Raw genomic sequence first — 56,628 nt, forward strand, 5'->3', positions numbered from 1 at the left:
TGCCAAGGATTCCCATGCGTTTTGGCTGCACAGATGCCTGTATATGTTCTCCTCAACCCCCACAGCAACATGAACTTCTGGCTGGTAGCGGTTCTTAAACGGAGCCGCAGCAAGCCTATACTGCTCAGCAATTAGTTCTGGGGTTAGAACCAGTTCACCAAAGTAGGTTTCTCGTAAAAGCGCTCCCGGTCCGACCAAAAGATCTTCGATATCCGTAGCTGTGAGTAGTTCTAGCTTCAATTGGGGGAAGCGGTCTTGCTCTAGCGCGAAGAACCACTCTTGATCTCCTTTTGTTAACGTGTGATAAGTCCAAAGCTTCCAGTTGGTCACTCCAGGGACATGCTTACGCGTCTTTTCGATACCTTCGATGATCTTATTGCGGCGGGAGGCTCCCAAATCTTGTCCATTCACCAGCTCATACCACTTGCATTGCCAACCAATCCAGCTTGGTGGCGCACCGAGATCACAAGGCTCCGTTAGCTCGAGGTGAAACTCCACCCCAGGCTGATTTGCGAGTTGCTTAAAGCGACCGAAACGACCATAGTGTCGGCGTACAAGAGCGCGGCAAAGGTTTTCGAAGTTCACATCTGCTGCACCGGGCAGTTCGTTGAATACTTTCCAATTTACTTCAGGCATCAATGCATCCTCTGTCAACTGGCATCGTTGGAATCGGACGGATAGTCATGCGCTGAGAAAATCTCAACCTTTGCTCCAGCCTCGACAAACAGCTTAACGAACGCGGATACCTCTGCCTCATCAGTAGTTATTGTTATTCTATCGCCTTCACGATCTAGATGATGATCTGACACCAATTGACCAAGATCGGTTGGTCCTAACGTGTGGAGTTTTAGGCTGTATAGTAATGAGAGCATTTCATCTGAAAACCGTTGATTCTCTGGTTCATCAAAAGGGATCGAGTAACATTCATCTTTCTCAGCCTGAGTACTGAGCGTTTTAATATCCTTCTCGACCTTCTCTGCATCTTGCTCTTGCTTAAATTTTCCGATGAGAACTAAGTTCATCGAATGCTCAGAACCATATCCGTTCCAAATTTTCATTACTGTGCCCCTTATTTCATCTCTAAGGTATTTCGAAGTCGCTTAAGCGCTGACAGAACACCGGTTTCGCCAATATCCACACCGGTGGTTGAATAAGAACTCATACGCAATATGCCGGAAGCGTCTATGTGCGCGTAGGCTCGAAGGCCAGTTTCATCAGGAAGAGGATCGCATATGGGTAGTCCTGACGCTCCCACCTCACTTACTGCAAGTCGAACCTCTCCTCTATAGTTGGAGACCCAGTTCTTAAGCTCTCGGCCGACCACTTCATTCATACTTGCGACCGCGTTAGTTGCTTGCTGAGGCAATAACAGCAACTCACTAGCTCCAAACTGTTGCGCCAGCTCAGTTACTGCATCAAGCTCAAAGACTGTACGTTCGTTTATCACGACGTTTATTCCAAAGGGCGACAATGTTGCAATCGATTCAATTCCCTTAAGTAAGTTGGCAAAAGGTTTTCCGCGCAGTTCTTCATAGGTACTGCCTGTCCCGTCAACGCTAATACGCGCGAAGTGAATTGAACCTTTGAGGTGTTTAACTAATTGTTGCGATAAACGATGACCATGGGTCGTGAATGTCACGGCAAGCTGAGTTTCCCCGGCAGCCCGTTTGCATATTTCGACGAAATCTGGATGGAGAGTTGGTTCCCCTCCGCCAAAGCCGATGCCGAGGCATCCTTCAGTATCCAATTCCTTTAACCAGCTAAGTACTTGGTCAGTATGCAGCACTGCCTTGTGTTTGGGCGCAAAACAGTACGCGCAATGGAGATCGCAAAGATTGGTGAGTGCTATTGAGACTTGACGGGGAGACGTCGACCAAACTGCCCCCTGAGGGTGCAATTCGTCTAATAGGATGTTCAAACCTGTATTTCGATCGAAGAAATGCACTCCGTTTGGCCCGATTCTGGACTTCATAACACTAAGTTCCCCGCTGCTTAAAACCCACAAAAGTAATAGTATTTAACATCATAGCGAGAAATCCCTTAAAAAAGATTGCGTAAGGTTTGCTTTTCGCTTTCAGTAGACGCTTAAAAGTTACGCGTTTAGTGTCGACGTAAATCCACATTACTACATCGACGGAGTGTTGACCCTCTCTAAGGAACTGAACTTGTTAAACAAAAAAGTACTTTCTCAGATACAGGATGTGGCTGGTAGCGGCAATATGTCTCCCGCAGAGATGGCTGAGTGGTTAGATACTCATTCTGAAGACATAGAGCATTTGGTTGCGTTGAAAATGTTCGAGTATTTGGATGAGGCTAAAGGGGAGGTATTAAAGGACCATTACGAAAATTTAGATGCATTTAGAGGAAGACTATTTACAACATGGGAGTCCCCTTTAAAGCGGCTGGATGCATTAATTTATGGCTGTACTGAAATCAGTAATGAGGTAAACAGTGAGTATCGCACCGGTTCTGGAGAAAGGTCCGCAAAACTGAACATAACCACCCGACTGCACGCACGTGCTGTCCAGGTTTCCTGCGAGATATCTCATCTTCTAAAGGGTGGCTTTACAGACGGTGCAATGGCCCGTTGGAGAACGCTCCATGAAACCACGGCCATATTGATATTTATTGCAGAAGGTGACGAAGACCTGGCGAAAAGATTCACGGATTTTCAGAGCATACAGAGGCGAAAAGCTGCTAATCGCTATAATAAATATAGTGAAGGGTTGGGTTTTACTTCTTTCTCCCCAGAAGATTTAAGTCGGTTTGATCTCGAAAGGAATGACATCGTTGGTAAGTATGAAGCGGGTTTCGGCAATGAATTAGGTTGGGCCGCAAAAGCTTTAGGAAAAGAACCCAGTGCCAGAAATAAGGTTCGCTTTAGTGATATTGAGGAGTTTGTCGAGCTGGACTTTTTGCGACCGCACTACGGCTTTGCCAACCAGTATATTCATGCAGGAATTGACAGCATTGGCTTCAAGCTCGGTACATCGCTTTCAAATAAAGATCTCTTGCTATGCGGACCATCTAATGAAGGGCTGTTAGAGCCGATTCAGTGCACCAGCTTGTCCTTGATACAGGCCACTCAGGCGATAATCTCAGTTTCACCAAACGATCAACGTTTGCTATATAGCTCCGTGCTCTGGTTGTGGCATGAGAAGTTGAAAGAAGAAGTTGTTGCCGCATCTGATGCCCTAATGAAGAAGGGTGAAGCTGATAATTTTGAATAAAATCTGAGAAACGAAGATGACGCCGGTTGTATTTTAATCTTACTCACATGATGTCAACCCAAACGAACGATGCATGAAAGCTTAATATTGGGAGAATGGATAGAAGTTACTCGGTTTTTGGTGAACTCAAAGTATAAATAATGGCAAAAATTTTTTACTAAGGTGAAGGTGTGGCAATCTTTGACATTGAAAAGGACGAATTACTTCGGCTCTCCGATACTCAGCTAGAAGAGCTGATAGCTCGGCTAGCGGAAGCTGAAGTGGCAATACATGGTCATAGCCCAGCATGTGTAAATTGGTCTGGTTCAATTACAGCCCCTGACGGAGGAATTGACATCCATGTTCAGATTCCAGTTGATCAGCTGAAGGCTAGCTTTCTTGTTAGGCCTGATACGGTCTTTCAGGCAAAGAAATATAAGATGCCAAAGGCTGCAATTGAGAAGGAAATGGGCATCGGCGAAGCGCTTTCACCCATCATATCTGAACAAGCCAGAAAACAAGGCAGCTACATCATTGTCAGCCTGGGTGATGATTGCTCTCCGTCTGGAAAGAGAGATCGTCTTAATGCGATGAGGGATGCAGTAAAAGATGATCCTAACAAAAGCAATCTTCATGTTGATTTCTACGACCGTTCCAAACTCATTCAATGGCTGCGCCAACATCCATCAGTCATGCTATGGGTAAAAGGGAAGTTTGGGCAAGGGTATTCCGGTTGGCAACCCTACGGAGCTTGGAGCAATCCGCCACAAGGTGTTACAGACACTTTAATCTCAGCCCCAGGTGTAACCATTACTTTACCATCGGGAAAGGGGCAAAAACTCAAAATTGATGAAGCAATTAGCCCAATGCGAGAACTTATCCGTTCGACGAATAAGGCGGTTCGTATTACAGGATTATCTGGTGTCGGGAAGACTCGGATCGTTCAGGCGCTCTTTGATGAAACTGTTGGAGCAGATGCGCTTGACCGGACAGTAGCTATTTATGTTGATACTGGCTCTGAGCCAGTACCGTCGGCTACAGCAATGCTTGATAAGCTGATCACTGAGGACCGACGAGCAATTATGATCCTTGATAATTGTCCATCAGAACTCCATGCTTCGCTTGCCAGCAAGGTATCAGCCGCAGGAAAAGAAGTAAGCCTCATCACAATCGAGTACGACATTAGGGATGACAAACCACAGACAACTGAGGTCATCCATATTGAGACAGATGGTCCAGAGGTGGCAGAGCAACTTCTTATCCGTCGCTTCCCTTCTCTTGGTCAGAATAATGCCCGTCGTATTGCTGAGTTTGCAGATGGGAATGCAAGAGTTGCTTTGGCTATAGCTGAGAGAGGGGAGGAAGGAGAGAGTTTGGCTCTACTTTCTGATGCGCAGTTGTTTAATCGCTTGTTTGAACAGCGTAATCATCCTGATGGTAATTTACGGGAGCAAGCTGAAATATTGTCACTGGTGTATTCATTCTCGGTATCTAGTCCAGATGCTGCTACCGACGAACTGGAAATATTAGGGGCGCTCTTTGGGTATTCCAGAACCCAGTTATTTAAAGCCGTTACGAAGCTGATGGAACGTCATATCGTTCAGAAAAGATCTTACTGGAGAGCTATCCTCCCCCAAGCAATTGCTAACAAGCTAGCAATATCTGCACTTAATAGTATTCCAGTTGATCAACTCAGGACGACCTTTGAAACCTCGGGGCGGCAACGTTTATTGATGTCGTTCGCACGCAGGTTGGGACTGCTACACGACCATGCTGTGGCTAAAGAGATCGTTAAAGCTTGGTTGCACCCTGAAGGGCTGCTTGGACAGATAGTAAACCTAGATGATGTATCGACACGAATACTTCATTATGTCGCACCAGTTGCCCCTGAAGCTTTGCTTGAGCGGATTGAAGAAACGCTTGTTACGTCTAATTTTGAGAATATTAAATCACGCTACAATCCACAACGAACAGCAATTATTAACTTGTTGCAGTTACTTGCGTATGAATCGAGATACTTTGAACGATGCATTAAGCTCTTAATCTGCATCGCAGACCAGGAAAGCGCGAGCAATAATTACGATTCTATTCGAAATAAGATAACAAGGTTTTTCCAACCTTATTTATCTGGCACCCATGCTTCCTTGGAGCAACGTATTGCGAGCATGAATGAATGCATTGCATCAGGTATGGTCGGGCGTAGAGGGCTGGGCATCAAAATGCTTGAAACGGCTCTCGGTGGACCACCGTGGACAGGATTCGGGATTAATGAGTTTGGTGCTCGGCCAAGAGATTATGGATTTAGACCCAGTTACGATGAACTTGTTGAGTGGCTGATCGCCTTCATCGACACTGTGGTTAGAATAGGAACTTCAGGAGTTCCCGAGCTTGAAGACGACGCTCGGCGAATCTTGGCTGATAAGTTTCGCTGGATTTGGCGTCATGAGGGAATAAGAGCAAAATTAATTGATGCGGCTCGCATGTTCCATGCCTACCGTCCTTGGGGTGAGGGTTGGAAAGCTGTCCGCTCAACAATTTATTTTTTTCATACGCAAAGAAAAGACAACCAAGATATAGAACCATTGCCGGAAATGCTTGTGACACTGGAACAAGAATTGGAGCCTAACGGCCTGGTTCCGGCAGTAATGGCGTATGTACTCAGTAATGGGCGGGATTTTTGGACTCTAAATGCCGATTTTGTGCATGAGGGGCCCAATAAATTTAAAAAAATCAGGGAAACACTTGATGCCAAAGCGTTCGGATTGGGGCAAGAATTTGCAATATCTACCCATGAACTTGATGAGTTGGGCCCTAATCTATTTTTACGTGGTGGGATGCCCAACCGCATCGGATTTGGTAAAGGCTTAGCTAACGGAGCTCCTGACCTGCGAGTCTATTGGCAGCAACTAATCATTCAGTTGGAGCTACAACATCAATCTCAAAGTGATTTTTCAGTCATTAAAGGTTTTATTGAAGAGACTCATTCAATCGATTCAGCACTAGCGCAGGGACTGCTCGATCAGTGTGCACAGCATTCGGAGCTTCAACCCGAAATAGTCAGCCTGCATCCTTGGCGGGAGTTTACTGAAATCGACTTGGATCGATGCATGCCGCTTCTGGATAAACCTAACGTCAGGCCTCACATGTATGGAGCGATCCTGTGGGGATCTCAGTTCTCTAATTTGCCAGAAAGCCGTGTTCTCGAGCTTGCACAGAGGCTTCTGAGTAGACCGAATGGTGATGAAGTAGTTTTGGAAGCGCTGAATATGAAAATAGCTGATGAAGGAGATGTTGCAGACACTCTAGGTCTTGCACTACGAAAGGTAGGCCTTTCTGCTGCAATCCAGAGATTCCGAAGAGATCACAATGATCTAGGGGGACTTGATTATGCTATGGAACGTGTTATCAATATCGCATTACGCTTCGATGGTAACGAGGCTGAAAAGTTAGAATGGTTGAATACAATTTTCGCTGTCGTTGATGAGCAGTTTGGCAATGTTTATTCTTTCGAAGAAGCTATAGGTATTACCGCTGCATTGATGCCAAAAGAATTTCTCAGTCGCGCTTTTGATGGTACCGAGGAACAACAAAGGCGGCTGCATTTTATCAATCATGATGATTCATATCCGTCTCCTCTTACGAAAATAGATGTAGGCACTTTGATTGAATGGTGCGAAACCAATAATGATCCTCACGTATGGGCTTCAGTCGCTTCAGGATTGAACCTATGGTCGAAGGACAATGAGCAAGGCCGTATTTACTTGCAGGATGATGCACTGAGTTTTCTAGAAGCCTCACCCGAGCCAGGAGCGATCCTTGAGATTTTTGCCGAACACGTAACTCCTTCATCATGGTCCGGTAGTCGTGCGAACGTGATGCAATCCAGGGTTGAAGCCATAGGCCAGTTGGTCACCCATAAGAGTGCAGACATATCTAAGTCAGCTAGAGCTGTGTATGAAAAACTAACTCGATGGGTTAAAAACGAAAAGGAACGCGAATTAAGGGAAGATAGTGAAAGGGAACAGCGGTTTGAATAAAGGCAATTAGCAATAGTCTATACAAACGTTCTGCGTTAAGGAGAAAGTGATGGAATCTGCTCGTGACAAACGCACTGGAAAAAAAGTGGATGCTGAAGAGCTCTGGTTGTTAGATATTGTTGATACCAGTGGTTATGTCTGCTGGGGATGCGGGATTGAGATGTATCCTTCTGCTTGGCAAAAGGCTGTAAGAAAAGGCCATCGTTTAATAAAATGCCAGGAAAAGAACACATTAACTGCGATGCTGATGCTGATGCTGAGAGCACTGTTGTTAAGCAGGGCCAGAAGAAAAGCGTCCGCCATCTCTTGGACTGTGCACCGGGTTTGATGCCAGCAGGATTAAAGTTGATTGAAAACGTCCTGTTGTTGATCTTGACGCAACGGGTGGTGAAAACAATTCGAGCACAACACGTTCTGCATCATCAACATCCAGTAATGGCAATGTCCCAACACGGCAGTCGCGTCGTCCGGTTAATACTATTCGTTAGATTTATAGAGCGTTTATTCGCTTCCCGTATGATCGAGGTATGTCACTACATGTAACGGAAATTGATGCCGATACTTACATGTCCGTCTTTAAAAAACTTAAAAATCCTGTTCAGTCCTATCCGGAGCAACGGATTTTCTACTCACAGTTGTTGTGGCAGAAATTTGAGCAAGATGAAAATCGGATTGTCATTCCGCTTTCAGGCGAATGGGCGAAAGATGAATCCGGAAAGCTCAAGCCTTCTCGAAGCTACAAACTCCATGTGGAATGGAGCGGTTGGTCCCAAGCTAAACGTACAGCACTTCGAAACGAGCTGGAAGCCGCTCAGGAAGAAGCGAAGGATGCGGGGAAGAAAAAGCTAAAAGACAGGGCTCAGATTTTCTTCATCTGTGAGCAAAGTGCCAATGACTATGAGGTCTTCTATGTAGCCGATTACAGATTGATTTGTGCGATTATTGGTCATCTGACTTATCCAATTAAACGATAATGTATTCATGGCTGTTATATTAAATCCCGCACTGTTTTCAGGTTAAATATAAATATTCATCAAATTCAGAATGAAAAAGGAAAATTATGAACAGCAATCTGACAAAAATATGTTACCAAGGTGAAATAGGCGACAGCGATTTAAGAACCGTGGTGATCGACAATATACTTCATATATCATTACGTGACGTTTTAGTTACGCTTAACAAAGAAAACAGAGAGATAAATGCTGATTATGCAGTTAAGTCAATGGCTGGCATCATTAAAGCTCAGTTGCAGGCCCTAGACGCAGATGAATATCTAAATGTGGGTATCAAAAATGCCACATTTGAAGGGTAGACGGAAATTTTGTTACCCAGCCGGGATTATACCGGGTTATGTCAAGTGATCGAAGCGCCGCAGGGAAACGTTTTCAAAAATGGCTGTTTCATGAGGTTATACCTCCGCTTACAAGGCATGGTATCTATCCCCCACCGGCGGAAACAAAAGGTTCCTCTTTTGCTCAGCTGGCTGAAATGCTTGCTCAGAACTCCAGATTGCTTGCTGATACAATTCATAAACATGAGAAGCTCGCTGAAGATGTTTCTCAGGTTAAAGGAAAAGTTGAAAATGTTGAGCAACGTCTTGATGTTTTAGAGTCGGGTTCCGCATACCACAACCAGGACGTTCAGACCTTAAATGATCGTCTTGCATACCGGGACATCAGGATTGAAGAAAAGCATATGCCAGAAGTACTTGCTTGGTGAGAAAATATATCAATGCAACATGCCCGGAAAGTCGTTCATGGTGATGAAAGAGATACCACATTGTTCACTAAACAAACTATAGGTGACGCTATAGCGATAATGCGTGAGAATGGAAAAACTTTACAGATTTAAATGTAGCATTCTACTGAATAAGGCATGACATATCTTTTCAAGGGGCAATATCATCTAGGCAGAGCATCAGTCTGTGATGTATTCACTATCATTACCTTAGAAGCACGCCCGGTAGTAACCTATCGGCAACAAATAGCAACTATATGTCTGATATATCATCTGAAATTCAAGAAAAAAGGCCATCCCCTGCTACAGCTGCTACGCGTAGCAGCTGTAGCAGGCTCACAGGGGGGTAAGATATTTTCTTTATCATCCCATGTGACATGGCTGGCAAAGAAGCTGCAGGATCCCACAAAGCTGCTCCCGCTTATATAGGGCATCTTGTGAGATTCCTGCCAGCAGGATGATGTTACTGATATCTTCTCCCCGACATCTCAGGTAATAAATCAGATCATCGATGCTGAGAAGGCAATGATAGAGCGTACTTTCACTCAGAACGCCAATCAGGCTGCCATTCCGCTCCTCTAAGGTAAGAATTTTATCTGCCTGGATAAGATCGACAAGTATTTTATTGTCGTTACAACACTCTTTTTCTTTAATGTAAAGATTAACTTTACCCAAGACGTCATCAAATTTTTTAAGCAGCCCAGAGATTGCATGAGGGTAAATACCAAAAGGATCGACCTCATGCAATAGCTTATTTTTCTTATCATAATATTATACATTTTTACTGCGCGCATAATCACCAAATTGTTAGCCGATAATGCCATTAGCGATATTACTCCTTGCTGAGTAGCCACTCTATAATCAGCGAAAACGCCCTGATTCGCGAGTATACTATTGATCATGGAAAGCAATACGCCATCCCGAATTTTATTTCTTTCCACTTTTACTTTAAGAGCCAGTTTGATAACAGAAAAAGCGGCTGGTAAGAAACCAATCGGTAATTCTTCAATGTCAATATCATTCATCAGGGTCCAAGCCCCAGCCAGTCCTGCCCGACTTAGAAGGCAAATGAGCGCTAGGATTTTAGCATAAGGCTCTACTACATCAGAATGGCTGGAGGAATTAAGACATGCTGACATCTTAATAAAATCCCAGCCTGAGTAACTTCCAGACGGGTTCGTATTAAAAAAAATTTTCCTGAGCTCAATTATGTAGCGGTATGGTTCTTCGTCTAAAGTCACAGAGATAGGTAGTATCGCTTTCCTGTGCCAGGACCAAGTGATGCTATGCAGCAGAGTTTCATCATACTGTTCAGAATAAATATAATGATGCAAGCTTATGTTTAATGCATTACAGGAAACTCTATATTCCGTAATGTTTCTATAGATTACGGATAATGAAATAACCAATTTCATGTGTTTCTCTAATTCAAGCAAAAAATCAAGTGAGAGATATGCACGCTCCACTTCAACTAATTTGGCGTCATTTGCAGCGACGTCCTTACCTGATATGAATGACTTCAAATATTCAGTTCTGCTGAGTATTATTTTTTTCTTAATTGTATCATTTTTTCCATATTCCTTCCTAATATTTGCAATATGGCTGAAAACAGAGCTCAAGTGATCTTTATAATAAAAACCCAGTGTGCCTATATACTCACGCAGATAATCTCTTACTCCGGCGTAAACACATTTACTGCCACCTTCAAAAGAGGGGCAGTGCCTGCTATTTAAAAATTTGTGAATATGAAAATAGAAATGGGTTTCATCATTAGATTGTAATGTTCTATAAATCTCCAAGGCAATGACGGATGGCAAAGCTTCCTGCAGGTATCGTCGGGTTATCTGGCTACTATCTGAATCCGAGAAAACGGGAATGTGCATCAGCGCATTGTATAACTGCTCATATCTGAAAAAGATCTCCCGCCTCTTTCCTTTGGTGTACATACCGCCAGTATCAACAATATCTGCAATGCTGTCATAACAGTGTCTGGCAAATTTCTGATGAAATGAAAAACCGCTGTTATCACGTGTTTCCCTGCGTTTATCACCCTTCACGAACAGGCCAAAAGACTGATAAAGGGCATACATCATGCCAGCAAATGCATGAGTCCTCCCATTCCCTCCGGTTGGTTTCCGTTTCTCTACGGGGACAGTATCCCAGAGCATATGGCAAAGTTCGAATACAGCCAAAGACATCTGATAGGAGAACTGAAAATGTCAACGATAAGTGAACAAAAAAACCAATCACTGCGCATCGTGCGTATGCCTGAACTTACGATGGTGCTAGGGATCTCTCGCTCAAGTATCTACGAAAAGTTGAATCCCAAATCCAGATATTACGATGCTGATTTTCCCAAACCAATCAGGCTCGGCGTGGCATCCGTGGGCTGGCAGTTAACTTCTATAGAAGCATGGATTGCTTCCAGAAGTGTTTAATTTTACTCAAGAAGGAGTATGAAATGAAACTTACATATAAAAGAAAATCATGAAGTTAACCTAGAGAGCAGGGCTATTTTGATTTTTGTACAGCAAGTTATATTTTGCATACACGGTAAAACAAAAGCTGCTCTTGAGCTTACTTTTTCAACGATTCTTGGAAGTATGGCCTTGGCTTGCCAGAACATGTATAACGTTGAAATAGCTGATGGCATTGTAGTGCCCGTATCGCATTTCCACATGATTTTGGCAAGATCGGGAAGCAGAAAAACTACGGTATATAGATTAGCAATGGCGCAGATTCATCAAGTTGAGCATGAATTAGCAGGGGCATTTTCCGTTAGGTAGGAGGAGTACAAACGGCATTATGTGCTATGGGATGAAGAATGTAAGAGTCTTAAGAAATCTCTTCAGAAAGCGGTACGGCAAAAAGAGGGGGGGGGGGAAAGAAGCTAGATTTAATCTGGAGGAATGTCTTAAAAATAAACCTATTGAGCCTGTAAGAGTGTGTTTAATAGTAACGGATCCCACACCTGAAGCTCTTCTTAAAGAACTGGGAGAGTACCCCTGTCTAGGTATAACCTCTGATGAGGGAAGTGCTTTGTGTATGAAGGAATCATGCGCCGCAAAGCAGCAATTTCTAACACCCTGTGGTGTGGTGACAATTATCGAGTCAGTCGTGTGTCAACGGGTAGTTCCGACGTTGAGGATCCCCGGCTTGGTATGCTAGTAATGATGCAGCCGGAACCACATGACAACATTCTTAGATCACAGGGCAAAAAAATAAGAGCAACGGGAAGCGATGCCCGTATTTTAAGAATGGATCTTACCTTGGTCACAAGACCGATTGATATTAATTATTTTGTGTTTGGCAATGAGTCTGATCTAGATAATTTTTATTCTATTCAGAAAAAACATTTACTTTCTGGAATAAGGCGCAGGGAAAGCAATGCCTCTCGCACCTGTATGATATTTTCTCCGGATGCAAAGAAACGCCTATATGATATTGATAATGAGGTGAAGTATCTAATGGAGCCTGGAAAAAAACTGTACCATTATAACGATTGGGCAGCACGGTACATAGAACATACTGCGAGGATTGCTGCTGTTATGCAGGCTTATATTACTCCTGACTCATCTATAATTACGATTGAAACGCTGGAGTCTGCACTGTTAATAACGCAATGGTATCTTAATCATTTTATAGTGAAAATGGATATGATAATAGGGGCGTCTGATACATAAATATTACTTAATTGATTTGAAAGTCATCTTGTCAGAAATGGATTCTATGATTTTAGTCGACGTGGAATTATGCAGAATGGTCCCTGTTCTCTCAGAAAAGAAGTCCGTCTTATACCTGTGTTAGAACAGCTTTCTGACGAGGGGAAAATCCATTTGTGGGAGGATGAAAGAGGGACGCATTACGTCAAATACCTAGCTTTCGAAATGATACCATCAGAGCTGGATGCAAAACACAATATCATGTCAGGCAGGCCAGTATATCAGGGGGGGCTACAGTGTATTAAGTAGCATACCATTAAAATAATAACTTCAGAGTGGTTTTTATACTTTATCAATTCATTTTATTGGCATGAGCCCCTGACTGGTTGTGATTTGGATTGTTTCGAGTAAATCTACTCTCAATTTTGATTAACCGGTATATGTAATATATGTCGATTTGTTGCAGTGCATGTGCCGGTTATAAGTACATGTGCAAAATATCCCTATAAATAATAGCATCTAAGTTTAACCTGCCACAGTAGGAAACTATAACCACGATTAAATCATCCCCACAATAACCTGGGTAGCTGGCAGCTACCCATTACACCGTGAATACATATTATGAAGTCACTTTATGAATTAACTGAGCAGCAATTTGAGTCATTGGTACAGATAGCCCAAAAGAAATACAACTCTCATTTAGAACGTTATATATTGCGTAGATCGCTTGCCGTAATATCTAACTATCTGGAAAATTATAATCGGGTATTTGCATTACGCGTTGATCTGAGGTTTGCTCAGTCCCATGTGCCTGGAGAGCCAGACTTGCCAATATGTTTTCAGAAAGACGATGAGAAAGCTATTACTCGGGCTATAGAGTCTCTTAAAAGCCAGTTACGGGAAGAACACAGACGCTCAGGTCGGGCTGATGAGCCTGCGCCACTCGGCTATATATGGGCTAAAGAACGTGATACCAGTGAACATTATCACTACCACCTAGTTCTGCTGTTCAACAAAGACGTTTATGCTTATTTGGGTGATTATGCTAACCCTGACGCTGATAATATGGGAACTCGGATGCAAAAAGCCTGGTGTCGCGCGATTAAGCTTGATTATCCTCACTATGTTAATCGGGTTCAATTCCCGGAAAACCATAGCACCTGGTTCACCCGGCAGGATGTTTTAACACTAAGTCCTGATTATTATGATTTCCTGATACGGGTAGCTTACCTGGCAAAAGAGTACAGCAAAGACTTCCATAACGGTTATCGTAACTTTGGTACAAGCCAGCTCATAGCTTGATTATTTGAAAAAAATTAAGCGAGGGGCTTGAGGCCCCTCACTTTATCTGCCTAAGACAGATTTTATCCTGTGAAGCTATGGTAAAAAAATTAATCTGACTGGCTGTTCTGAGCGATTTGCGGACATTAACGTTAAAGCAGCGAGCAGCAAAGCATTCCAATTAACTTCTTTTGTTATGTGCTGAACTCATTGTGCGCTAACTATTGTAACCCATTAAGATATATAGAATTGATAAATAGCCTAATTTAGGGGCCTTGGCTGTAAAGCATTGTAGGCCCAAGGCCATTTGTGGGCGATATTAATAGTTTCTTGTATACAGATTACAATGAAAGGACATATGCACAGACGACAAGTCACTCTCCCAGACTAACAAGAAAAATGCTCATCAGGAGTTAAATGCCGACCGAGAAACGTATTTCTCCCAGCTCCGCGACAGTATCGTATCGAGAGATACCAATGAGCACAGCGGGTCTTGAACAACCACAGAATCCTCAATGTATACAGGCTAGCTGACATCATGAAAGCGATAAATCCGCCCATTCTCGTTCACCTCTGCCACCTTTCTCAAAGCCTCCGCTGGCGACAAGCCGAACTTTCGGGTTAACACAACGAACAGATGATAGAACTCGGATTTCAAATCCGCGGCGAAGATCCCCGGATCATCAGATCCAAGACAAATAGACATAGGAACATCACCTTCAATCGCCTCACCCGGCAAGCCCATCCAGCGAAAGATATGATGCTCGCTGACATCTCGATACTGACTAATACGGGTGTTGCTGGTCGGAGGGCATTCTATCGCAATGTTTCGGTCTGCCATTTTTGCCATTACGGCTTGTTGTAAAGCAACAACCGCTTCATCTGGCAAATATTCTAGGGTAACTTTAACATATTCAGCACGCTGCTTTCGTATATTGTCAGATGTAAGCCATAGCTTATACAACTTCAGCGGCCTTTTCATGCCCGCCGTTTTAGCCAACTCTCTGGCGCGCTCGTACTCTTCCAACCAGAGGGATTTGGGTTTTAATGGTCCATTTAGCTCACCCAGCAGGCCTTCCGATTCCGCCAACATCCCCCGCATTTCAAATACTTGATCAAGGATGGTAATCGAGACTTCTTCTTCCAGCGAAAACACCTTATGCGCCAAACGAACAGCTTCAATCGCTGCATCACTGGCGTAACGCAGCAGTTCCGGATGACTTCGAAGTTCCCGCCAGATAAATACCAAATCGAGCAATCGCGTCTCTTTGGTCATGGACAAAGACAATGGCAAAGAGCGTTTCCAGATGTCAGGTGTGATGCCAATCGCCGTACAGTGACCAAGACGGTCGCCATTACGCAATGGCAAAAACCTCAAGGCATCATCAATGGAGCGAATACCACTGATCAGATGTGGGAAGTCCTCGCCAACATGATAGGTAAAATGAGCAATACCTGATTTGGCTAGCACCCGGAACAAGGGGGCAAACAACTCCGGTGGCGCGTGCATCTCATTAGCTGCGGCATCCACTCCTCGAATCCATCCTGTCAGGCGCGGTTCATACTTCAGCATGTCCATTAGATTAGCTGCCTGATTCTTCAGGTCCTTGAATAGCAATGCGTAAGGATAGACCTCACCATTTTTTGGCTTTCTTTTGATAAAATGCGGGACTAGCGCCAGCTCTGCACACTTGCCATGAGGTTCAATTAGTTCGAGATTATCGAGCACTTGCGACATAGTCAGCGGCTTTTCATGCACCCATTCCAGAGACATATGAGCACTTAGGTATTCCCAATACCCTCTTAACACACTGAAGAGCAGATTTTGCATTTTGCTGGGGTCGCTCTTTGGGGCAAAACGTCCTTCCAGATAACGTACCTGAGAGTACACACCAGAACCATGGGCATGTTTAAAACGAGACAAATAAGATTTCTCGGTTTCCTCCCTCAGCTCTGTCATGGTGTAATTCTGGAACTGATCAAAACCGAAAAAATCGTCTCGCTGGACCAGTAAGGTCAGGTACTGATTCTGAATTAGAAGGTAAATCCAAAGCAGTCGTTCTAATCCTTCGGGCGCACCATACCGCCATTTTTCGAACAACCCGATTAGCCAGCGAAATTCAGACTCCTGACTGTATTTGTCGTCTGTTGGCCAAACTGTCGCAAACCCATACTCCTGGCCATGATGCAGAATCGTGCTATCCGCCAACTGCTGCGGGTTCTGCATTGATACAATCCACTCTGGCAACTCCGCACCCTGAGCGACCCGACAAAGAATTTCGCGAATATTGCTGGCGATCTGCAAACGATCCTTAAAGATTTTAGGTGTCAGAGAGGGGTCAATCTGGGCGCAAAGTTGTTTCATCTCTTGAGATACCCAGCCCTTCTCGAAATCTCTGACGCTCAATTCTGGGTGCTTGAGTGCATCCAGCCAACATTCTTCCGCACTGGTACTGCCATTCAGATGTTGGTGAGTTTCGTGTAGGTGTTCACGGGTAATATAGTCCTCAACCGTTGGATGATATGGATATAAAGGCCAGCGAAAGCTATATTCCTGACTGGCAGGCCCTGAGTTAAATACCTGATGACACGCCATAATTGGCAGGCATGAAACTCGGCTCATCAGCGTTTGCCATTCCGAGAACAAAGGTAGGTCGATTTTGGGGCCACCTTTTTCGTTTTTAATAAACTTTTCAGCTATCTGGCGTAAGGTTGCTACTGGGCCGAGATTCATACTCCGCTGTTTGATTTGCTGCACTAAAGATGACCAAGCCGATTTGCCGACATGATCAGGCAAGCTACGCACTCGTTCGTATTGAGCAAGGAACACCGATGACTCCACGCGCTCATCAAGTGATACCTCATCCAAAGAGATGGTGCTCAGCCTATGCAACAGCACTGTTGAGTTAAGAAGATACCTTTCCATACCCAATCCTTATACGAAGGCCATTATTATTTTTCTACGCCATCACTTAATGAAGGCAACTTGGATTTCCGGGCTGGCGTAGCCTTATCGTATAATGCTCCGACGATTGTGGAGGTATTAAGTGATGTTATAGTGTTTTGAGACGTCTGTTGTTTTATGTTTATTTTTCGATTATCATTTTCAGATAAATACTCCCATTCTCCTTCAGAAAGTAATTTGTCGCCAACAATTTCACCAATCAGTTCAAGGAAACTCGCTTCCTTGCTCAGTGCTTTGGTTGAACAATTAATCCCTCCTGCAGGAAAAATGAACGGATGCAGAATTGGACAGCTAATTAATAAGAAAAACAATGGGTGGGTATCTTTCCATGTTTTCTTATCCGCTTTCAATTCTTCATTCATTACATTTATCTTTTTCTCAAACTCATCAACCGAAGTAACTGGGTTTAGTCTTAATCCTTCACCGATATATTCCCTGTCACTAATCGAATGATATAAGCTCTCTTCAACCAATACCGCATGAAGAAAAGCCAAAACATTAAAACGCATAATTTTCGCAGCATTTGATTGACTGGCCATTTGTCCATGCTCTGCATCATTATAGAGCCTGGTTTTATGCTGATCAGCCACATTATTAAGGTTGAAATAGAACCGAGTCCATACTTTACCGATCAAAAGCGCCGATGGACGAATTTCAATCTCAATTTCGTTTACTTTTTTAAGCCATTGCTCAACTTTATTAATGGCACCAGAAAATTCCGTTGTGTCATCCTGCTGACTGTCATCAGTTACGCCATCATCCTTGGGATCAAGATCAACATCCAAAACAGCAGCATCGTTATCCGCACTTTTACTTGCGCCTTTCATTTCTGCACGAGCAACAGCCTCGCTCCATGGGGGAACAATACATGTTGTCTGAGCTATAACTTTATTAAAAGCATTAGTAATGGCAGGCTTTTCACGACGGCATGCAGAGATATCTGCAATAGCACCAATCAGATTAAAAACACTACTGAAATCCATAAGGTTATTTGAAGCTACCGTACTTAAGGAAGCCGCCATTGCGGCTTTTGCCAAGCCATTCTCAGTATCAATGTTAAATTTTTTGTAACCGTCAGGCATCTTTTGGCGTGATTTACGATTTAACTGCACCATGCCAAGAAAAACGCCAACCTTTTTATCATTAGGGTTGTTTGCAACCACAGCACAACATCGATTAGCCCAATGTGAGGCGCTTTCAATTCTGCCAACAGACATATAAGCTACATATTCACTAACAAGCTGTTCGAATTTTTCTCTATCATTTTCAGCCTGTGCTAACTCGGTTACAAATTGGTTGAATATGCTGACGGAACCACAACCAACCAAAAGCATCTGTAGGAACTTTGACAGACTGCCCTGACAGTTTTCACTTACCTGAGACGCCAAGTAAATAGAGCAGTTTCTTAATGCTTCACTTTCAGACTGAGGCCGCAAATAAAATCCGGTATTAAAATCACGATCCTGTTTTACATAGGTGAATATATCCTTACAGAGCGAATCCATACCGAACCGATGTTGTTCATAATTTAACCCTGCACGATAAATGCTGCTTAGCATCGAACCATATAAGGCATTTCTAAGTAAGTTCGGAACTGATAATTCATCAGGTCTTTCATTGCTGCCTTGTTTACCATCATGTTTTACCGATGTAGCATGATATTTTTTGGTATAGAAATCTTGAAGCACCTGCATCAACAACCGCACTGGCTGCTTCAGCAGTTCATTCACATACATTTCTGCATCAGAGCCCTCTCTCAAATTAAGGCCTTCCCTAACAGCATCGCCAATCGCTTGCCGGATATCTATGGCAGCAATATCCTGCATGCCAAGCTCGGTTTTAACCTTGATCTTCTCTTTACCGACTTTTCCCTTTTCGCCGACCAGTTGCAACATGGTTTTCAGTTGAATACGCTTTTGTACCGGGAACAGTTTTAATAAATATTGCTGTTCAAGGTGTTCAACCATATAGCCCCGCTCTGCTAAGCGGGCGCTCTCTTTTTCCTGATCGAGCAAAGTTTTGCTATAATTTTCGTATTGCTTACCGCGAATCAATTGGGAATATAGGCGCAAGTCACCTGTCGCCACCACCACCAATTTCTGGCTGTTAAAGAATTTACGAATAGATTCAAGTACATCCCAACCCGTTTCAAACTGAGTATCAATATCATCAAATGAGATCAAAATGGCCTTGCAGCCGAGAATTTCACACGCACGCTCAACTAGCTTCTCAAAGATTTCTGACAAATCCTGACCACCAATTGAGTAATCAAGCTGGGCATCCAGCTTCAAAGCATCACTGAAATATTCCGGCTTATATTCCTTGTCTGTGAGAAGATGTAAACCACGCTGGAGCTGCGCAAGGTAATTCTGCCATTGTTCCTTTTGTTTTGTATGGTCATTCGACGACCAGCATCCTTTTAACTTGTCGGACACCATTTTATTCAGACGGGCAGTCACGGTGACCAAAATGGGTTCATGACGTGGCAACTTGGTAGGGTCGATGGTCGGCAAACACTTGATGCTGACTTTGACATCACCTTTGTCACTGTTCAGAGATTTGACCACGCTATTGATAAAAGTGGTTTTACCCGCACCGCGAGTACCATCCACAAAAAATACATTACGACCGGACTCATCAATAAAGCGTGTTAGCTCAGCAGACTTATCGGCGTCAGAAGGGGTAACTGAGTTTCGGATACTCTCGACTAACTGATCACGCAGAGATTTTTGAATGAGATCATCTTCTTTGGTACTGCCCGGAAGATTGGGTGCAAACAAGTTGATGATGATATTTCCCTCGGTCTTTTCAGTCTGTAAGCTGTCTGTCATGTCCGTATCGATCCATTTATTTTGATTTTTTCCAGCCTGAGCATCAGAACTGGTACTTTAAATTTCCACTGCATTGATTTATGCAATACTCAATGCCTGTGCTTCAATCAGTTCATTGGGGGGGCGCTATGCTACAAAGCTGCTTGGAGCGCTGGTAAAACTGACCACCTCATTCACTAGCCACCATCCTCGGGGTGAGCCTTCGTTTTGCCGAACAGATATTGCTGCGAGGAGTGTGGGACCGAGGATAACGCATAACATGCTGTTATTGTGCCGGAACACCTTCAGTAGTTCTAACAGATAATATACTAGCGTTGAATTATTGATAAATATTAACCATAGTTAATTATTACTTCTGTGACTAAAAGCGTGTTGGTAGATTATTACTTTTCTAGCCATTTATTTTTAGGTTAGTCTACGTTAAGTGCGCTAAATCAGCGCGCTTAACCTTCTGCAGCAACAAATAAGTGTTGCCTGTTTATTTGCTCAAAGCTAGCCTGTGTTGTGGCAAAAATAAACCACCTTTAGTATTTATCCACATGAACAACCAATGTCCGCTCCTGGCACAAACCAGACTGTCAGATTCCATTGCGAGCTATCTACGATTCCTCAGGACAGGTCTGAGCCAATGCACCTTTGCTGGGAAAACACCAGTCCAGCTCAAAACTCAGCCCACAAGTTTTAACCCCGTTTTCCCAGTATCAACAATGCTCCCGCTGTCGGCCTTGCTAACAAAATTAGCCCACCATTGCATCATAGGACGACGTTGTTCAAGGTAATCACTGCGGTTGTAAGCGCGACGTACCTCATTTTTGTCCACATGAGCAAGTGCGGCTTCAATGACATCAGGCGGAAAGCCTTGCTCATTAAGGGCCGTGCTGGCAATAGAACGCAGCCGTGTTAAACGAGTACGCCACCTAAACCAGCACGCTTCAGTGCGGCATTAACTGTTTGGCTGTTCATTGGCTGGGTTGGTTTGATGCGACTGGGAAAGATAAACTCCCGGCCACCACTGAGGGACTTCATCATTTCCAGAATTGAGATTGCCTCATCCGATAGTGGAACCGTATGGTCCCGGTTCATCTTCATTCGAGCTGCAGGAATTTTCCATTCGCTAGCATTGAAATCGATCTCATCCCAGCGAGCCTCAGCCGCTTCAGCAGGGTGAGTAATAGTAAGAAGTTGCCACATGAACAGGCATCGCGTGGACACACTGATACTTGTCGTACGCATAGTTTGCATTAGCTGCGGAAGTTGATCGGAGCGGATGCTTGGCATGTTTTTCTTCTGAGGTTTCTCGAAAGCTTTTCCGATGTTTACACCGGGAACAGCATCAATCAGGCCTGTGTTCTGTGCATAAAACATGACTTCGTTAATACGCTGACAAAGGCGTCGGACAGTCTCTAATGCACCTCTGGCCTGAACCGGTTGCATTGCTTTAACCAGAGTATGAGCCTTAATCCCAGTGACACTGATATCACCGATTACGGGGAAAACATCTTTTTCAAGAGAGCGCCAGATATCGTCGGCGTAGTCCTCTGTTACGCTGGCTTTCTTCACATTCCACCAACGCTCCGCAACTAACATGAATGTGTTGGTTTTGGCCTTTTGAGAATTTCTCACCTGTTCTTTCTGATGTTCCTGAGGATCAATGTCTTTCGCCAACAAAACTCGAGACTCAGCTCTGAGTTTACGCGCATCAGAAAGGGAGACAGCAGGGTATGCTCCGAAGCTCTGCTTGGTTCGCTGCTTGGTCAGAGGTCGATAGTAACGGAATTGCCAGAGCTTACTACCGCTAGACTTGATTAACAGAGTAAGCCCGTCACCATCATAAAGCTGGTAATCGGCATCCTTAGGTTTGGCGGCTTTGATTTCCGTATCGGTTAACGGCTGGGTTTTTCTCGCCATGGGGAGTCTCCCTGCGTTTAGGCCCAACGAAAACAATAGAGCTTTTCGTTGGGCCTATCAATGGGCCTATAAGATTCGAATTTAATTATTTGGCATCAGACTTCGCGGGACATCTTGAAGGCACAAAAAAGCCCGCAAGGCTTTCACCTTGCGGGCTTTCAGGACTTTAGCAGACGATTCTGGTATCGCTGCTGAAGAATTTGGTGGAGCTGGCGGGAGTTGAACCCGCGTCCGAAATTACTACACCGTCGGCACTACATGCTTAGTCCAGTCTTTACATTCGCCTGTTAGCTGCGAACGGACACGCCACTAACAAACTAGCCTGATTGGATTTAATGCTTCAGCCCCAGGCAGGACATCCACACGATCTCTTTTGGGTTTGACCTCTCTTGATCCCCGTCCTAAGAGCGGAGGCTAGGGAGAGAGGGCTCTTAGCAGGTTATTAAGCTGCTAGGGCGTAGTTTTCGTCGTTTGCGACTATTTTTTTGCGGCTTTTAACGAGGCCAACCGCCCCTCGGCATGCTCCTTGGGCTTCGCAAATCCCGTCGAATCCAGAATCAGCCCCAAGTACTGTTAAGCAGTATAGCAGAAAAACTTATCGCTTTGCCAGTAGCTTAGCGATTTGCGTGCTTCATAATACGTGCTTTGTCTAATTTCCACTCACGATCTTTAATATCATCGCGCTTATCGTGCTCTCTTTTACCTTTCGCCACGCCGATTTTTAGCTTGGCCCAGGCATTTTTCCAGTACAGCGACAGCGCAACAACGGTATAACCTTCGCGGTTAACGCGTCCGTACAGTGAATCAAGTTCACGCTGTTTCAGCAGCAGCTTACGGTTGCGTGTTGGATCGCAAACAACATGCGACGAGGCAACCGTCAGCGCCTGGAAAGTTGAACCGAACAGGTAAGCTTCGCCATCGCGCAGCAGGATGTAGCTGTCGCTGATGTTGGCCTTACCGGCGCGAAGAGATTTGACTTCCCATCCCTGGAGCGACAGACCCGCTTCGAACTCTTCTTCAATGAAGTATTCGTGGCGCGCCCGCTTGTTCATGGCGATGGTGGCAGAACCGGGTTTATGTGCTTTTTTCTTTGTCATAGTGCAACTTAGTGTACATGAAGCGGTGAATGATGGCATCCCCTGTAACAAAAAGCGCGGGGAAAAGCGCTATTTTAGCAGAACGCTGGCGGCTGAGAATTTTTGTTTGCAAGCCGTCGATGGTATTATTGTAAAGTTTAAGATTAACAGGAAACGTTATGTCCCAGATTAGTCGTTCTGCGCTGGTGCCCTACAGTGCTGAGCAAATGTTCCGATTGGTAAACGATGTGGATGCCTATCCGGAGTTTCTTCCAGGGTGCACCGGCAGTCGCGTGCTGGATTCCAGTGAACAGCAGATGACGGCATCGGTGGATGTTTCCAAAGCCGGCATCAGCAAAACGTTCGTCACGCGCAATACGCTAACCAACAATAAAAGCATTCACATGCAGCTGGTTGACGGGCCTTTCCGCAAGCTTACCGGTGGCTGGTTGTTTACCGCACTGAGCGAAGACGCCTGTAAGGTCGAACTCAACCTGGAGTTCGAATTTACCAACATGCTGGTAGAAATGGCGTTCGGACGGATCTTTAAAGAGCTGGCCAGCAGCATGGTACAAGCTTTCACCAAACGCGCGAAAGAGGTCTACAGTGCCTGATATCGCGGTAGAAGTGGTCTATGCGCTTCCGGAAAAACAGTATCTCTATACGGTTACTGTGGAGGAGGGGGCCACTGTCGAGCAGGCGATCAAAGCTTCCGGGCTGCTGGAGCTGCGTAGTGATATCGATCTTGCCAGTAATAAAGTGGGCGTGTTTAGCCGTCCGGTTAAGCTGAGCGATGAGGTGCACAGCGGCGACCGGGTGGAGATTTATCGTCCGCTACTGGCCGATCCTAAAGAACTGCGCCGTCAGCGTGCAGAAAAAGCAGCAAAAAAATAAGGCGCCGTCAGCGCCTTATCTCTTCTTATGATGTTTTAAACCACCAGGTCTGGCTTTACCGCCAGCCATCCTGATTTGCTTTACATCACAGCCTTCTGAATGCTTAGCCTTTAGAGCTAAGCTGAGGCTTGTTGTCGATGTTGGTCAGCACGCCATTGCTGTCAAAGGTCAACGTCAGCGTCTGCTGCGTTACCGGCTCGTGGCCCGGCTCCTGACGGAAGACGTAATACCAGACGTTGCTGCCAAAAGGATCGCGCATCATCGGCGTACCCAGGGTGTATGCCACCTGCTGTTGGGTCATGCCGGTATGGATTTTAGAGACGTCATTTGCAACCAGGTAATTGCCCTGGTTGATGTCTGGCCGGTAAACCACTCGCTCCAGAGTGGAACATCCAGCGGTCGTCATCAGCAGAACCACCGCCGCAGCAGTCAGCGTTTTACAGCGCATAAGTATCTTTATTCCTTTTCGGGCCAACACCTTGGGCATCAGGCTATTTATTTTCAGTATCGGTTTATCGCTTCGATAACAGCGTCAGACGTCGATGATAATAAACCTTTCCGCAGTTGGAAACCTCTACGGAGCATGGTTATGACCTCGGGATGCCAAAAAAGTGCGGTTTCAGGCCGCTAAAAGCTCTTTTGCGTTAGCCAGCGTGTTGCGGGTGACCTCGCTGCCGCCCAGCAGGCGTGCCAGTTCCTGCAGGCGGGCGCGCTTGTCCAGCGGCTGCATATGCGTTTCGGTCATGGCACCATCCGTTTCTTTGCTGACGAAAAAATGCTGATGGCCGCAGCCAGCAACCTGCGGAAGGTGGGTGACGCACATAACCTGGGTAGATTCGCCAAGCTGACGCAGCATTTTGCCCACAACCGCTGCGGTTGGGCCGCTGATACCGACGTCGACTTCATCGAAAATCAGCGCTGGCGTATCCATTTTACGTGCGGTGATAACCTGAATTGCCAGCGCGATACGCGACAGCTCGCCGCCGGAAGCAACTTTAGACAGCGGCTGAAGTGGCTGACCCGGGTTGGTGGTTACGCGAAATTCGATGCGGTCGGCACCCTCTAAGGTCAGATGGTCAGGATTAAACTGTACCTCGATAGCCAGCTGGCCGTGCGGCATCGAGAGCGCGTGCATGCTTTCGCCAATCAGCTGGCTCAGCTCCTGTGCGTAGTGCATACGGCGCTGATGCAGCCTTTCCGCGCAGCCCATAGCGGTTTGATGGTGCTTCGCCACGGCCAGCGCCAGCTCTTCCTGATTGCTTTCCTGCTGGTCAAGCTGTGCCTGTTCATCCAGCAGCTGCTGATGAAAGCCTGCCAGCTCTTCCGCAGAGATCCGGTGCTTGCGTGCCAGCGAGATATAGCGCGACAGGCGCTGCTCCAGCTCGTAAAGACGGTTAGGATCCAGATCCAGACGCTCGCAGTAGTGGCGCAGCTCGTCGCTGGCTTCGCTAACCTGAATGGCGGCTTCATCCAGCATCACGCAAACGCCGTTCAGCTTTTCATCAAGCGCGACCAGCTCGCCCAGCAGCTGCTGCACGGTATAAAGCTGGTTCTGTAAGGTGGCATGCTCGCCGTCGGCCAGCATCATCAGCGCCTGCTGGCTGGTTGACAGGAGCTGGCCGCTGTTGGCCAGGCGCTTATATTCTTCATCGATAGCTTCATACTCGCCGGCCACCGGAGCAAACTCGTTCAGCTCTTTCAGCTGATACTGCAACAGCTCGCGGCGCGCTTCACGCTCCTGCGACAGCTGCTGATGCTGCGCCAGAATGCGACAGCTCTGGTTCCACAGGCGGTAGCTCTGCGCCATCTCCTGCATCAGGCCGTTTTCGCCCGCATAGCCGTCAAGCAGAGTTTTCTGATGCTCCGGCTTCAGCAGCAGCTGATGCGCGTGCTGACCGTGAATCTGAATCAGTAGCTGACCGAGATCGCGCAGTTGGGAAAGCGGGACAGAGGTGCCGTTAATAAAGCCGCGAGAACGACCGTCGCTGCTGATCACGCGGCGCAGCAAACACTCATTGCCCTCATCCAGCTGGTTTTCCACCAGCCAGGCAAGCGCAGAAGGGGTATCTTTTAGCGAAAAGCGGGCACAGAGGTCGGCGCGGGTTGCGCCCTGACGCACCATATCGGCTTCAGCGCGACCGCCCAGGCAGAGGCCGAGCGCGTCGATGGCAATAGATTTACCCGCGCCCGTTTCGCCGGTAATCGCGGTCATGCCACGCTGAAAATCGATCTCAAGTTCACGAACAATCGCAAAATTACTGATGGTCAGTTGTGCCAGCATAGAAGCGTTCCTGTATGAAAACACAGATATGGTTTTTCATACAGTATATACTGGTTCTATAACCAGTAAAGTAGCTGGCAGCGGATTTTAAAACAATTTTTTCGACCAGCCAAGCTTCGAGCTTAACGTGTTGAAGTAATTGTAATTTTGCGGATGTATCAAATTCAGATGATCCTCATTACGGCGGATCAGCACGTCTTCCCCTTCCTGAATAGGCAAGGCTATCTGGCTGTCGCAGCTCACTTCTAAATCGCCACGCATGTGCGAAAACTTCAGGCGAATAGTGCTGTTGCTGTTAATGACCAGCGGCCTTGCAGACAGCGTATGTGGGAACATCGGCACAATGGCGATAGCGTCCAGTGAAGGCGTCAGGATCGGGCCGCCTGCCGAAAGCGAATAGGCGGTAGAGCCGGTTGGCGTAGAGATAATCAGGCCGTCAGAACGCTGGGAAAAGGCGAACGTCTCGTCAATATACACTTCGAATTCGATCATGTGGGCGACTTTGCCAGGGTGCAAAACAACCTCATTGATAGCCGTACCGATACGTGGCTCGCGCCCCTGGCGGCACACCTGCGCCTCCAGCAGAAAGCGGCTCTCCGTAATGTATTTCCCTTCCAGCACGTCGGCCAGCTGCTGTTGCGCATTATCGGGATCGAGATCGGTTAAGAAACCCAGATTGCCGCGGTTAATGCCGATCACCTTAATGTCGTAGCGCGCCAGCACCCGCGCCGCGCCTAACATATTGCCGTCGCCGCCCACTACCACGGCCAGATCGGCCTTTTGTCCAATGTCCGACAGCGAGCCGGTTTCCACATCGGCAAGCTTCAGCTCACGGGCAATCTGCTGCTCGATGATCACCTGATAGCCCTTTGCCGTCAGCCAGCGATAAAGCATTTCGTGTGTGGTCAGCGCGGTAGGATGGCGCGGATGGCCCACGATACCGATGCAGTTAAAATGGTTGTTCATGATGCTGGCATTCCTCATGAGGTAAACTACCTCAGACAATGTGACGGGTTCCCTTGAAACCGCAATTCTGATCCCCATAATAAGCGAACCAGCGAGATGAATGTGCACAAACGCGGAGAAATTCATGAGTAGTAAAGAACAGAACACACCAAACGAGCAAGTCTCAGACGATATTGAGATGGAACAGGCCACCCAGGACGCAGAGACGGCAGAAGTGGTGGATCCGCGCGACGAACGCATTGCCGAACTGGAAGCCCAGCTGGCGCAGGCGCAGGGTGGCGTGCGTGAAGCGCAGCTGCGTGCTCAGGCGGAAATCGAAAATATTCGTCGCCGTACCGAACTGGACGTAGAAAAAGCGCATAAATTTGCGCTGGAAAAGTTCGCCAACGAGCTGCTGCCGGTGATCGATAGCCTGGAGCGCGCGCTGGAAGTTGCCGACAAAGAAAAGCCGGAACTGGCTGCGATGATCGAAGGTATCGATCTGACGCTGAAATCACTGCTTGGTGCGGTGCGTAAGTTTGGCGTAGAAGTTATCGGCGACGTTAACGTGCCGTTTAACCCGGAACTTCATCAGGCGATGTCGATGATGGAATCCGAAGACGTGGCGCCAAATCACGTGCTGATGGTTATGCAGCGTGGCTATACGCTGAACGGTCGCCTGCTGCGTCCGGCGATGGTCGCCGTTTCTAAAGCCAAAGGCTAAAACCGGTCATCACTGACGACGGTTAACGTCTCAAAGCCTGAATAATAAACTGCACCCCAAAAGTTGGCTGGCCAACTGAGTAAGGTGCAGTTTTTTAATGCCGAAAGCCGGGTCTTACTCAGGTAAAACTGGCGTCCAGTCGATCGGCTTTTCGCCGTGCTGCTCCAGCCATTCGTTGGTCTGAGAGAAATGCGCGCAGCCAAAGAAGCCACGGTGGGCAGAAAGGGGAGAAGGGTGGGGCGCCTGCAATACGTGATGGCGCTCGCGATCGATAATGCTGCCTTTTTTCTGCGCGTGCGAACCCCACAGCAAAAACACCACGTTCTCGCGATTTTCATTAATAGCGGCAATAACGCGATCGGTAAAAGTTTCCCAGCCAAAGCGAGCGTGCGAATGCGCCTGTCCCGCCTCTACCGTTAACACGGTATTCAACAGCAGCACGCCCTGGCGCGCCCAGCTTTCCAGAAAGCCGTGGTTCGGGCGCTGGAATCCCGGAATATCGGTCACCAGTTCTTTATACATATTAACCAGCGAAGGCGGTACGGCCACGCCAGGCAAAACGGAAAACGCCAGCCCGTGAGCCTGATTCGGCCCGTGATAAGGATCCTGACCCAGAATCACCACTTTGACATCGCCCAGCTCCGTCAGGCGAAAAGCATTAAACACGTCTTTTTGTGGGGGATAGACGGTTTTGCCCGCCGCGCGTTCGTTCGCCACCATCGACAGCGTTTCAATGAAGTAAGGTTTTTCTTTTTCCTCGGCCAGCACGTCGTGCCAGGTCAATGCGTTGCCCATCTCCGCCTCCTTTAGAGTAATCAGCGGGTAGCTTAACGCGGATCGCCACCGTGACAAACTTAAAATAAATTTTAAATTTACAAAATATTTTTGTAATCAATGCGTGATAAATCATCGGGTTGATGACCCAGGACAAATAAGAAGAGGGTCATTTTTGATTTTGGTCAAAATGGTTGCGGTGAGGGACTGTTATATAAGTGACCGTAGATCAATTTCTATTTGCTGACGCTTCGTCAGTAAAAATAGCCTGGGAGGCAATAATGATTTCCGGAATTCAGATTACCAAAGCGAATAATCCTGCTCTGCTGAACTCTTTCTGGCTGCTTGATGATGAGCGTGCAGAAGCCCGTTGCGTCTGCGCTAAAGCTGATTATCAGGAAGACCAGATTGTTGCGGTCAGCGACCTTGGCCAGATCGAATACCGCGATGTTCCGCTGGACGTGCAGCCTCAGGTACGGGTAGAAGGCGGTCAGCATCTGAATGTAAACGTGCTGCGTCGTGAAACGCTGGAAGAGGCCGTTAAGCATCCGGAAAAGTATCCGCAGCTGACCATTCGCGTTTCTGGCTACGCGGTGCGCTTTAATTCTTTGACGCCAGAGCAGCAGCGCGACGTTATTGCCCGCACCTTTACCGAAAGTTTGTAATAAACGCGAAGGATTGTGCCAGCAGCGCCGGGATAACTTGCCTGGCGGTGTAAATAACATCAGGGAAGAAAAAGCGTTATTTATTGAAAAATAACGGTTGTTTATAAAACAAGAAAGGCTGTTGACGTTTAAACAGGTGTTTGAAGGAAAAGCTGAACTTAATGCACAAAAAGTTTCAGTTATGTAATAAAAAAACCGCCTGATAAAGGCGGTTTTTTTGTGGTGCGGTTTACTTATTCAGCGCTGTCGGTTTTTGGTGCGGCGCTTGGCTTACGACGCTTGCCGATATTTTTGGCATCGCGATGGCGTTTCTTCACGCGCGGCTTGTCGTCGCTCTGTTTCTTTTCTTTCTCTTCTTTACGCTTCGCCAGCACTTTCTTGGACGGCTTGCCGTTCAGCTTCTCGCTTGGTGTACGCGTGGTCGGACGCAGTTCGTCAATGGTGCGCGCTTTCAGCGGCTCATTGATATAGCGGCTGATTTTGCCCAGCAGCAGGTGGTCATGCGCCTCAACCAAAGAGATAGCCACGCCTTTTTTACCTGCACGACCGGTACGGCCGATTCGGTGCAGATAAGTGTCGGCGGTGCGCGGCAGGTCAAAGTTGAAAACGTGGCTGACGTCATCAATATCAATACCGCGCGCGGCCACGTCGGTTGCCACCAGCACGTTTACACGGCCGTCAACAACGCGCTTGATCGCTTCGTTACGCTTGAACTGCTCCAGCTCGCCTTCCAGATAGCTGGTGTTGATACCGGCCTCGCGCAGCCAGCCGCACAGCTCATGCACGCGCTCGCGCTTACGAACAAAGATCACGGAACGGGTAACTTCCGGCTGCTGTAACAGGTGCAGCAGCAGCGCGGTTTTGTGCTTCACATCGTCAGCACGGTAATACCACTGCTGGATTTTTTTACGCTCGCGCCGCGCCGGATCCGCTTCGATTTCTACCGGATCGTTCAGCAGACGCTCGGAGAAGTCTTTAATCGCATCACCTTCCAGCGTGGCGGAAAACAGCAGCGTCTGCTTGCGCCAGCGGGTTTCTGCAGCAATGGTTTCGATATCCTGGGCAAAGCCCATATCGAGCATGCGGTCGGCTTCATCCAGAATCAGCGTTTCCACCGCGCGGCAGTCAAAGTTTTCTTCTTTGATGTACTGCAGCAGGCGGCCGGTGGTCGCTACCACCACGTCCTGGTTTTCGCTGAACACTTCTGCATGGTTCATATAGGCCACGCCGCCAGTGATCGTTGCGATATCCAGATGGGTATTTTTTGCCAGCTCGCGTGCCTGATCGGCAACCTGCATTGCCAGTTCACGCGTTGGCGTCAGGATCAGGATACGCGGCGGGCCAGATTTTTTGCGCGGGAAGTCCAGCAGATGCTGGAGCACGGGCAGTAGATAAGCCGCGGTTTTGCCTGTACCTGTTGGTGCCGAACCCAGAACGTCGCGACCCTCCAGTGCAGGCGGGATCGCAGCGGCCTGGATTGCCGTGGGGCGCGTGAAGCCCTTTTCCTGCAGGGCACCCAGCAGGCTTTCATCAAGTTCGAGTTCGGAAAAAGTGGTTACAGTCATGGTCTACCTCAGTTTGGGGCGCTGATTATAGACAGATTGCGCACGATCTTCATCTGTTTGTGTAGAATGAATGACTTTTCCTTACATCTCAATTGTCCTATGCTAGCGCCGTTTCCCTTTCAGGTCGGTCAAATGTCTCAACAGAAAGCGGTATTGCGCGCTAACGGCTTTACCTTCAAACAATTTTTTGTCGCTCACGATCGCTGCGCCATGAAAGTCGGCACCGACGGCGTACTGCTGGGCGCATGGGCACCCATTGCGGGCGCGACAAGCGTACTGGATATCGGTACGGGCAGCGGTCTGATTGCGCTGATGCTGGCACAGCGTACGGGCGAAAACGTCGCCATCGACGCCGTAGAGCTGGATGAGCAGGCGGCCAGCCAGGCGCAGGAGAATGCGCTGTCGTCGCCCTGGGCCAGCCGCATACGGATTTACCAGGATGACATTCGCCACTGGACCAAAGGGTGCGAGCGTCGCTACTCGTTAATCGTCAGCAATCCGCCTTATTTTATTCCCGGCAGCGAGTGCGCCACGCCTGAACGCGCTTCTGCCCGCTATACCACGGACCTGACCCACGACGTTTTACTCTCCTGCGCTGAAGATCTCATTACGGAAGAGGGCTTTTTCTGTGTAGTGCTGCCGACAGCGGCGGGCGACAGGCTGGTGGAGCTGGCGCAACAGCACGGCTGGCATTTGCGCTACCGGACAGATATTGCCGATAACGATAACCGGCCGCCAAACCGCGTCCTGCTGGCGCTTTCGCCTGCGTCCGGCGAGCCGTTTCTGGACCGGATGACGATACGCGGGCCGGATCAGCATTATTCAGAGGCGCACTGTAGCCTGACCCGCGATTTTTATCTTTTTCGCTAATCAGGGCGTCAGGATCGTCGGCCTGGCTTCCGGCAGCTGCTGCGGATAATCCAGCGTATAATGCAGGCCGCGGCTCTCTTTTCGCTCCATCGCGCAGCGCACCATCAGTTCCGCCACCAGCACCAGATTTCGTAACTCCAGCAGGTTATTGGAGATGCGGAAGTGAGCGTAATACTCTTCAATCTCCTGCTGGAGCAGGTTAATGCGGCGCAATGCCCGCTCCAGTCGCCTGGTGGTGCGCACTATCCCTACATAGTCCCACATAAATAGCCGCAGCTCGTGCCAGTTGTGCTGGATGATAACGCGCTCATCTGAATCATCGACGCGGCTTTCATCCCAGGCTGGCAAATCTTCAACGGTGGGCACCTGCTTAAGATATTCAGCAATATCTTCTGCCGCCGACCAGCCGTAAACCAGGCATTCAAGCAGCGAATTGGAAGCCAGCCGGTTTGCTCCATGCAGGCCGGTGTAGCTGACTTCGCCAATGGCGTACAGCCCGCTGAGATCGGTGCGCCCGTGATGATCGACCATCACGCCGCCGCAGGTGTAGTGAGCCGCAGGCACAATCGGAATGGGTTCTTTCGTCAAATCAAAACCCAGCGTGCTTAGCTTTTCTGCGATGGTTGGAAAGTGCGCCAGAATAAAATCAGCCGGTTTATGGCTGATATCCAGATACATGCAGTCTGCGCCCAGCCGTTTCATTTCATGGTCGATGGCGCGGGCAACGATATCGCGCGGGGCCAGCTCGGCGCGCGGATCGAAGTCGGGCATAAAGCGCGTGCCGTCGGGGCGTTTTAAGAGGGCGCCTTCACCACGTAGCGCCTCCGTCAGCAGAAAATTTCTGGCTTCCGGATGAAACAGGCAGGTTGGATGGAACTGGTTAAACTCCAGATTGGCTACGCGACAGCCTGCACGCCAGGCCATTGCAATGCCGTCGCCGGAGGCCACGTCCGGGTTAGTGGTGTACTGGTAAACCTTGGCGGCTCCGCCCGTCGCCAGCACCACGACGCGAGCGCGGCAGGTTTCTACTTTTTCACGTTTTCGGTTCCAGATATAAGCGCCCACCACGCGGCGTTCGCCGAGAAAACCTGGCTTATCGGAAGCAATCAAATCCACAGCATTGCTGCGCTCGATAATGTGAATTGAAGGATGACTAAGCGCCTGGCTGACCAGCGTGGTTTCTACAGCGCGACCGGTGGCATCCGCGCTGTGCAGAATGCGTCGATGGCTGTGACCGCCTTCGCGCGTCAGGTGGTAGGTATCCTGCGAGTTTTCTTTATCGAACAGCACGCCATTATCAATCAACCACTGTACGCAGTGGCGGGCGTTGCTGGCGATAAAGGAAACCGCTTCACGGTCGCAAAGCCCATCACCGGCAATCAGCGTGTCTTCAACATGTGATTCGATACTGTCGGTTTCATCAAACACGGCCGCGATGCCGCCCTGGGCGTAAAAAGTAGATCCTTCGCTGACCGGTCCTTTACTTAAAACAATGACCTGATGCTTTTCTGCAAGGCGCAGCGCCAGTGAAAGACCGGCCGCGCCGCTGCCAATAACCAACACGTCACAACTATACTCAGAAGATAAGCTCATAGTGTTTAATTTACTAAACAGGTTGTTTGTTGAGCATAGCGCCGATCGCCGCGGGTAAAAAGGTTTTTTTCCAGGCAATCGGAAAATAAGCGGACGTAGCGCGGTTCAGACTGGCCCGAAAAAAGCGCGGGGTTCTGTATTTAATTTTGTAGCGGTTTATTATGATGAACGCGCAAGATTTTAACGTGAAAAAGCGCCCTTCATAGAGTACTCTGCGGCGATGTCATACATGACACCGCAAATATAACGGCGCAACGGAACTTTACTCATGACCATCACTCTAAGCGCATGCTTGCTCAATTATGAGTTACGGGTAGTTCGTACAGGCGTGGAAAAAGATTTGGGGAGACATTACCTCGGATGAGCGAGCAGTTAACGGATCAGGTTCTCGTAGAGCGAGTTCAGAAAGGAGATCAGCGGTCATTCAATTTACTGGTAGTGCGCTATCAGCATAAAGTGGCGAGCCTGGTGTCCCGCTATGTGCCCTCAGGAGACGTACCTGATGTAGTGCAGGAATCATTTATTAAAGCCTATCGCGCGCTGGAGTCATTTCGCGGGGATAGCGCTTTTTATACCTGGCTCTATCGAATCGCCGTCAATACGGCAAAAAATTATCTGGTTGCTCAGGGGCGTCGACCGCCGGCCAGCGATGTGGACGCTATTGATGCGGAAAACTTCGAAAGTGCTGGCGCGTTAAAAGAAATATCGAACCCTGAGAACTTAATGTTGTCGGAAGAATTGAAACAGATGGTTTTTCGCACCATCGAGACGCTGCCTGAAGATCTTCGCATGGCGATTACGCTGCGCGAGCTGGATGGCCTGAGCTATGAAGAGATAGCCGTCATCATGGCGTGTCCGGTGGGGACGGTTCGCTCTCGCATATTTCGCGCGCGCGAAGCCATTGATAATAAAATTCAACCGCTTATCCAACGTTGACGTGAGCGGATACAGGAAGGGTACTGAGGCATGCAGAAAGAACAACTTTCCGCTTTAATGGACGGCGAAACGTTAGACAGTGAAGTTTTGTCCGCATTGTCTGAAGACGCCGCGCTGCAAAAACAATGGGAAAGCTATCATCTTATCCGCGATACCCTGCGGGGCGATGTTGCGCCGGTTATGCATTTCGATATCGCTGCGCGTGTTGCTGCCGCTATCGAAAACGAACCCGTTAAAAACAGCAGCACGCCGCTCATTCCAGAAGCGCAGCCAACGCCAGAGCACTATGGCAAAATGCCGTTCTGGCACAAGGTCCGCCCGTGGGCTGCACAGATTACCCAGGTTGGCGTAGCCGCCTGCGTGTCGCTGGCGGTGATTGTCGGCGTGCAGCACTATAATCAGCCGCAGGAAGGGCAGTCCCAGTCGGAAGCACCGGTATTTAACACGCTGCCGATGATGGGCCAGGCTTCTCCGGTTAGCCTGGGCGTGCCTTCTGAATCAAGCAGCAATGCGCCGCAGCAGGTGCAGGATCAGCGTCGTCGCGTTAACGCTATGCTGCAGGACTACGAACTGCAGCGCCGTCTGCATTCTGACAGCCTGCAGTTTGAGCAGACCCCTGGACAGCAGGCCGCCGTTCAGGTTCCGGGTAACCAGTCGTTAGGAATTCAGCAGCAGTAATGAAGCAGCTTTGGTGCGCCGTCAGCCTTATGGCTGGCAGCCTGATTTCCTTCTGTGCCCCGGCGCAAACCACGTCCGGGGCGCTGTTGCAACAGATGGAGCAGGCCAGCCAGTCTCTCAGTTACGAACTTGCTTATATTAACGTCTCGCGGCTTGGGATTGAGTCTCTACGCTATCGCCATGCCGTACTGGATAACAAGGTCTATGCTCAGATGCTGCAGATGGACGGGCCGCGCCGTGAAATTATTCAGCGCGGCAATGAAATCAGCTATTTTGAGCCGGGCCTGGAGCCTTTTACCCTGGCAGGTCAGCATATCGTTGACTCTTTGCCCTCGCTGGTCTTTGCCAATTTCCAGAAGCTTTCAGAATACTATGACTTCGTGCCGGTAGGGCGCACCCGCATCGCTGACCAGCTGTGTGAGGTTATTCGTATCGTTGCCCGTGACGGCACGCGATACAGCTATGTCGTCTGGCTGGACAGCGATACAAGGCTGCCGCTGCGGGTAGATTTGCTGGATCGGGATGGCGAAACGCTGGAGCAGTATCGCGTTGTCAGCTTTGCCGTTGACGACGGCGTGCGGAAAATGATGCAGAGCCTGGAAAAAGCCAGCCTGCCGCCTTCGCTTTCCGTGCCGGTCAGCGATAAGACCACGTTTAGCTGGAAACCGAGCTGGCTACCTGCCGGGATGAAAGAAGTGACCCAGAGCCGCAGGCAGATCCCTTCGGTGAATAAACCCGTGGAGTCACGGCTTTACTCTGATGGGCTGTTCAGCTTCTCAATCAACGTCAGCGCAGCCGATAAAGACAGCGTCAGCCAGCTATTGCGCACAGGACGTCGTACGGTGCAGAGCGAAATACGCAATAATAAGGAAATTACGGTAGTCGGTGAGCTTCCGCCATCAACCGCCAGGCGTATCGTTGACAGCATAGGTGTCGCAAAATGATGAGAGAATGGGCCACGGTGGTTTCCTGGCAAAACGGCGTAGCCACGCTGCATTCAGAACTGAAAACCTCGTGCAGCAGCTGTTCTGCCCGCAAGGGGTGCGGCAGCCAGATGCTCAACAAGCTTGGGCCGAAAGATGCTCACGTGATGAAAATCGCCAGCGCCGAGCCGCTTAAGCCCGGCCAGCGCATCGAGTTGGGGATTGCAGAGAAAAGCCTGCTCAGTTCGGCACTGCTGGTTTACATGACGCCGCTGGTGGGATTGTTTCTGCTGGCCGGTTTGTTCCAGATGCTGTTCCACAGTGATTTGGCCGCCGCCGCTGGCGCGCTACTGGGCGGCATCGGCGGGTTTATCGTGGCAAAAGGTATTTCCAGCTATCTGGGTAAATCCGCTTCGTTCCATCCAGTAATTTTAAGCGTGGCGTTACCGCCAGACGCGCTGCGTGTTGAAACTGATTAATCTCCTGAAAACCCGCACAGCCGTCCGTCGCGCTGTCGGGTATCCGTGTTCCGATCCGCTGTTTATGCCCTATGGTTATACGGCGGATTATTTCTGACTGTTTCCAGAACGTGCTTTCCTACAAATGGCGCTACAGTAAGAGTGGCAGCCAAAAAAGCGCGTCCCGAGCGAAATCATGCGCTATGCGTGTGAATTCTTTCGTGGCGGGGGCTAACAGTGTAAGATGCGTGCTCATTGATGGCGGGTACATTGCAGTCGGCCTGAACGACGCTGTCCACCGTAAGAACTAAACCGAACGTTTAAGCGAAAATATTCATATAAATGAAGCATATAAGAAACTTTTCTGTCATCGCTCACATCGACCACGGCAAATCGACGCTCTCTGACCGTTTGATTCAAATTTGCGGTGGTCTGACCGAACGTGAAATGGCCGCCCAGGTCCTGGACTCAATGGATCTGGAACGTGAACGCGGCATTACCATTAAGGCGCAGAGCGTCACGCTCGACTACCACGCGCCGGACGGTGAAACTTACCAGCTCAATTTTATCGACACGCCGGGACACGTGGACTTCTCCTATGAAGTGTCGCGCTCGCTGGCGGCTTGTGAAGGCGCACTGTTGGTGGTTGACGCCGGACAGGGTGTAGAAGCCCAGACCCTGGCGAACTGCTATACCGCGATGGAAATGGATCTGGAAGTAGTACCGGTACTGAATAAAATCGATTTGCCGGCTGCCGATCCCGATCGCGTATCGCAGGAAATTGAAGATATTGTCGGTATCGACGCGACCGATGCGGTGCGCTGCTCGGCTAAAACCGGCCTTGGCGTGCCGGACGTGCTTGAACGTCTGGTGCGTGACATTCCACCGCCGGAAGGCGATCCGGAAGGCCCGCTGCAGGCGCTGATTATCGACTCCTGGTTCGATAACTACCTGGGCGTGGTGTCGCTGGTACGTATCAAAAACGGCACGCTGCGCAAAGGCGAAAAAATCAAGGTGATGAGTACCGGACAGGTCTATAACGCAGACCGCCTGGGTATTTTCACGCCAAAACGCGTCGATCGCGACGTGCTAAACTGCGGCGAAGTAGGCTGGCTGGTCTGCGCCATCAAAGACATTCTGGGCGCGCCGGTTGGCGATACGCTGACGCTGTCACGCAATCCAGCGGAAAAAGCGCTGCCGGGCTTTAAGAAAGTGAAGCCGCAGGTTTACGCCGGTCTGTTTCCAATCAGCTCTGACGATTATGAAGCCTTCCGCGACGCGCTGGGCAAGCTAAGCCTGAACGACGCCTCGTTGTTCTACGAGCCAGAAAGCTCCACCGCGCTGGGCTTTGGTTTCCGCTGCGGCTTCCTGGGTCTGCTCCACATGGAGATCATTCAGGAACGTCTGGAGCGTGAATACGATCTGGAGCTGATCACCACAGCGCCTACCGTAGTCTATGAAGTGTTTACCACCTCAGGCGATACCATTTACGTGGATAGCCCGGGCAAGCTGCCGCCGCTGAACAACATTGAAGAGCTGCGTGAGCCGATTGCCGAGTGTCACATGCTGCTGCCGCAGGAATTCCTGGGTAACGTCATTACGCTCTGTATCGAAAAGCGTGGCGTGCAGACCAACATGGTTTACCACGGTAACCAGGTTGCGCTGACCTATGAAATCCCAATGGCGGAAGTGGTGCTCGACTTCTTCGACCGTCTGAAATCCACCTCGCGCGGCTATGCGTCACTGGATTACAACTTCAAACGCTTCCAGGCTTCCAACATGGTACGCGTCGATGTGTTGATCAACTCCGAGCGCGTCGATGCGCTGGCGCTGATTACCCACAACGATAATGCACCGTACCGTGGTCGCGAGCTGGTTGAGAAGATGAAAGATCTGATCCCGCGCCAGCAGTTTGATATTGCGATTCAGGCCGCCATCGGCAACCACATTATTGCCCGTTCCACCGTTAAACAGCTGCGTAAAAACGTCCTGGCGAAATGCTACGGCGGCGACGTCAGCCGTAAGAAAAAGCTGCTGCAGAAGCAGAAAGACGGTAAGAAGCGCATGAAGCAGGTTGGCAACGTCGAGCTGCCGCAGGAAGCTTTCCTGGCAATCCTGCACGTGGGTAAAGACAGTAAATAAAGCCTAACACTACGAGGGAACTGGAATGGCTAATATGTTCGCCCTGATCCTGGCGATAGCAACGCTCGTAACCGGTATTATCTGGTGCGTTGACCGATTCAAATGGGCACCGGCTCGTCGTGCGAGCCAGGCGCTGGCCGACGCGGCGGCAGAGAATGCCGGCCAGAAAAAAACGGTAAAGCAGCCGGGCTGGGTGGAAACGGCCGCTTCCGTTTTTCCGGTGCTGCTGCTGGTCTTTGTGGTGCGCTCTTTTATTTATGAGCCGTTCCAGATCCCGTCGGGTTCGATGATGCCAACGCTGCTGATCGGCGATTTTATTCTGGTGGAAAAATTTGCCTACGGCATTAAAGATCCCATCACCCAGACGACGCTGATCCCAACCGGTCATCCTGAGCGCGGCGATATCGCGGTATTTAAATATCCGAAAGATCCGAGCATGGACTATATTAAACGCGTTGTGGGCCTGCCTGGCGACCATGTCAGTTACGATCCACAGAGCAAAACCGTGACGATCAATCCGGCCTGCGCGCCAGGAAAAACCTGTGATACGGCGCTGCCGATCACCTATTCCGACGTGCAGCCAAGCGACTTTATCCAGACCTTCAGCGGCTTTGACGGTAACGAAGTTGGCAACGGCTTCTGGCAGAAACCGCAGGGTGAAACCATTCAGGGCGGCCTGCGCCTGGCGACGCGTAACGAAACGTTGGGCAACGTCACTCACCGCATTCTGCTGGTGACGCAGGCGCAAAGCCAGGCAAGCTCTTACTATCAGCAGCCGGGCCAGCCGCAGGCGAGCTGGGTCGTGCCTGCCGGCATGTATTTCATGATGGGCGACAACCGCGATAACAGCGCCGACAGTCGTTACTGGGGCTTTGTACCAGAGAAGAATCTGGTCGGCAAAGCCACCGCCATCTGGATGAGCTTTGAAAAGCAGGAAGGGCAATGGCCAACTGGTGTTCGCCTTAGCCGCATCGGCGGTATTCATTAGCGCAACAGCTAAACGGGTGGCTCCCTGCGGGGAGCCACTGCACACGAAACAGTCTCGTGTTGGCGTGTCCAGCCCTGTTCCCTGTGCAGGAAAATTTTCGCATTAAGATATTGGTAACGCATGAACCCCATCGTAATTAACAGGCTCCAGCGGAAGTTGGGCTACACTTTTACCCATCAGGAACTGTTGCAGCAGGCGTTGACCCATCGCAGCGCCAGCAGTAAACACAATGAAAGACTGGAATTCCTGGGCGATTCTATTCTCAGCTACGTCATAGCTAACGCGCTTTACCACCGTTTTCCCCGCGTGGATGAAGGTGATATGAGCCGTATGCGCGCCACGCTGGTGCGCGGTAACACGCTGGCGGAGATGGCCCGTGAATTCGATCTGGGTGAATGCCTGCGCCTGGGACCAGGCGAACTGAAAAGCGGCGGCTATCGCCGCGAGTCGATTCTGGCCGATACCGTAGAAGCGCTGATCGGCGGCGTTTTCCTGGACAGCGATATCCAGACGGTAGAACAGCTGATCCTGAACTGGTACGCCAGCCGCCTCGATCAGATTAGCCCGGGCGACAAACAAAAAGATCCAAAAACGCGTCTGCAGGAGTATCTGCAGGGTCGCCATCTGCCGCTGCCCTCCTATCTGGTGGTGCAGGTGCGTGGCGAAGCGCATGACCAGGAATTTACTATCCACTGCCAGGTGAGCGGCATGACGGATCCGGTTGTGGGAACCGGCTCCAGTCGTCGCAAAGCTGAGCAGGCAGCGGCCGAACAGGCGCTGATTAAGCTGGGACTTGAATGAGCGAACAAACCACCCATTGCGGCTTTATTGCTATCGTAGGCCGCCCGAACGTCGGAAAATCGACGCTGCTGAACCAGTTACTGGGGCAGAAGATTTCTATCACCTCGCGTAAGCCGCAAACTACGCGTCACCGCATTACCGGTATTCATACTGAAGATGGCTATCAGGCCATCTACGTGGATACGCCGGGCCTGCATATGGAAGAAAAGCGCGCCATCAACCGCCTGATGAACCGCGCGGCCAGCAGCTCAATCGGCGACGTTGAGCTGGTTATTTTTGTTGTCGAAGGCACCAAATGGACCGATGACGACGACATGGTGCTGAACAAGCTGAAAGACGGCAAAGTACCCGTACTGCTGGCAATCAATAAAGTTGATAACGTCACCGATAAAACTATCCTGCTGCCGCATATGCAGTTCCTTGGTCAGCAGATGAACTTTATGGATATCGTGCCGATCTCTGCGGAAACGGGCAAAAACGTCGACACCATCGCCAGCATCGTGCGTAAGCGTCTGCCGGAAGCGGAGCACCACTTCCCGGAAGAGTACATCACCGACCGTTCGCAGCGTTTTATGGCGTCAGAAATGATCCGCGAGAAGCTGATGCGTTTCCTGGGTGCCGAGCTGCCTTACTCCGTAACCGTGGAAATTGAGCAGTTTGTCACTAACGAACGCGGCGGCTATGACATTCACGGCCTGATCCTGGTTGAGCGCGAAGGCCAGAAAAAAATGGTTATCGGTAACAAGGGCGCGAAGATCAAAACCATCGGCATCGAGGCGCGCAAGGACATGGAAGAGATGTTCGAAGCGAAAGTGCACCTTGAGCTGTGGGTGAAGGTCAAGTCCGGTTGGGCAGACGACGAGCGTGCGCTGCGCAGCCTGGGTTACGTAGACGATCTGAAATAAATGGAAGGCTGGCAGCGCGCATTTGTTCTGCATGGACGCCCCTATAGCGAAACCAGCCTTCTGCTCGACCTCTTTTCAGAAAACTATGGCCGTATTCGCGTGCTTGCCAAAGGCGCACGCGGTAAACGTTCCAGCCTGAAGGGCGCTTTGCAGCCCTTTACGCCGCTGCTGGTTCGCTGGGGCGGTCGCGGCGAAGTCAAAACGCTGCGCGGCGCAGAACCTATCTCTCTGGCTCTTCCTCTTTCCGGCATCTCTCTCTACTGTGGCCTGTACGTTAACGAACTGGTTTCGCGCGTGCTGGAGCAGGAGACCGCTTTTACCGAGCTTTTTTTCGATTATCTGCACTGTATTCAGGAGCTGGCCGCGGGCACAGGATCGCCGGAACCGGCGCTGCGCCGCTTTGAGCTGGCCATGTTAGGCCATCTTGGCTACGGCGTAGATTTTCTGCACTGCGCGGGAAGCGGAGAAGAGGTGACGGATGAAATGACCTACATCTATCGTGAAGAGAAGGGCTTTATCGCCAGCCTGGTAAAAGGCCATAAAAGCTTTACCGGACGAGAGCTGCGAGCGCTGGCGGAACGTAGCTTCCCGGATATGGACGCGCTCAGGGCGGCCAAGCGCTTCACGCGGATGGCGCTCAAACCCTATCTGGGCGGCAAGCCGCTGAAGAGTCAGGAGCTTTTTCGCCAGTTTGTGCCGAAAAAACGCGCGGACGCGCCGCAGTAACGTCGCCTGGCTGTACCGGAAGACGGCGCGAACGATGTACACTGTAGAAATCGTACATCATTTCGAGGTTTGTCATGGCTGAACTCCTGTTAGGCGTCAATATCGATCATGTTGCCACCGTGCGTAACGCTCGCGGCACCAACTATCCCGATCCGGTTCAGGCGGCATTTGTTGCCGAACAGGCTGGTGCCGACGGCATCACCGTCCATCTGCGCGAAGATCGCCGCCATATTACCGACCGCGACGTTAAAATCCTGCGTCAGACTATTCAAACCCGCATGAATCTTGAAATGGCCGTCACCGACGAAATGGTCGATATCGCCTGCGAGATTAAGCCGCATTTTTGCTGCCTGGTACCGGAAAAACGTGAAGAAGTCACCACGGAGGGCGGCCTGGACGTGGTTGGTCAGCTGGAAAAAATCACGCTTGCCGTTGCACGCCTGCAGGAAGCCCACATTCAGGTTTCGCTTTTTATCGATCCCGATCATCAGCAGATCGATGCCGCAATGGCTTCCGGCGCGCCTTACATCGAAATTCACACCGGTGCCTATGCCGAAGCGGCAGAGGGCGCCGTGCGTGATGCAGAATTCCGTCGTATCAAAGATGCGGCAGCCTATGCGGCTGATAAAGGCCTGAAGGTCAATGCCGGTCACGGTCTGACTTATCACAACGTGCAGCCCATCGCCGCGCTGCCGCAGATGCATGAGCTAAACATTGGCCACGCGATTATCGGAAGAGCCGTCATGAGCGGTCTGGCCGATGCGGTCAGCGAGATGAAAACCCTGATGCGGGAAGCGCGTCGCTAATGGCTATTCTCGGGCTTGGCACGGATATTGTCGAAATCGACCGCATTGAGGGCGTCATCTCCCGTTCGGGCGACAGGCTGGCAAAGCGCGTGCTGAGTGAAAATGAGTGGCGGCAGTATCAGGCGCATCAGCAGCCGGTACGTTTTCTCGCCAAGCGTTTTGCCGTGAAGGAAGCTGCCGCAAAAGCCTTTGGTACCGGGATCCGCGGTGGCCTGGCCTTTAATCAGTTTGAAGTTTATAACGACGAGCTGGGCAAGCCGGGGCTGCGCTTTTTTCAGCAGGCGGACGAGGTGGCAAAAAAGCTGGGCGTGGCACACGTTCACGTTACGCTGGCGGACGAACGCCACTACGCCTGCGCCACCGTGATTATTGAAAGCTAAAAACGTCTTGCTCTGCTAACCGGCAAGCGTCGATAGCGGTTGCAAAAGCATTGTCGTCAGGCATTCGGGCCGCGCCATTCATGGTGCGGCCTGCGTATTTCCTTCAGGACGCGGCGTGGTGCAGCAACACAAACTTATCCCACAGGCTGTCGCTGCTTTCCACGCAGTCCGGATCGGTAATAATCGTGTTATCAATCGGGCAAACCTGCTGGCAGGTTGGCGTATCATAATGGCCGACGCATTCGGTACAGCGATTGACATCAATCTGATAAATAGCCTCGCCCATTGAGATCGCCTGGTTTGGGCACTCTGGTTCGCACATATCGCAATTGATACAGCGCTTGGTGATTAATAAAGCCATGACGCTAATACCCATAGTCGGAGAAGGGGCGTAATTTAACACACCGGGCCGCGGTTTCCCACGCCCGTTCATCCGCAGATTAAAACTGTTTAAACGTCTTCAGGGATGCCAGAGCGAAGATTTGGCAATACCCGCGACATACTGCATCTGCGTGACTTCCTCCACCGGTAGCCGAATTGGCGCATGATCCTCATTAACCGGCAGCAGGTGATAGTAGCCGTCCCGCTTAAACAGAAAGGTTTTTACCATCACTTCACCATTGCTGGTCACCACCAGTACCTCATCACCCGGATGGAAGTTCTGATTGGGTTCGACGATCACAAACTCGCCTTCCTTAATCCTTGGCATCATCGAATCACCGACGCACTTGAGCGCATAAACATCGCGATCGCAGGATGGCCAGCGCAAAAAACCATCACCGTTGCCGACAGGATATTGCATATCGCTCCAGTAGCCGCCGTGGCCAAGTTGGGTATTACCTAAAACGGGCACCTTATGCAGCACCAGCGAGTGCAGGTTCCCGGCTACTTCTGCTATGTTGCTGTGTTTTGCCAACTGGAGATCCTGCTCGATCAGATCCGTAGGCGAAACCTGAAAGTAATCTGCAAGATGCTTAAGCGTGGTGTACTTAGGATCTTTAACTTCTCCCGTCAGCAACCGATGTAGCGTCGACTGCTGTAGATTAACCTTCTTGGAGAGTTCAGTGACGCTGCCGATCCCCTCTTTTTCCATTAAATACTTGATGTTGTTATTGAATACCTCGATGTCGAAAACCATCTCTCCTTCCTTTTTGTTTAGCAATGGCATTGCATTTATGCGTTTTTGCATTAAAATAAGCTGTATCAAAGCGGATTTGGTTTGATGCTATGCATTTTAGTATAGCCCGCTGCTGAAGTCATCCTGCTGTACGGGCAGGTTCCGAAAATGAGAGAAGAAAAGGAGGTCGGTTAATGCGTGATATTCAAAAAGTACTGGAGCGTTGGGGGGGTTGGGCGGCGGCAGAAGGAAGCCAGCTGGACTGGTCGCGAATTGCGGCGGGTTTTAAGGCTTTGTTGCCGGACGACAAAAGATCGCGGCCTTCGTGCAGCGACAGCGATGGGTTAATCGTTGATGCAGCAATAGCCAAACTGCATAAGGTAGGACGGCAGGAAGAGGTTGAACTGCTGCAGTTGCACTATATCTATAATATTTCAAAATCGGCGATTGCCCGGCAGAAGAAATGCTCGGAAGGAAAAATAAGGAATCAGCTTATGATTGCGGAAACCTTTATCGATGCCTGTATCATTATGAGTGAGGCGGAGCTGGAAATGGACGCCTGGTAAAATTCCGTTATTTACAAAACGGTAATAAAGCATACCTATTATAATAGCTGAGTAAAATCGGCCCGGTTCCCTTTCGCTTTTAAAACCGGATTTAATAAACAGCAAAAAAATTTCAATAACGCTTTTCGTAACGAATTATCGCAGGTAAATTAGCAACATGGATTTTTAGATTTCGTCAGACCTGCTATTTTATAACAATGCGCTCAGGCCGATACCGTTCTGGTAAAGGGGAGCGCATTTTTTATGTCTGGAGATTACGATTATTTTTTAAATGGGGTTTTCGTAACGAAATTCATGCCGTAAAGTAATAGCATGAACTTTTGCTTACTGACGAAGGCAAGCTGTCAGATATGACGATTAGTGTTATTTGATGAAGTTATTTTTTTTCGTGAAAATTTTAAATAAAGGTTTTCGTAACGAATTCTGTGCCGTAGTGTAGCAGCATGGAAATACGAAAAGAGCTGCTGTTCCATCTCGCCGTAATAAATGGATTAATAAAAAAACATAATAAAAGCCATCAAATATATTCTTCGTCGCTCTGACTAAACAGGAGACCATATTTAAAGCATGTTTCCACAGGAGCCAGGCTTTTGGGCTACTTTGTGCCTTTGGCTTTACAGCCATAAAACGGAGTGGGGATATGCCGGTATTGCCGCAATGTTTTCACTTTTACGCAGCGCTTATGCCAGAGCATCCTGGAGCAAGCGCGTACTTGACGCGGTGTCATGTAGCGCGCTGGCTTTTTTCGCCGCGCCAACGCTTCAGGTTGTTGGGGCACTGCTTAACTGGACGCTGCCTGATGCCGCCGCACAGGTTTTTGCTGTTTATATTGGCTATGTCGGCAATGATTATATCAGCGATAAAATAAAGGGGTGGATAAATCGCAAAACGGGAGGACTAAATGAAAATCAGCCGTAACGGCATCCGGTTTATTAAACAGGAAGAGGGGGAGCGGCTTATCGCCTACCGTGACAGCCGCGGCATATTAACCATCGGTGTAGGCCATACGGGACTGATTAATAACCAGCCCATTATCGATGGAATGAGTATTACCGTTGAGCAATCGCTCGAATTACTGCTGGCTGATATTGCGCAAACTGAAAAAGTCATAAACGAACAGGTAAAGATCAGCCTGACGCAGAATCAGTATGACGCTTTATGTAGCCTGGTTTTTAATATCGGTACTCGTGCTTTTTCTCAATCAACCGTGCTGAAAAAAATAAACGAAGGAGACTATCAGGCAGGTGCCGCAGCAATGCTGCTGTGGAAAAGAGCGGGTAATCATTCAGATCTTCTTCTCGCGCGCAGGCAGCGTGAAGCCAGGCTTTTTTTATCATAAACCATCGCGCTAACTAACAGCGGACTGTAGTTTACAGCTCGCTATGACAACTATTTTCTATAATTTATTTAATAAAGGAAATCAAGATGATTGAAGTTAATTCATTTGCAGAACTCCGTACCACGCAGCCTTCCGCTTCTGGTGAAATTGCCATGCTGAAGCGTTATTACGATAAGGACTCCACTTTTCAGGGCGGCGGTCGCTTTGTTGGCTTTCTTGATAATAAAGTAGCGGCATCGGCGGATGACGGCGGCTCTATGGCAGTGGCAACCAGCGGCGGTTATTACTGGAAGCGTATTATCGATAACGTCGAGGATATTAATATCTATCATTTCGGCGGCAAGCGGCTGCGTGGAGACAGCAGCTTTGATGCGGATAACGGTACGGTTAACCACGACGCCTGCGTAAATATGTATAAGTGGGGCCAGGCTTTCTCCTCGCCGGTAAGCGATACCACAAAAAATCCCGTGCATGGCGTAGGCATTCGTTTTCCTGCCGGCAAGTTCCTGGTTAACCCGGTCGATCTTACCGGCGAAGGTGAAATCAACTATTTCAGCCTGTACGGCGACGACGGCGAATACGGCATTTCGCCACGCACGATTATTATCTCTGATAAATCGGCCGCGACGGTATTCAAGGTTGCGGCACGCCGTACGGCCATTCGCGGGATCTTCTGGGATGGCCAGGCCGAGGCGGACACTACCACCAATACGGATGTTATCACTGCGGCTATGGTCAGCAACACCCAGCCGTTTTTTGAAAATACCGTTATCGAAGGGGAATACGTCAATATTACCTGCTGCCGTATCGAAAAGATTGGCGGCTCCGCGTTCAAGCTTCTGGACACGCTGGATACGCGCCTGGATCAGATTTACAGCAGTACTACCTATGCCCGCGTCTTTGACATTCAGTGGTCTGACTCCCTGGTGGGCAAATGGGATCACTCTACGGCGGTAGAGCTATCAAACTGTAATTTCCAGAAAGGCTATGCCGACGCCACGCTCTATATGCCGCGCGTTACCCAGGGCCTGATCCACAACGTCTGGATTGAGCATACCCGCTATCCGGGCGATTTGAGCAACGGCCAGTGGATTATTGACGCGCTAAGCATTGAATCTTCAGATAATCCCCTGAAGCTCAACTACACCAGAGCGACGATCCGCGGGTTGAGTCTACAGTCGGGCGGGAAAGTGGATTTAACTAAGGCAGGTACTTCCTGGCTCTCCGGCTATGAATATGGCTGGCGTCGTGATGAAAACTTCGGCACGGAAATGACCGGTTCGCTGAAGGCGGGATGGTATTCCGGCTATCGGGTCAGCAACAGCACCGACGCTGATAAATGGTTCCGCGTCGGCAAATTCTTCTTCCCGCACGCCAACCAGCACTGGCATCTGGAAATGCACGGTAAAACGCTGCGGGATACCGTTACCTTGCCTACGGACGCGCCTTTATTGACCAACGTTTGCGGTAAGGCTTATTTAAATCTTTATCGCGGCGCCAGCTCGGTTGGCGGCAACCTGCATTATGAAGGCGATGCGGGCGTGACGGACTGCATTGTGCGCACCAGCGACAGCAAAGGCCTGTATGGTGAAGTCTGGATTAAGCTCAAAGCGCAGTGTGGAGACGTAGTCGTCAATCTGAAAACGACCGGGCCATCGCGGTTCGAAGCCGGGGAATGCTCGCTGTTCAGCGCTGACTTCTCGGAAGTCACCGATCTGGACACCGATAACCGCGTCAAGCTGTCCACGGTAATGAACTTTCACAACGGCTCAGCCGGTTATGGTTTTGACAGCAGCGTCGTCACGCTGGCAACGGCGGTTGCCGATGCGCCAGCCTCGACCGCAACGCCAGCAGGCTATATCACGGTTAAAATTAACGGCGTTAACAGGAAGCTGGCTTATTTCTGATAAGCGAATAAGTTCAGTAATGAAATAAATGAACGCTAAAACAATAGCTCTTGTCGTTCTTTTTGTTGCTGCAATGGCCGCTGCGCAAACGGCGCATTATTACTACGTTCATTATAAAGAGACGCGTAATCAACTCGGCCAACAGCAGCAGCAGCTGGAGAACTTACGGCAGCGGGTTAATGAAAACGCCGCCCTGGATAAAAAATATGTTTTGCAAACGCAGCAGGCTAAAGAAAATATCCGCCAGCTTGAGCGCGATGTGGCTTCTGGCCAGCGCAGGCTGCAGTTCGCCGCCGGTTGTCACAGCAGCGCCGCGCCCGGCACCACCGGCATGGCTGATGCAGCCAGCCCCGGACCTGATGACGCCGTTAAACGGCATTATTTCACTCTCAGGGAAAGAATAAATACCGCGCAAATACAGATTGCGGGCCTGCAGGAATATATCCGTCAGCAGTGCCTGAAATAAAAAGGAGGTGGTTTGAATAATAACAGCAGTGAAACTGCGGGATGGCTGACGCCCGTTAGCGACGATCCCGCTTATGACAATACTCTGGAAGAATATATTAAAGGACTGGTTCAGGGCATTTGCGGTCTTGATGAGAATTATATTATTTCCGTAGATAGTGCGAATTTCTCTTCTGTTATTACAGCAAGCGAAAACAGCTGCGCTTTTACGCTTAATAAAATTTCCACCGAAGGCGATGCTGCGCTGGTTAATCAACAGGAGGAAAAGGCAGAGCTTTATCAAAACGAAATTATTGAATGCCTGCTGCATTTTTATGGTTCTGCCGCACAAGGCTACGCCGCCCGTTTTCGGGACGGCAGCCAGCTGTCGCAAAATCATGCGCAATTACAGCAGTTATCGCTCGGTATCAGGGAGTGCAGCCCATTGACGACCGCATCCGAGCTTATTAATGACACCCGGAAACGGCGTTACGAAATGACCGTCACTCTGGTTCGCAAAATTGTCCGTGAATACGGAATTCATTCGCTGGTGGCAACGCCGGTAACTATTTTTGGAGAATAAAACATGCCTCAAGGACTCCCTTTATCCGGAATCGTCAACGTCGACATTATTATGTCACCCGCTGCGACAGCAGGCCGTAATTTTGGCGCCATGTTGATTATGGGAACGTCGACCGTTATTCCGCTGACTGAACGCCTGCGCCTGTATACCAGTGCCGCCGATATCGGCACGGATTTCGGCCTGGATTCCGCCGAATATCAGGCCGCTTCCCTCTATTTTTCCCAGTCGCCGCAGCCGCAGCAGCTCTACATTGGCCGCTGGGCGAAAACGCTGGCTTCTGGCGAAGAAGGCAAAACGGAAACGCTAGCCGAGGCCGTGAACGCCGCGCTTGAATACGCCAGCTGGTATGGGCTTGCCGTAGCGACCGCAGCAGATGATGTGGTCAGCGATGAGGATATCCTGGCCGTTGCGGCGGCCATTGAAGCCGCTGGCCAGAGCCGCGTTTTCGCCGTCACTACCGCCAGCGAAGCCACGCTCAGCGCCACCTCAACCACCGATCTGGCGGCACGGCTTAAGGCAGCGGGCTATGCGCGCACTTTCGTGCAGTATTCCACCCACAGTCGCTTTGCCGCCGTTTCGGCATTTGCGCGCGCCTTTACCGTCAACTTTAGCGGCAGCAACACCACGCTGACGCTGAAATTCAAAACGGAGCCGGGCGTCACTTACGAAACGCTAAGCGCCAGCCAGGCCGCCGTGCTTGAAAGCAAACGGGCCAATGCCTACGTGCTGTTTGCCAATGACAGCGCCATTTTGCAACAGGGCGTGATGGCTAACGGCGACTTCTTCGATGAGCGCCACGGGCTGGACTGGCTGCAAAACTACGTGCAGACCAATCTCTACAACCTGCTTTATACCTCAACCAGCAAGATCCCGCAGACCGAAGCGGGCATCACCAGGCTGTTAAGCAACGTGGAAGCCTCTATGGACCAGGCCGTGACTAACGGGTTGATTGCGCCAGGCGTCTGGAACGGCGGCGCGATTGGGCAACTGGCCGCTGGCGACACGCTGACTAAAGGTTATTACGCGTATGCGCAGCCGCTGGCACAGCAGGCGCAGGCCGATCGCGAAGCGCGTAAAGCGCCGCTGATTCAGGTTGCCTGCAAACTGGCCGGTGCCGTGCACTACGCCGATGTTCAAATCAATGTTGTTCGATAAGGAAAAATAATTATGTCTGCATACTCATTTATGGATGTTACCGCATCTTTTACCGGCCCTGGCGTAGCGTTCGATCTGGGCAGCGGCTCTGGAACCTCAGAGGAAGGTATTGTCGTGACCATGAAGGAAAGTAAGAACAGCATGACGCTGGGTATTGATGGCGAAGGGATGAACTCTTTACTGCCGGGCAAGTCCGGTCAAATCACCATTAATTTACTGCAAACTTCCCCGGTAAACAAAAAGCTCTCCCTGGTCTATAACGCGCAGAGCCAGCTTTCTTCAACCTGGGGGAAAAATATTATCGTTATTCGCAATAGTTCTTCCGGCGAAATTATTACCGCGCGCGGCGTCGCCTTTCAGAAGCTGCCCGATCGTAAATTTGCCAAAGAGGGCGGCACCACCGCCTGGGTTTTCGACTGCATCAAAGTCGATATGGTTATCGGGGAGTATTAATCGATGGAATTTACGCTTAACGAAATCCCTTTCCGCATTGCAAAACTGGACGTGTTTCAGCAGCTCAAGGTTTCACGAAAACTTCTGCCGCTGCTGGCTGGCCTGCTGGCGGACATCAATACGGTGAAATCTGCGGCGGCAGCGGGCGACTATTTCCAGGTGCTGGAAAAAGCCCTGCCGGCCATTGCCCAGTCGCTGGCGAATATGAGCGAGGAAGATACCAATGCGATTCTGCATCCTTGCCTTGCCGTTGTCTCCCGGCAGCAGGGAAAAGGCTGGGTGCCGATCTTCTCTCAGGGCGTGTTGATGTTCGACGATCTGGATTTGCCCACCATGCTCAGGCTGGTATTGCGGGTAGTGGAGGATTCGCTGGGTGATTTTTTGCCCGAACTCCCCGTCAACAAGACTGCCGACCCGACAGCGGCCTGATGCTGGAAACGCTTCCTGACGGGGAAGATTTTCTGATGCGCCCGGTAGAGGCCGGGCTTATCAGCTACACCGCGCTCAAGGATGGCTCAGTGGATCTGGCGGATATTGGCCGCCTGAACGACTGGCTGGATCTGAAAGCGGATAATCAACACCGCATTGAGCAATGGAAACAGGCCAATGAACGCTGAAAATACAAAAAATTTTCTGATGGTGCTGGAAAATCAGCTGGCGGCGGAGGCCACCGGCTGGCAGAAAGTCAGGCAGCTGATCCAGCAGCCTGACTTTCAAAGCAACGACCAGACGGCAAAAGCGCTCGATTTGCAGAAAATCAAACAGACGGTCGAACAGGCAGGCAAAGCGCTGGTGGAATACATCAACCGGTTTGCCAGTCGCCTGGAGCAGCTCGGCACCAGGGCGAAAAATGCCGGAATGGATGCCGGCGATTTGAAAGCGCTTGAGTATGGTGCCGGACAAACCGGCTTAAGTAATGAGGCTATCGCTAAAGCCTCAGCGATGCTGACCACGCCAGGCGCGGAGGCGCGCCTGAATAAATTAGGCGTAAACACGCGCGACGCCAGTGGGCAGATGAAAGCGAGCAGCGAGATTTTCAGTGACGCCAGCAACACGCTTGGCGCACTGCCGCAGTCTCAGGCACTGGAAACGGCTAAGCAGCTGGGACTGGCACCCGATGTGCTGGTTGCCATGCAAAACGGGCTTGGGAAGTTTATCGGCGACTATAACCAGCTTTCCGCTTCCGTCGGCGTCAACATGGCGACTGCCGTCTCCGGTTCCGACCATTTTATGACGGCTCAGCGTAAATTTGACGAGGTAGTGGAGTTGCTACAAACCAAAAGCAGCGGGCGGCTAACGAATGGACTGGGCAATATTTTCGATAATCTGAGCAAACAGCTGCTGGATAATGCTCCGGACGTACAGCGCGTGCTGGATGGCGCGGTCACCTTACTGCTGTGGCTGGCCGAAACAGGCGAGCATGTAGCCATTCGCCTTATTCAGGCCGTAGCCGATCTAAGCAGCTGGTGGGGCTCTCTGGATGACACCACGCAGGGGCTGATTGGGGCGCTGGGCGCAGTAGCCGCCGCATGGCTGGTACTGAACAGCGCTTTTTTAATGTCGCCGATTGGCATTGTGATAGCGCTGGCCGCCGGGCTGTTTGCCCTCTATGACAGCTACAAAACCTGGCAGGAGGGCGGAAAGACATTTATCGATTGGGGTGCCTGGGCACCGGGCATTAATGCGGCCAAAGATGCGCTGAGCTGGCTGCTGGATAAGTTCACTAAGCTGAAGGACGGCACGCTTGACTGGAAAAGCGGTCTGCAAACGCTGGCCGCTTTTATGTCCGGAAACTGGTCACCGGCCATGACCGGCGCGGTAGATCGGGTTAAGGAATATTTTAACGGCTTTTTTACGGATATCGCGAATAAAGTGGCGAACAGTCCCGTCTGGAGCCTGCTCCGCAAACTGCGGATTATATCGGACAAAGATACTCAGGACATGCTCAACGCGTCACATCCTTTTACGATCTCACAGGAAGCGGCAAATCCACTGAGTGAGCAGCACGTTCGCATTCTGAACAACGTTATGGGCCTTTCCACCCTCGACAATATGATGGGCATGATGCCGTCAGGCAGAACCGGTCGGGCGCCCTGGCAAAATGAAACAGGGTCAGCAACGACGGATAATTCTGTGGGCGTGCAGCAGGAAACCAATATCTATGTGCAGGGCGTTAGTGACCCGCACCTGGCGGCCAGAAAAGTGGCTGACGGTCAGTTCGACGTTAATTCGCTTCTGGTACAGAAATTAAGAAGGGTGCCCGTATGATGGACTTTTCCCCCACGCTTTTTATGCAGAAAAAACGCAAGATCGGCCTGCTTATTCCTGATGTGGTCATCAAAGAAACCCACACGGATAAACTGACCCTGACCTCGCATCCGGTGGAGTCCGGCGCGAATATTACCGATCACGCCTGTATGGAGCCGGCGACGTTAATTATGGAGGTTGGCTTTTCCGGCGGCGGTTCACTGGTCGATTTTATGGATACCACCGCTTTTGGCCTTCAGGCTTATTTAAGCCCGGCGGAAAGCTATCAAAAATTGCGGGATCTACAAAGCAACAGGCAGCCGTTGAGCGTGGTAACGGGTAAGCGATTATATAACAACATGTTAATTAACCAGCTAACCGTCACCACGGATACAAAAAGTGAAAATGTGCTTTTTGCTTCGCTGGTGTTAACCGAAGTTTTAATAACCAAAACCCGCACAACGGACAGTGCAGAAAAAGAAAATATGACCCAGGGCGCAGCGACGTCTGCCGTGCAACATAACGGCAAGAAAGTGACTAAGCCAGGTCCGACGAACGTTTCGCTGATAAGAGGGGGCAGCTAATGAAAATTACTGAAATACCCCTGACGCCCGATAATCAACAGTTTGATATCTCGATTAATAACATCAACTATCAGATGCGGATCCTCTGGCGGGAAAATAGCTGGTTTCTCGATCTCAATGACGGCAACGGAGCGGCCATCATTACCGGCATCCCCTTAATCACGGGTGCAGATTTATTAGCGCAATATGCCTATTTGCAACTGGGTTTCGGCCTGTGGGTATTATCCGACACCACGTTAAATGACGCGCCAGGCGAGTACGATCTCGGTTATTCCGCCCATCTTTGCCTCGTTACGGAGGCGCTATGAGCATTAACTGGATGCGCTATTTTGAAATCCTGCTGGAAGATAACAAAGAGTCCGTCAGGCTTAGCGATTTAAAAGTTGAGTTTAAAATTGACACGGATGTGGCAAGCAGCGGCAGCAGCGCGGTAATTACCGTTTATAACCTGAGCCAGGCAACCAGTAACGCCATCATGCGCGGGGAATATAAAAAGCTGCGCGTGAGCGCTGGCTACAGCGGGGTTACGCCGGAAGTTAACAGCAGTGACCAGGAAACCATCCCGGTGGTGCCAGCCTGGATGGTGGGTAAGGTGCAGGAGAATCCGCCCGTTCAGGCCGAAGAACAACACTACGGCGAGATTTTTAGCGGTGAAATTCGCTATGCCTGGCTCGATAAAAGCGGAACGGGCACCGCTAACGGCGTCGATCGCGTATTAAAAATTCAGGCCATTGACGGCCACAAAGCGGTGATGGAGGCCTCGCTAAACACTACCGTAGCCGCTGGCTACGAGCCCGCCACGCTGCATACGTTAATGATGCGTAGTTTTAACCCTTATGGCGTAACCGCTGGCGCGACGGGAAAAATGCCGACAACCCGCTTTCCGCGTGGTCGGGTATTTTATCAAACCGCCGCTCAGGCGATGGATAACGTTGCCGCTCAGTGCCGGGCAAGCTGGCAGTTTGTTGACGGCAAGCTGCAAATGGTGCCGGAAGAGAATTACGTTAACCGCATTACCGTGCTCAACAGCCAGACCGGGATGGTGGCATCACCCACGTTAACTGCGGAAGGCATCACGCTTAAATGCCTGATTAATCCCACTATCAGCCTGCATAGCCTGGTGCAGGTTAATCAGGCCATGCTTAGCCAGACGTATTATTCGATGGAGGCGGTAAATAAAGCGGCCGCAAAGGGAGACGAGAAACAGCATCAGGCTAATAAAGCCGGGGATGAGCAAGGCAAGTTGCCTGCGGATATTTCTGCGGACGGCGTCTATATCGTCAAAGGCATCAGCTATCTGGGCGATACCAGAGGGACAAACTGGTATATGACCTTAACCTGCGTGGTGCGCGATAAGCAGACGCCGCTGGAAAGCACCACACATTCGTAACATTCTGCCCCAGCGGGCTCTGGAGTTTTTATGCCAGTTTCTATCCAGTCAGTTATCGGCGGGGAGGCGCAGGCGTATCGGGCTTTAGCGGACTCTGTGTCCTCAACCCTACGCGTCGCTTTACCCGGCATTATTCAGTCTTTCGATCCCGACACCGTCACCTGCGTTGTGCAACCAGCCATTAAGGGCAGCAGGCGCGACGCCAGCGACCAGCCGGTTTCACTCAGCTTACCGCTGCTGGTTGACGTTCCCGTGGTTTTCCCACGCGGCGGCGGCTGCACTATCACTTTCCCTGTGCAAAAAGGCGATGAGTGCCTGGTGATATTCAGCGATCGCTGTATCGATTTCTGGTGGCAAAACGGCGGCGTGCAGGAACCGGTCGATCCGCGCCAGCACGACCTTTCCGACGCGTTTGCGCTGGTCGGGCCGCAGTCACAGAAAGAAAAAATCAGCAACATCAGTACGGAAGCTTTGCAAATCCGCACGGACGAGGGCCAGGCCTTTATCGAGCTAAGGCAAAGCGGTGAGGTCAACATCACCAGCACGTTGTTAACGGTGAACGGCAACCTTCAGGTCAACGGGAAGATCGCTTCAACCGGCGATCAGGTCGCAAAAGGCGTTAGCCAGCTTGATCACGTCCACGGCGGCATCCAGAGCGGAAGCAGCTATACAAAGGGGCCACAATGAGATATCGACGAGAAGACCAAAACGGCGATTACGCGTTTGGCAAAGGGGACAATACTTTTCTGATCAATTCACCGGAATGCGTGGCGCAGGCGATTAAAACCCGTTTACAGCTTTGGTACGGACAGTGGTTTCTGGATACCACCGAAGGTACGCCCTGGCTGCAATCGCTAACCGGTAAGCAAAACAGTGCCGCGATGGAACTGGTGCTGCGCCAGCGCATTCTGGCAACCGAAGGTGTTAAGTCAATTCTCGCCTTTAGCTCTACTTTTATTTCATCATCCCGCCAGGCTGTTTTCACCGTGACGGTGGAAACGCTTTACGGTACGGCGACAATTACAAGCGAGGCATAATGGCTCTCAATGCAGACAGGCTGGGGTTATCGGCAACGATAACGGCCCAGGGGATCGGCGCGCCCGATTACCAGACAATACTCAGCACGCTGACCGGCTATTTTCGGCAAATTTATGGTACGGATGCGTATCTGGAGCCGGACAGCAAGGACGGTCAGATGGTAGCGATTGTAGCGCTGGCCATTCACGACGCCAACAACATGGCGATTGCCTGCTACAACTCGTTTTCTCCTTCAACGGCAACGGGCGATGCGCTAACGCGTAATGTAAAAATCAACGGCATCATGCGCAAACCGGCAACTAACTCGACGGTCGATCTGTTGCTGACCGGCACAACCGGCACCACCATCGTTAATGGCTCGGTCAGAGACAGCAACAACGTTATCTGGAATCTTCCGGCAACCGTGACGATTGAGACCACAGGCTCGGTAACCGTGACCGCCACCTGTGCAGACAGTGGGGCAATAGCAGCGGGGGCAGGGTCGGTGAATCAAATTAACACGCCTACCCGAGGCTGGAATGCGGTCACCAACCCCGGCGCTGCCGCGACGGGAAGCGCAGCCGAAACAGATGCTGAACTGCGAGCCAGGCAGGCGAAAAGCGTCTCCCTGACGGCCTTAACGACCTCAGATGCGCTGGACGGTGCGATTTCCAATATTGCTGGCGTGACGGAGCACAAGCTCTACCAGAACGATAGCGACAGCGCGGACGCAAACGGCCTGCCTGCGCATACCATTTCGGCCGTGGTAAAAGGTGGCGATGCGGCAGCAATCGCCGACGTGGTCCGTAAAAAGAAATCTTTGGGCGTTGGTACATATGGTAATACCACCATCACTATTTCCGACAGCTATGGCATACCGCAGCCAATTAGTTTTTCCCGCCCGGTCGCGGTGCCAATTTATCTGACGCTGGAGCTGAAGGCGCTGACGGGTTATACCAGCCCTGTCGCAGAGAAGATAAAAAAGACGCTGGCCGCCTATATTAATAGCCTGGGTATTGGTAATAGCGTGTTAATTAGTCGACTGTATTCCCCGGCTAACCTGACC

Annotated in this window: 58 protein-coding genes, 1 other RNA gene and 2 pseudogenes (2 of these 61 running past the window's edge); 44 read left to right on the forward strand and 17 right to left on the reverse strand. The window is 49.9% G+C overall.

The genetic code is table 11. The features are described from left to right. The 3 genes in view from ACMGGR_RS04250 to ACMGGR_RS04260 are tightly spaced (at most 14 nt apart) and all read right to left on the reverse strand, a layout consistent with a single transcriptional unit that may run on beyond the window. On the reverse strand, positions 1-636 hold the 5' end (the start) of the coding sequence (locus tag ACMGGR_RS04250) for a hypothetical protein (RefSeq protein ID WP_414148236.1). The gene continues 3,390 nt to the left of window position 1, outside the view; the window shows 636 of its 4,026 coding nt (coding positions 1-636); it begins with the start codon at positions 634-636; its stop codon lies beyond the left edge, outside the window. A 14-nt stretch (positions 637-650) separates the two neighbouring features. Then, positions 651-1,058, reverse strand: coding sequence for a DUF6375 family protein (locus tag ACMGGR_RS04255; RefSeq protein WP_103860969.1), 408 nt, complete (start codon positions 1,056-1,058; stop codon positions 651-653). 11 nt (positions 1,059-1,069) lie between these two features. Next, the gene (locus ACMGGR_RS04260; protein ID WP_414148237.1) at positions 1,070-1,972 is read right to left on the reverse strand and encodes a radical SAM protein; all 903 of its coding nucleotides are present in this window, start codon (positions 1,970-1,972) and stop codon (positions 1,070-1,072) included. Positions 1,973-2,165: 193 nt separating this feature from the next. Between ACMGGR_RS04260 and ACMGGR_RS04265 the strand changes: the two genes are divergently transcribed. The 6 genes from ACMGGR_RS04265 (at position 2,166) to ACMGGR_RS04290 (ending at position 8,965) form a co-directional block, all read left to right on the forward strand. Continuing rightward, the gene (locus tag ACMGGR_RS04265) at positions 2,166-3,230 is read left to right on the forward strand and encodes a DUF5677 domain-containing protein (protein ID WP_414148238.1); all 1,065 of its coding nucleotides are present in this window, start codon (positions 2,166-2,168) and stop codon (positions 3,228-3,230) included. Positions 3,231-3,400: 170 nt separating this feature from the next. Further along, positions 3,401-7,246 carry a hypothetical protein gene (locus tag ACMGGR_RS04270; RefSeq protein ID WP_414148239.1) on the forward strand — a complete coding sequence of 1,282 codons (3,846 nt, stop codon included), beginning with the start codon at positions 3,401-3,403 and terminating at the stop codon, positions 7,244-7,246. Positions 7,247-7,295: 49 nt separating this feature from the next. Next, positions 7,296-7,574, forward strand: coding sequence for a hypothetical protein (locus ACMGGR_RS04275; RefSeq protein ID WP_414148240.1), 279 nt, complete (start codon positions 7,296-7,298; stop codon positions 7,572-7,574). 199 nt (positions 7,575-7,773) lie between these two features. After that, positions 7,774-8,220 carry a hypothetical protein gene (locus ACMGGR_RS04280; RefSeq protein WP_414148241.1) on the forward strand — a complete coding sequence of 149 codons (447 nt, stop codon included), beginning with the start codon at positions 7,774-7,776 and terminating at the stop codon, positions 8,218-8,220. An 86-nt stretch (positions 8,221-8,306) separates the two neighbouring features. Further along, a complete protein-coding gene (locus ACMGGR_RS04285; RefSeq protein WP_414148242.1) occupies positions 8,307-8,558 on the forward strand; it encodes a hypothetical protein in 252 nt (83 codons plus the stop codon). Between the two features lie 38 nt (positions 8,559-8,596). Further along, entirely contained in the window at positions 8,597-8,965 is a 369-nt protein-coding gene (locus ACMGGR_RS04290) for a hypothetical protein (RefSeq protein WP_414148243.1), read from the forward strand. Between the two features lie 596 nt (positions 8,966-9,561). Here the strand turns inward: ACMGGR_RS04290 and ACMGGR_RS04295 are convergent. Further along, the gene (locus ACMGGR_RS04295) at positions 9,562-11,076 is read right to left on the reverse strand and encodes a hypothetical protein (protein ID WP_414148244.1); all 1,515 of its coding nucleotides are present in this window, start codon (positions 11,074-11,076) and stop codon (positions 9,562-9,564) included. Between the two features lie 123 nt (positions 11,077-11,199). On the opposite strand from ACMGGR_RS04295, the gene ACMGGR_RS04300 reads away from it, so the two are divergent. The 5 genes and pseudogenes from ACMGGR_RS04300 (at position 11,200) to ACMGGR_RS04320 (ending at position 13,947) form a co-directional block, all read left to right on the forward strand. Then, positions 11,200-11,421, forward strand: coding sequence for a helix-turn-helix transcriptional regulator (locus tag ACMGGR_RS04300; RefSeq protein WP_414148245.1), 222 nt, complete (start codon positions 11,200-11,202; stop codon positions 11,419-11,421). A 78-nt stretch (positions 11,422-11,499) separates the two neighbouring features. Continuing rightward, positions 11,500-11,769: a DUF3987 domain-containing protein gene (locus tag ACMGGR_RS04305; RefSeq protein ID WP_414148246.1), complete on the forward strand. Its 270-nt coding sequence runs from the start codon at positions 11,500-11,502 to the stop codon at positions 11,767-11,769. Positions 11,770-11,800: 31 nt separating this feature from the next. Then, positions 11,801-11,965: pseudogene (locus tag ACMGGR_RS04310) on the forward strand (hypothetical protein); the annotation flags it as partial. Between the two features lie 59 nt (positions 11,966-12,024). Further along, positions 12,025-12,666: a DUF3987 domain-containing protein gene (locus ACMGGR_RS04315; protein ID WP_414148247.1), complete on the forward strand. Its 642-nt coding sequence runs from the start codon at positions 12,025-12,027 to the stop codon at positions 12,664-12,666. A gap of 600 nt (positions 12,667-13,266) precedes the next feature. Then, a complete protein-coding gene (locus ACMGGR_RS04320) occupies positions 13,267-13,947 on the forward strand; it encodes an inovirus Gp2 family protein (protein WP_414148248.1) in 681 nt (226 codons plus the stop codon). 505 nt (positions 13,948-14,452) lie between these two features. Here the strand turns inward: ACMGGR_RS04320 and ACMGGR_RS04325 are convergent. The 5 genes and pseudogenes from ACMGGR_RS04325 to smpB form a co-directional block, all read right to left on the reverse strand. Continuing rightward, positions 14,453-16,852 (reverse strand): adenosine deaminase, encoded by a 2,400-nt coding sequence (locus ACMGGR_RS04325; RefSeq protein ID WP_414148249.1) that lies wholly within the window; start codon positions 16,850-16,852, stop codon positions 14,453-14,455. Between the two features lie 26 nt (positions 16,853-16,878). Beyond that, the gene (locus ACMGGR_RS04330) at positions 16,879-19,722 is read right to left on the reverse strand and encodes an archaeal ATPase (protein ID WP_414148250.1); all 2,844 of its coding nucleotides are present in this window, start codon (positions 19,720-19,722) and stop codon (positions 16,879-16,881) included. A gap of 667 nt (positions 19,723-20,389) precedes the next feature. Beyond that, a pseudogene (locus tag ACMGGR_RS04335) lies at positions 20,390-21,630 on the reverse strand (integrase). A 201-nt stretch (positions 21,631-21,831) separates the two neighbouring features. Continuing rightward, positions 21,832-22,195: a transfer-messenger RNA gene (ssrA, locus tag ACMGGR_RS04340) on the reverse strand. Between the two features lie 49 nt (positions 22,196-22,244). Continuing rightward, positions 22,245-22,727 (reverse strand): SsrA-binding protein SmpB, encoded by a 483-nt coding sequence (gene smpB, locus ACMGGR_RS04345; RefSeq protein WP_246760641.1) that lies wholly within the window; start codon positions 22,725-22,727, stop codon positions 22,245-22,247. A gap of 158 nt (positions 22,728-22,885) precedes the next feature. Here smpB and ACMGGR_RS04350 point away from each other — a divergent pair, with 158 nt between their 5' ends. Next, entirely contained in the window at positions 22,886-23,320 is a 435-nt protein-coding gene (locus ACMGGR_RS04350; RefSeq protein ID WP_246760642.1) for a type II toxin-antitoxin system RatA family toxin, read from the forward strand. After that, on the forward strand, positions 23,313-23,600 hold the full coding sequence (locus ACMGGR_RS04355; RefSeq protein WP_246760643.1) for an RnfH family protein: 288 nt from the start codon (positions 23,313-23,315) through the stop codon (positions 23,598-23,600). The genes ACMGGR_RS04350 and ACMGGR_RS04355 overlap by 8 nt, the downstream gene beginning before the upstream one ends. Before the next feature lie 103 nt (positions 23,601-23,703). Here ACMGGR_RS04355 and bamE read toward each other — a convergent pair whose 3' ends face one another. From bamE to nadK, 3 genes are all read right to left on the reverse strand, one after another. Continuing rightward, the gene (gene bamE / locus ACMGGR_RS04360) at positions 23,704-24,048 is read right to left on the reverse strand and encodes an outer membrane protein assembly factor BamE (RefSeq protein ID WP_246760644.1); all 345 of its coding nucleotides are present in this window, start codon (positions 24,046-24,048) and stop codon (positions 23,704-23,706) included. 171 nt (positions 24,049-24,219) lie between these two features. Further along, on the reverse strand, positions 24,220-25,881 hold the full coding sequence (recN, locus tag ACMGGR_RS04365; RefSeq protein ID WP_246760645.1) for a DNA repair protein RecN: 1,662 nt from the start codon (positions 25,879-25,881) through the stop codon (positions 24,220-24,222). A gap of 87 nt (positions 25,882-25,968) precedes the next feature. Then, complete coding sequence (gene nadK, locus ACMGGR_RS04370) at positions 25,969-26,847, reverse strand: NAD(+) kinase (RefSeq protein ID WP_246760646.1); 879 nt, start codon at positions 26,845-26,847, stop codon at positions 25,969-25,971. Positions 26,848-26,971: 124 nt separating this feature from the next. Here nadK and grpE point away from each other — a divergent pair, with 124 nt between their 5' ends. After that, positions 26,972-27,550: a nucleotide exchange factor GrpE gene (gene grpE / locus ACMGGR_RS04375; protein WP_246760647.1), complete on the forward strand. Its 579-nt coding sequence runs from the start codon at positions 26,972-26,974 to the stop codon at positions 27,548-27,550. A gap of 114 nt (positions 27,551-27,664) precedes the next feature. On the opposite strand, the gene ung is transcribed toward grpE, so the two are convergent. Then, the gene (ung, locus tag ACMGGR_RS04380) at positions 27,665-28,345 is read right to left on the reverse strand and encodes a uracil-DNA glycosylase (protein WP_246760648.1); all 681 of its coding nucleotides are present in this window, start codon (positions 28,343-28,345) and stop codon (positions 27,665-27,667) included. Positions 28,346-28,605: 260 nt separating this feature from the next. Between ung and grcA the strand changes: the two genes are divergently transcribed. Continuing rightward, positions 28,606-28,989, forward strand: a complete 384-nt coding sequence (gene grcA / locus ACMGGR_RS04385; protein ID WP_246760649.1) for an autonomous glycyl radical cofactor GrcA — start codon at positions 28,606-28,608, stop codon at positions 28,987-28,989. Positions 28,990-29,222: 233 nt separating this feature from the next. On the opposite strand, the gene srmB is transcribed toward grcA, so the two are convergent. Continuing rightward, entirely contained in the window at positions 29,223-30,554 is a 1,332-nt protein-coding gene (gene srmB, locus ACMGGR_RS04390) for an ATP-dependent RNA helicase SrmB (protein WP_246760650.1), read from the reverse strand. Positions 30,555-30,686: 132 nt separating this feature from the next. Here srmB and trmN point away from each other — a divergent pair, with 132 nt between their 5' ends. Further along, positions 30,687-31,424: a tRNA(1)(Val) (adenine(37)-N(6))-methyltransferase TrmN gene (trmN, locus tag ACMGGR_RS04395; RefSeq protein ID WP_246760651.1), complete on the forward strand. Its 738-nt coding sequence runs from the start codon at positions 30,687-30,689 to the stop codon at positions 31,422-31,424. Here trmN and nadB read toward each other — a convergent pair whose 3' ends face one another. Next, positions 31,425-33,017 (reverse strand): L-aspartate oxidase, encoded by a 1,593-nt coding sequence (gene nadB, locus ACMGGR_RS04400; RefSeq protein WP_414148251.1) that lies wholly within the window; start codon positions 33,015-33,017, stop codon positions 31,425-31,427. Positions 33,018-33,377: 360 nt separating this feature from the next. On the opposite strand from nadB, the gene rpoE reads away from it, so the two are divergent. The 11 genes from rpoE (at position 33,378) to acpS (ending at position 42,760) form a co-directional block, all read left to right on the forward strand. After that, entirely contained in the window at positions 33,378-33,953 is a 576-nt protein-coding gene (gene rpoE / locus ACMGGR_RS04405; protein WP_246760653.1) for an RNA polymerase sigma factor RpoE, read from the forward strand. 30 nt (positions 33,954-33,983) lie between these two features. Next, a complete protein-coding gene (rseA, locus tag ACMGGR_RS04410; protein ID WP_246760654.1) occupies positions 33,984-34,631 on the forward strand; it encodes an anti-sigma-E factor RseA in 648 nt (215 codons plus the stop codon). Further along, complete coding sequence (gene rseB, locus ACMGGR_RS04415; protein ID WP_246760655.1) at positions 34,631-35,575, forward strand: sigma-E factor regulatory protein RseB; 945 nt, start codon at positions 34,631-34,633, stop codon at positions 35,573-35,575. Before rseA ends, rseB begins: the two co-directional genes overlap by 1 nt. Beyond that, the gene (gene rseC / locus ACMGGR_RS04420) at positions 35,572-36,033 is read left to right on the forward strand and encodes a SoxR-reducing system protein RseC (RefSeq protein WP_414148252.1); all 462 of its coding nucleotides are present in this window, start codon (positions 35,572-35,574) and stop codon (positions 36,031-36,033) included. The genes rseB and rseC overlap by 4 nt, the downstream gene beginning before the upstream one ends. A 321-nt stretch (positions 36,034-36,354) precedes the next feature. Beyond that, positions 36,355-38,154, forward strand: a complete 1,800-nt coding sequence (gene lepA / locus ACMGGR_RS04425; protein WP_246760657.1) for a translation elongation factor 4 — start codon at positions 36,355-36,357, stop codon at positions 38,152-38,154. Between the two features lie 25 nt (positions 38,155-38,179). Beyond that, positions 38,180-39,142 carry a signal peptidase I gene (gene lepB, locus ACMGGR_RS04430; protein ID WP_246760658.1) on the forward strand — a complete coding sequence of 321 codons (963 nt, stop codon included), beginning with the start codon at positions 38,180-38,182 and terminating at the stop codon, positions 39,140-39,142. A 120-nt stretch (positions 39,143-39,262) separates the two neighbouring features. Beyond that, complete coding sequence (gene rnc, locus ACMGGR_RS04435) at positions 39,263-39,943, forward strand: ribonuclease III (protein WP_246760659.1); 681 nt, start codon at positions 39,263-39,265, stop codon at positions 39,941-39,943. After that, positions 39,940-40,848: a GTPase Era gene (gene era, locus ACMGGR_RS04440; protein WP_414148253.1), complete on the forward strand. Its 909-nt coding sequence runs from the start codon at positions 39,940-39,942 to the stop codon at positions 40,846-40,848. Before rnc ends, era begins: the two co-directional genes overlap by 4 nt. Next, the gene (recO, locus tag ACMGGR_RS04445) at positions 40,849-41,574 is read left to right on the forward strand and encodes a DNA repair protein RecO (protein ID WP_246760661.1); all 726 of its coding nucleotides are present in this window, start codon (positions 40,849-40,851) and stop codon (positions 41,572-41,574) included. It begins immediately after the preceding gene. A 74-nt stretch (positions 41,575-41,648) separates the two neighbouring features. Further along, positions 41,649-42,380 carry a pyridoxine 5'-phosphate synthase gene (gene pdxJ / locus ACMGGR_RS04450; RefSeq protein ID WP_246760662.1) on the forward strand — a complete coding sequence of 244 codons (732 nt, stop codon included), beginning with the start codon at positions 41,649-41,651 and terminating at the stop codon, positions 42,378-42,380. After that, on the forward strand, positions 42,380-42,760 hold the full coding sequence (gene acpS, locus ACMGGR_RS04455; RefSeq protein ID WP_246760663.1) for a holo-ACP synthase: 381 nt from the start codon (positions 42,380-42,382) through the stop codon (positions 42,758-42,760). The genes pdxJ and acpS overlap by 1 nt, the downstream gene beginning before the upstream one ends. Before the next feature lie 103 nt (positions 42,761-42,863). Here acpS and ACMGGR_RS04460 read toward each other — a convergent pair whose 3' ends face one another. Together ACMGGR_RS04460 and ACMGGR_RS04465 are read right to left on the reverse strand one after the other, a co-directional pair. Then, positions 42,864-43,121: a YfhL family 4Fe-4S dicluster ferredoxin gene (locus ACMGGR_RS04460; RefSeq protein WP_246760664.1), complete on the reverse strand. Its 258-nt coding sequence runs from the start codon at positions 43,119-43,121 to the stop codon at positions 42,864-42,866. A 99-nt stretch (positions 43,122-43,220) separates the two neighbouring features. Then, the gene (locus ACMGGR_RS04465) at positions 43,221-43,898 is read right to left on the reverse strand and encodes a S24 family peptidase (RefSeq protein ID WP_246760665.1); all 678 of its coding nucleotides are present in this window, start codon (positions 43,896-43,898) and stop codon (positions 43,221-43,223) included. Positions 43,899-44,071: 173 nt separating this feature from the next. On the opposite strand from ACMGGR_RS04465, the gene ACMGGR_RS04470 reads away from it, so the two are divergent. The 17 genes from ACMGGR_RS04470 to ACMGGR_RS04550 form a co-directional block, all read left to right on the forward strand. Next, on the forward strand, positions 44,072-44,443 hold the full coding sequence (locus ACMGGR_RS04470) for an antiterminator Q family protein (protein WP_246760666.1): 372 nt from the start codon (positions 44,072-44,074) through the stop codon (positions 44,441-44,443). A 567-nt stretch (positions 44,444-45,010) separates the two neighbouring features. Then, complete coding sequence (locus tag ACMGGR_RS04475) at positions 45,011-45,361, forward strand: phage holin, lambda family (RefSeq protein WP_246760667.1); 351 nt, start codon at positions 45,011-45,013, stop codon at positions 45,359-45,361. Further along, positions 45,345-45,782, forward strand: coding sequence for a lysozyme (locus ACMGGR_RS04480; protein WP_414148254.1), 438 nt, complete (start codon positions 45,345-45,347; stop codon positions 45,780-45,782). The genes ACMGGR_RS04475 and ACMGGR_RS04480 overlap by 17 nt, the downstream gene beginning before the upstream one ends. 86 nt (positions 45,783-45,868) lie before the next feature. After that, positions 45,869-47,689: an amylovoran biosynthesis protein AmsF gene (locus ACMGGR_RS04485; protein WP_414148255.1), complete on the forward strand. Its 1,821-nt coding sequence runs from the start codon at positions 45,869-45,871 to the stop codon at positions 47,687-47,689. 257 nt (positions 47,690-47,946) lie between these two features. Then, positions 47,947-48,093, forward strand: coding sequence for an Rz1 family lipoprotein (locus tag ACMGGR_RS04490; RefSeq protein ID WP_414148908.1), 147 nt, complete (start codon positions 47,947-47,949; stop codon positions 48,091-48,093). 74 nt (positions 48,094-48,167) lie between these two features. Beyond that, positions 48,168-48,716: a hypothetical protein gene (locus tag ACMGGR_RS04495; RefSeq protein WP_414148256.1), complete on the forward strand. Its 549-nt coding sequence runs from the start codon at positions 48,168-48,170 to the stop codon at positions 48,714-48,716. A 3-nt stretch (positions 48,717-48,719) separates the two neighbouring features. Further along, positions 48,720-49,871 carry a DUF3383 family protein gene (locus ACMGGR_RS04500; RefSeq protein ID WP_414148257.1) on the forward strand — a complete coding sequence of 384 codons (1,152 nt, stop codon included), beginning with the start codon at positions 48,720-48,722 and terminating at the stop codon, positions 49,869-49,871. 12 nt (positions 49,872-49,883) lie between these two features. Then, positions 49,884-50,324 carry a phage structural protein gene (locus ACMGGR_RS04505; protein WP_246760672.1) on the forward strand — a complete coding sequence of 147 codons (441 nt, stop codon included), beginning with the start codon at positions 49,884-49,886 and terminating at the stop codon, positions 50,322-50,324. A gap of 3 nt (positions 50,325-50,327) precedes the next feature. Then, positions 50,328-50,753 carry a phage tail assembly chaperone gene (locus ACMGGR_RS04510; protein ID WP_246760673.1) on the forward strand — a complete coding sequence of 142 codons (426 nt, stop codon included), beginning with the start codon at positions 50,328-50,330 and terminating at the stop codon, positions 50,751-50,753. Between the two features lie 35 nt (positions 50,754-50,788). Then, positions 50,789-50,941, forward strand: a complete 153-nt coding sequence (locus ACMGGR_RS04515) for a DUF6889 family protein (protein ID WP_246760794.1) — start codon at positions 50,789-50,791, stop codon at positions 50,939-50,941. Then, positions 50,931-52,592, forward strand: a complete 1,662-nt coding sequence (locus ACMGGR_RS04520) for a hypothetical protein (RefSeq protein ID WP_414148258.1) — start codon at positions 50,931-50,933, stop codon at positions 52,590-52,592. Before ACMGGR_RS04515 ends, ACMGGR_RS04520 begins: the two co-directional genes overlap by 11 nt. Then, complete coding sequence (locus ACMGGR_RS04525) at positions 52,592-53,155, forward strand: phage baseplate protein (protein ID WP_246760795.1); 564 nt, start codon at positions 52,592-52,594, stop codon at positions 53,153-53,155. The genes ACMGGR_RS04520 and ACMGGR_RS04525 overlap by 1 nt, the downstream gene beginning before the upstream one ends. Next, a complete protein-coding gene (locus tag ACMGGR_RS04530; RefSeq protein WP_246760675.1) occupies positions 53,155-53,463 on the forward strand; it encodes a phage baseplate plug protein in 309 nt (102 codons plus the stop codon). The genes ACMGGR_RS04525 and ACMGGR_RS04530 overlap by 1 nt, the downstream gene beginning before the upstream one ends. Further along, complete coding sequence (locus tag ACMGGR_RS04535; protein ID WP_414148259.1) at positions 53,460-54,545, forward strand: hypothetical protein; 1,086 nt, start codon at positions 53,460-53,462, stop codon at positions 54,543-54,545. Before ACMGGR_RS04530 ends, ACMGGR_RS04535 begins: the two co-directional genes overlap by 4 nt. A gap of 30 nt (positions 54,546-54,575) precedes the next feature. After that, the gene (locus ACMGGR_RS04540; protein WP_414148260.1) at positions 54,576-55,232 is read left to right on the forward strand and encodes a Gp138 family membrane-puncturing spike protein; all 657 of its coding nucleotides are present in this window, start codon (positions 54,576-54,578) and stop codon (positions 55,230-55,232) included. After that, on the forward strand, positions 55,229-55,582 hold the full coding sequence (locus ACMGGR_RS04545) for a hypothetical protein (protein ID WP_246760678.1): 354 nt from the start codon (positions 55,229-55,231) through the stop codon (positions 55,580-55,582). Before ACMGGR_RS04540 ends, ACMGGR_RS04545 begins: the two co-directional genes overlap by 4 nt. Then, positions 55,582-56,628, forward strand: partial view of a baseplate J/gp47 family protein gene (locus tag ACMGGR_RS04550; protein WP_414148261.1) — the 5' portion only. It continues 156 nt past the right edge of the window; the window shows 1,047 of its 1,203 coding nt (coding positions 1-1,047); it begins with the start codon at positions 55,582-55,584; the stop codon falls past the right edge of the window. The genes ACMGGR_RS04545 and ACMGGR_RS04550 overlap by 1 nt, the downstream gene beginning before the upstream one ends.

Origin of the sequence: Erwinia sp. BNK-24-b, assembly GCF_047456155.1 — a bacterium.
In the GTDB taxonomy this organism is placed as follows: Bacteria; Pseudomonadota; Gammaproteobacteria; order Enterobacterales; family Enterobacteriaceae; genus Erwinia; species Erwinia phyllosphaerae.

Bases quoted from the DNA above. Each gene is read 5' to 3' on its own strand.
- ACMGGR_RS04255 (WP_103860969.1), bottom strand. From the start codon at position 1,058: ATGAAAATTTGGAACGGATATGGTTCTGAGCATTCGATGAACTTAGTT.
- ACMGGR_RS04260 (WP_414148237.1), bottom strand. From the start codon at position 1,972: ATGAAGTCCAGAATCGGGCCAAACGGAGTGCATTTCTTCGATCGAAAT.
- ACMGGR_RS04275 (WP_414148240.1), top strand. From the start codon at position 7,296: ATGGAATCTGCTCGTGACAAACGCACTGGAAAAAAAGTGGATGCTGAA.
- ACMGGR_RS04280 (WP_414148241.1), top strand. From the start codon at position 7,774: ATGTCACTACATGTAACGGAAATTGATGCCGATACTTACATGTCCGTC.
- ACMGGR_RS04285 (WP_414148242.1), top strand. From the start codon at position 8,307: ATGAACAGCAATCTGACAAAAATATGTTACCAAGGTGAAATAGGCGAC.
- ACMGGR_RS04290 (WP_414148243.1), top strand. From the start codon at position 8,597: ATGTCAAGTGATCGAAGCGCCGCAGGGAAACGTTTTCAAAAATGGCTG.
- ACMGGR_RS04295 (WP_414148244.1), bottom strand. From the start codon at position 11,076: ATGATGTATGCCCTTTATCAGTCTTTTGGCCTGTTCGTGAAGGGTGAT.
- ACMGGR_RS04300 (WP_414148245.1), top strand. From the start codon at position 11,200: ATGTCAACGATAAGTGAACAAAAAAACCAATCACTGCGCATCGTGCGT.
- ACMGGR_RS04320 (WP_414148248.1), top strand. From the start codon at position 13,267: ATGAAGTCACTTTATGAATTAACTGAGCAGCAATTTGAGTCATTGGTA.
- ACMGGR_RS04325 (WP_414148249.1), bottom strand. From the start codon at position 16,852: ATGGAAAGGTATCTTCTTAACTCAACAGTGCTGTTGCATAGGCTGAGC.
- ACMGGR_RS04330 (WP_414148250.1), bottom strand. From the start codon at position 19,722: ATGACAGACAGCTTACAGACTGAAAAGACCGAGGGAAATATCATCATC.
- smpB (WP_246760641.1), bottom strand. From the start codon at position 22,727: ATGACAAAGAAAAAAGCACATAAACCCGGTTCTGCCACCATCGCCATG.
- ACMGGR_RS04350 (WP_246760642.1), top strand. From the start codon at position 22,886: ATGTCCCAGATTAGTCGTTCTGCGCTGGTGCCCTACAGTGCTGAGCAA.
- bamE (WP_246760644.1), bottom strand. From the start codon at position 24,048: ATGCGCTGTAAAACGCTGACTGCTGCGGCGGTGGTTCTGCTGATGACG.
- recN (WP_246760645.1), bottom strand. From the start codon at position 25,881: ATGCTGGCACAACTGACCATCAGTAATTTTGCGATTGTTCGTGAACTT.
- nadK (WP_246760646.1), bottom strand. From the start codon at position 26,847: ATGAACAACCATTTTAACTGCATCGGTATCGTGGGCCATCCGCGCCAT.
- grpE (WP_246760647.1), top strand. From the start codon at position 26,972: ATGAGTAGTAAAGAACAGAACACACCAAACGAGCAAGTCTCAGACGAT.
- ung (WP_246760648.1), bottom strand. From the start codon at position 28,345: ATGGGCAACGCATTGACCTGGCACGACGTGCTGGCCGAGGAAAAAGAA.
- grcA (WP_246760649.1), top strand. From the start codon at position 28,606: ATGATTTCCGGAATTCAGATTACCAAAGCGAATAATCCTGCTCTGCTG.
- srmB (WP_246760650.1), bottom strand. From the start codon at position 30,554: ATGACTGTAACCACTTTTTCCGAACTCGAACTTGATGAAAGCCTGCTG.
- trmN (WP_246760651.1), top strand. From the start codon at position 30,687: ATGTCTCAACAGAAAGCGGTATTGCGCGCTAACGGCTTTACCTTCAAA.
- nadB (WP_414148251.1), bottom strand. From the start codon at position 33,017: ATGAGCTTATCTTCTGAGTATAGTTGTGACGTGTTGGTTATTGGCAGC.
- rpoE (WP_246760653.1), top strand. From the start codon at position 33,378: ATGAGCGAGCAGTTAACGGATCAGGTTCTCGTAGAGCGAGTTCAGAAA.
- rseA (WP_246760654.1), top strand. From the start codon at position 33,984: ATGCAGAAAGAACAACTTTCCGCTTTAATGGACGGCGAAACGTTAGAC.
- rseB (WP_246760655.1), top strand. From the start codon at position 34,631: ATGAAGCAGCTTTGGTGCGCCGTCAGCCTTATGGCTGGCAGCCTGATT.
- rseC (WP_414148252.1), top strand. From the start codon at position 35,572: ATGATGAGAGAATGGGCCACGGTGGTTTCCTGGCAAAACGGCGTAGCC.
- lepA (WP_246760657.1), top strand. From the start codon at position 36,355: ATGAAGCATATAAGAAACTTTTCTGTCATCGCTCACATCGACCACGGC.
- lepB (WP_246760658.1), top strand. From the start codon at position 38,180: ATGGCTAATATGTTCGCCCTGATCCTGGCGATAGCAACGCTCGTAACC.
- rnc (WP_246760659.1), top strand. From the start codon at position 39,263: ATGAACCCCATCGTAATTAACAGGCTCCAGCGGAAGTTGGGCTACACT.
- era (WP_414148253.1), top strand. From the start codon at position 39,940: ATGAGCGAACAAACCACCCATTGCGGCTTTATTGCTATCGTAGGCCGC.
- recO (WP_246760661.1), top strand. From the start codon at position 40,849: ATGGAAGGCTGGCAGCGCGCATTTGTTCTGCATGGACGCCCCTATAGC.
- pdxJ (WP_246760662.1), top strand. From the start codon at position 41,649: ATGGCTGAACTCCTGTTAGGCGTCAATATCGATCATGTTGCCACCGTG.
- acpS (WP_246760663.1), top strand. From the start codon at position 42,380: ATGGCTATTCTCGGGCTTGGCACGGATATTGTCGAAATCGACCGCATT.
- ACMGGR_RS04460 (WP_246760664.1), bottom strand. From the start codon at position 43,121: ATGGCTTTATTAATCACCAAGCGCTGTATCAATTGCGATATGTGCGAA.
- ACMGGR_RS04465 (WP_246760665.1), bottom strand. From the start codon at position 43,898: ATGGTTTTCGACATCGAGGTATTCAATAACAACATCAAGTATTTAATG.
- ACMGGR_RS04470 (WP_246760666.1), top strand. From the start codon at position 44,072: ATGCGTGATATTCAAAAAGTACTGGAGCGTTGGGGGGGTTGGGCGGCG.
- ACMGGR_RS04475 (WP_246760667.1), top strand. From the start codon at position 45,011: ATGTTTCCACAGGAGCCAGGCTTTTGGGCTACTTTGTGCCTTTGGCTT.
- ACMGGR_RS04480 (WP_414148254.1), top strand. From the start codon at position 45,345: ATGAAAATCAGCCGTAACGGCATCCGGTTTATTAAACAGGAAGAGGGG.
- ACMGGR_RS04485 (WP_414148255.1), top strand. From the start codon at position 45,869: ATGATTGAAGTTAATTCATTTGCAGAACTCCGTACCACGCAGCCTTCC.
- ACMGGR_RS04490 (WP_414148908.1), top strand. From the start codon at position 47,947: ATGTGGCTTCTGGCCAGCGCAGGCTGCAGTTCGCCGCCGGTTGTCACA.
- ACMGGR_RS04500 (WP_414148257.1), top strand. From the start codon at position 48,720: ATGCCTCAAGGACTCCCTTTATCCGGAATCGTCAACGTCGACATTATT.
- ACMGGR_RS04505 (WP_246760672.1), top strand. From the start codon at position 49,884: ATGTCTGCATACTCATTTATGGATGTTACCGCATCTTTTACCGGCCCT.
- ACMGGR_RS04510 (WP_246760673.1), top strand. From the start codon at position 50,328: ATGGAATTTACGCTTAACGAAATCCCTTTCCGCATTGCAAAACTGGAC.
- ACMGGR_RS04515 (WP_246760794.1), top strand. From the start codon at position 50,789: ATGCGCCCGGTAGAGGCCGGGCTTATCAGCTACACCGCGCTCAAGGAT.
- ACMGGR_RS04520 (WP_414148258.1), top strand. From the start codon at position 50,931: ATGAACGCTGAAAATACAAAAAATTTTCTGATGGTGCTGGAAAATCAG.
- ACMGGR_RS04525 (WP_246760795.1), top strand. From the start codon at position 52,592: ATGGACTTTTCCCCCACGCTTTTTATGCAGAAAAAACGCAAGATCGGC.
- ACMGGR_RS04530 (WP_246760675.1), top strand. From the start codon at position 53,155: ATGAAAATTACTGAAATACCCCTGACGCCCGATAATCAACAGTTTGAT.
- ACMGGR_RS04535 (WP_414148259.1), top strand. From the start codon at position 53,460: ATGAGCATTAACTGGATGCGCTATTTTGAAATCCTGCTGGAAGATAAC.
- ACMGGR_RS04540 (WP_414148260.1), top strand. From the start codon at position 54,576: ATGCCAGTTTCTATCCAGTCAGTTATCGGCGGGGAGGCGCAGGCGTAT.
- ACMGGR_RS04545 (WP_246760678.1), top strand. From the start codon at position 55,229: ATGAGATATCGACGAGAAGACCAAAACGGCGATTACGCGTTTGGCAAA.